Raw genomic sequence first — 56,893 nt, 5'->3', positions numbered from 1 at the left:
ACCTGATTGCCGAGCATCAGCATCACCGAATCGCCCTTCGCGACACCGAGCCCGGCGAGCCAGGCAGCCACCTGATCGGAGCGGCGCGCCATCTCGTCGAACGAGCGCTCGGTACGCCCGCCGCCCTCCTCGACGATCACGAGCGCCGGGCGGTCGTTGCCCCGCGCGATCGCGTCGAACCAGTCGACCGCCCAGTTGAAGGTGTCACCGAGATCCGGCCAGGAGAAGCCGATGGCCGCGTCACGGCGGTCCTCGCGCAGTTCGATCAGGCGGTCGCGCGCGGCGCGGTACGCCTCGATGTCAGCCCCGTTGTCAGCCCCGTTGTCAGCCCCGTTGTCAGCCATGGTCTCAGTCTCCCAGTGCCGCGAGCGCATCCGCGCTCGGCGCGAAGAACACAGTGCCGGTCACGGGTGTCGACACGTCCAGGATGCGGTCGTGCAGCCCCGGCGGGTCGCCGAGGAACATGCGCTGCAGCATCCGCTCGATCACCCAGAGGCGGCGCGTGTATCCGATGAAGTAGGTGCCGAACTCCCCCGCCGCAGGACGTCCGAACGGCATGTTGTCGCGCAGGATGTCGTGCTCGCCGGCATCGTCCTCGATCGTGTTGAGGGTCTTGTGCGACTTCTGGCCGCTCTCGGCGTCGGGCAGCTCGACGTTGTCGATCTTCGTGCGGCCGATGACGGCCTGCTGGTCCTCGGTCGACATCGCCTGCCAGGCATCCAGGTCGTGCAGGTACTTCTGCGTGACGACGTAGGCGCCGCCCGCGTGCGCGGCATCCTCGTCGCCGACGATCGTCACCTGCGGCAGCGCACGCCCGACGGGATTCGCGGTGCCGTCGACGAATCCGAGCAGGTCCCGCGCGTCGAAATAGCGGAAGCCCACGGTCTCGTCGACGACGGTGACGGCATCGCCGAGGGATGCCAGCAGCAGGCGTTCGAATTCGAAGCACAGGTCTGCGGAGTCGGCCCGGATGTGGAAGAGGAGATCACCGTCCGTCCCCGGCGCCGTGTGCGTTTCGCCCACCACCGTCTGGAAGGCGTGGAGTTCCGCGGGCGGCGGAGTCCCCATGACATCCGCCCACACGCGCGCGCCGATCGCCGCGATGCACACGAGCGACTCCCGCAGGTCGCGGAACGACACGGTCTTCACGAGCCCGTCCAGGTCGCCGAGCACCGCGCGGACGGTCGCGGCATCCGCCACCGTCACGACGAGGAAGACCGCCGATCGGGTCAGGGGCGCATCGATGGCTTGCGGCTCGGGTGTCATTCGGTCATCGTCGCACGCGGTCCGAACCCGCGGAAGAGCCTCCCGCGTGTCCGTGGGGAGGCCTATCGTGGCGCTCATGACCGCGTTCATCGTGTCCCGGCTCGTGCAGACAGATCCCTTGACCGCGTACGACGCGTGGGCCCACGCCGACCGCATGCGCGAGTGGTGGTGGCCGCAGTGGGCGGAGACCACCTACGACCTCGACGTCCAGCAAGGCGGTGCCTACGAGATCCGCTCGCCGATCGACGGCGTCGCCGTCTCCGGCGGATACACCGAGGCGCGCCCTGGCCACGTCCTCGCCTTCACGTGGCTGTGGGACGGGGAGTCGGAGGCCGACCGCGTGACGGTGGTGTTCGACCCCGTGGACTCCGCGACCACGGAGATGACCCTCGTGCACGTGGCCCCCGGCCGCGCGTACAACCCCGACTACGAGCAGGGCTGGCACGACGTGCTGGAGCGGTTCCCCGCATCCTCAGACGCCTGACGCGCGCGCTTCCAGCATCGCTCGCTCCGCCGCGTTCTCGGTGAGCTCGGCTGCCCGCACGAACTCGGCGCGCGCCTCCGCGCTCCGCCCGAGGCGCTCGAGCAGGTCGCCGCGCACGGCGTGCAGCAGGTGGTATCCGTCGATCGTCCCGGTGCCGGCGACGGCGTCGACGAGCTCGAGGCCGGCGGTGGGACCGTAGACCTCGGCCACGGCGACCGCTCGGTTGAGCTCGACGATCGGCGACGGGCGGCGCGCCGCGAGCACGGCGTAGAGCCCCGCGATCCGGCGCCAGTCGGTGTCGTCCGGGGTCGTCGCCATCGCGTGGGCGGCGGCGATCGCCGCCTGCAGCGCGTACGGCCCCGGCGGCTCGGCGCGCGACCGGGCGAGGGTGTGCGCTCGGGCGAGAGCTGCGAACCCGCGGCGGATGAGGAGCCGGTCCCACCGGGTGCGGTCCTGGTCGTGCAGGAGCACGAGACGGCCCGCCGGATCGTGGCGGGCCCGCAGCCGCGACGCCTGCAGCTCGAGCAGCGCCGCGAGCCCGAAGACCTCGGGCTCTGTCGGCATGAGGCCGCCGAGGATGCGGGCGAGCCGCAGCGCGTCGAAGCACAGCTCGGTCCGCATCCAGTCGTCACCCGCGGTCGCCGCGTACCCCTCGTTGAAGACGAGGTACACGACCTCCAGCACGGCATCCAGCCGCGCGGTCAGCTCCGGCCCCTCGGGGACGGCGTACGGGATGCCGGCATCCTGGATCGTCCGCTTCGCCCGCGAGATGCGCCGCACGATCGTGGCCGTCGGCTGCACGTAGGCACGTGCGATCTCCTCGGTCGTGAGCCCGCCGACCATGCGGAGGGTCAGCGCGACCTGCGACGCCCGCGGGAGAACGGGGTGGCACGCCGTGAAGAACATGCGCAGCAGGTCGTCGGAGACCTCTTCGGGCTCGTCGGCCGTCTCCAGCAGGACTTCGGTCTCGAGCAGCGGCCGCTTGCGCGCGAGCGTCCCGTCCCGCCGGATGCGATCGATCGCGCGGCGTTTCGCAGTGGTCGTGAGCCAGGCGCCGGGGTTCGCCGGCACGCCGTCGCGCGGCCACTGCTCGAGCGCGGCGAGGTGCGCGTCCTGTGCCACGTCCTCCGCGGCTCCGATGTCGCCGAGGAGCCGCGTCAGGACGGCGACGAGCTGGGGCCATTCGATACGCCAGGCGGCATCCACCGCCGCATCCACCCGATCGCCCGGCACGGAAGCCCGCACAGCATCAGCGGGGGCGGATGCGGCGGCCGCGCGCTCCCCCGCGCGGCCCGCCGGCTCCCCGGAGCTCACTGCCCGTCGAGCTCACGCAGCTCGAGGGCCATCTTCCATTCGGGGCCGTGGATGCGGAGGAACCGCGTGCCCCACTCGACCGCCTCGTCGCGCGAACGCGTCTGCAGCAGGCAGTATCCGCCGACGACCTCCTTCGACTCGGTGAAGGGGCCGTCGAGCACCGTCACCTCGCCGCCGGCGAGCCGCAGCACCGCGCTCTCCTCGGGCGGGCGGAGCCCGGCGGTGTCGAGGAGCACTCCGGCCTTCGTCATCTCTTCGAGGAGCGCACCCATGTCCTCCTCGAGCTTCGGGTCGGGACCCCAGTCCTCGGGGAACGACTCCAGATCGGGGCGGATCAGCAGCAGGTATCGCATGGTCCGATCCTCCCTCACGCGACGCTGCAGCGCAGGTACACGGCGCCTGAGGCGAACGACTGCGATTCGGCCACGTCGAGGTCGAGCTTCGTGCCCGCGGGGAACAGCGGCGTGCCGCCGCCGATCACGAGCGGGTGGACGACGATGCGGAACTCATCGAGGAGCCCCTCGGCGAGGAACGAGTGGACGAGCTTCGGGCTTCCGTAGATCGCGATGGTCCCGCCATCCGTCTCCTTCAGCCGCCCGAACTCCTCCGCGAGATTCCCGCTGACGAGCCGCGTGTTGTTCCAGTCGGCCGATTCGAGCGTCGACGAGACGACGATCTTGGAGACCTGGTTGACCCACTCGGCGTGCGCGCGTTCGGTCTCGGTGCTCTCGTCGGTCGGCTGGGTGCTCCAGTAGCCGGACATCCCGAGATAGGTCTCCCGCCCGTAGACGGGCAGGTCGAAGTCTTCCTGGATGTGCTGCGCGTAGGCGGCGAGCTCGTCGTCGTAGGCGCGGTGCGTCCACTCGAGCCCCATCCCCTCGTTCGACGACGCGTACCCGTCGAGCGTCATGTGGGCGAATGCCACGATCTTCCGCATGAGCGGTCCTTCCGATGCGGGGCCGCCTTTCGGCCCCTTCACCTGTTCCGTCGAACGAGGATCGCGGATTCGGACACGGATGCGCAAACCGTCCCGCCGGTCGCCGAGCCCGTCGAGGCGTCGTCACCCGCCGCACGACGAACGACCCCTCGACAACCTCGGGGACCGAGGCAGTCCTCCCTCAGCCGTGCTGGAACCAGGTGGTCTTCCAGTCGGTGTAGTTGTCGAGGGCGTGACGCGAGAGGTCGCGGCCGAAGCCGGACTGACGGAAGCCGCCGAACGGCGTCGTGATCCCGAGGGCGTCGACGGTGTTGACCGAGACGGTGCCGGCGACGAGGGCCTCGGACACGCGGTGCGCACGGCCGAGGTCGTTGGTCCACAGGGATGCGGCGAGCCCGTAGTCCGTCGCGTTCGCGAGGCGGACCGCATCCTCCTCCGTGTCGAAGGGCAGGACGGCCACGAGCGGACCGAACACCTCGACCCGGTGGAGGTCGTGGGAGGCTGCGAGGCCCGTGACGATCGCGGGGCGCAGGTAGGCGTCCGATCCCGTGATCGTGACGCGGTCGCCGCGGCTCACCAGCTCGCCGTCGGCCGCTGCCCGTGCGATCGCCACGCCCACCTCGTCGGCGTGCGCACGGCTGATGAGGCTGCCGTTGCCCGGGTCGCCCGCGAGCGGATCGCTCGGCTCGTAGTCGGCGGATGCGGCGGCCAGCAGCCGCACGAACTCGTCGTGCGCGGACCGCTCCACGAGGATGCGGGAGTTCGCCGAGCACACCTGCCCCTGGTTGTAGAACGCGCCGAAGGCGGCCTTCGCGGCGGCGGTCCCGAGATCGGCGTCGGCGAAGATCACGTTGGAGCTCTTGCCGCCCGCCTCGAGCGCGACGCGCTTCATGTTGGAGTTGCCGGCATCCACCATCAGCTGCTTGGCGACCGCGGTCGACCCGGTGAAGGCGAGCACGTCGATGCCGGGGTGGCGCGCGAGGCGGTTGCCGACCGTCGAGCCGCGGCCGGGCACCACGTTCAGGACGCCCGCCGGAATGCCCGCCTTGAGGGCGAGGTCGGCGAGACGGAGGGCCGTCAGCGAGGTCTCGGTCGCCGGCTTGTGCACGACGCTGTTGCCGGCGGCGAGAGCGGGGGCGAGCTTCCACGCTGCGATCTCGAGCGGGTAGTTCCACGGCGTGATCGCACCGACCACACCGAGCGGCACGCGGCGCACGAGGGCGGTCGAGCCGGGTGGCGTGGCCGGGATCTCGTCGTACCGCTTGTCAGCGAGCTCGCCGTACCAGCGGAAGGTCTCGGCGGCTCCGGGCACGTCGACCGTGAGCGTCTGTGCGATGGGCTTGCCCGAATCGAGGGTCTCGAGCAGCGCCAGCTCCTCGAGGTTCGCCATCATGAGGTCGGCGAGACGGATGAGCGCCTTGCCGCGCTCCGCGGCGCCGACACGACTCCACGCGCCGCCGTCGAACGCGCGGCGGGCGTGGTCGACGGCGAGGTCGACATCGATCTCGGAGCCGGCGGCGAGATCGGCGAGGTGGGCGAGGGAGCCAGGGCTCGTCACCGTCAGGGTGGCCCCCGACGAGGCATCCACGCGTCGCCCGTCGATGACGGCGCGTCCGTCGATGACGAGGGCGCGGGCGCGGGCGGTCCAGTCGGTGGCGGTCATGCGCGTTCTCCTTCGGGGGTCGCGGATGCGGATGCGAATGCCGACGCCGCGCGGCGTCGAGCCACGTCGAGCGCCGTCCAGGCCAGCGCGACGGCGCCGTCCCGCAGGGTCTGCTCGGCGGCCGGGCCGACGCACGCCTCCGCGAATTCGAGTTGATGGTTGCTCGCCTCGCCGCCGACGCCGATGTAGGGATGGATGGCGTTCACGACCTGCGAGACATTGCCCATGTCGGTCGACGCGCGGTTCATCGCTGCGGCGGCCGGGTCGACGTCGAAGTCGCGACCCACCGCGACCGCGTTGGCGCGGTAGAGGTCGAGGGCCTCGACATCGGTGCGCATCTCCGAGTACCGGCCGCCCTCGGGGGTCACGGTCAGCGCGGCGCCCGTCGCGAGCGCGCCCGCCTCGAAGCAGTTCAACACGCGCTGTTCGAGTTCGAGCAGCTTCTCGGTGGTCCCAGCCCTCACGTACCAGCGGCCCTCGGTCCGCTCGGGGATCGCATTGGGCGCCTCGCCGCCCCGCGTCTGCACTCCGTGGACGCGCACCCCCGCCGGCAGCTGCTGGCGCAGCAGCGCGATGGCGGTCTGCGCGATGAGGAAGGCGTCGTTCGCGTTGACGCCGCGCTCGGGATAGCCCGCGGCGTGTGCGGCCTTGCCGTCGTAGCGGATGTGCCAGTGCGCCACCGCGAGCGGCTCGGCCTCGGCGACGTCGACCGGCGCGGGGTGCGCCATGAGCGCGAAGTCCAGCTCGGTGAACGCCCCACGCTCGAGCAGTTCGATCTTGCCGCCGTAGCCCTCCTCAGCCGGGGTGCCGATCACCTCGACGGTGACGCCGAGCTCATCGGCGACCTCGGCGAGCGCGATCGCTCCTCCGACGCTCATGGCCGAGATGAGGTTGTGACCGCACGCGTGCCCGAGCGCCGGAAGCGCGTCGTACTCCGCGAGGAATCCGACGGTGAAGCCGTCACCCCGACCGTACACGGCACGGAACGCCGTCTCCAGGCCGAGGTACGGGCGCTCCACGACGAATCCATGCCGTTCGAGGACTGCGGCGACGCGCGCCGACGATCGCACTTCCTGCCAGCCGAGCTCCGGGTCGTCGTGCAGCTCGTTCGAGAGCGTCACGAGCTCATCGGCGACATGGGCGAGGCGATCGGCGACACGGCGCTTGAGCTGGTCACTCATCGCCGGGCACCCCGTACGAGGGAGCTGCGGTCGGGTCGAGCCCGCGCGTGACGTAGTCGTCGCGCTGCGGAAGCCACACGGCGAGCAGGGCGCCGAGCTCGGCGATCGGGTCGCCCTCGGTCCAGTCGATACGCAGGTCGGTGACGCGCCATCCCGCATCCCGGACGACCGACAGGCCGGCCGAATGCACGGGTCCGGCCTCTCCCCCGGCCGCGATCGCCGCGTTCATGGCAGCGAGCAGCCGCACCTCGAGATCGCCGGACGCTGCGGCGAAGGCATCCACCATGAGCTGCGGAATCGCCGCCGACGCCAGCATGTTCCCGCCCGCGACGACGCCGTGGCCGACGGCATCCCCGAAGACGCCCAGGGCGCGTCCGCCCGAGTACACCGCCGCACGACCGTGCCCGTCGACGACGAGGAGCTGACGGAACTCGATGTTCGGGGTCACCGCCGTGATCGCGTGCAGCGCCTCCTGCGCCGCGAGGCCCTCGCGGAGCCCCGCGAGCACGGCCGGGCCGAGCCGCGGATCGGTGACGTTCTGCGAGTTCACACCGCCGACGCCGTCGGCGAGGTGCACGCAGCGCGCTGCGACGGCCGGCGACGACGAGCAGATCGCGGATCCGACGGCACCGGATGCGTCGCGCGCGACGATCGAGAACGTCACTGCGCGCCTGCTGAGATCACTGCCGTGGCGTCGATCTCGACGAGCCACTCCGGGCGGGCGAGGGCGCTGACGACGATCCCCGTCGAGACGGGGTAGACGCCCTTCAGCCAGCGGCCCATGACCTGGTAGACGGTCTCGCGGTAGCGCGGGTCGATGATGTAGACGACGACCTTGACGATGTCCGCGAGCGATGAGCCCGCCTCATCCAGCAGCATCGCGATGTTCGCCATCGCCTTCTCCGCCTGGGCCTCGACGTCGCCGATGCCGACCGACTCGCGCGTCTCGAGATCCTGCCCGATCTGGCCGCGCAGGTACACGACGCCGTTCGCGACGACGGCCTGGCAGAGGTCGTTGTCGAGATTCTGCTCGGGGTACGTCTCCTTCGTGTTGAAGGGACGGATGCGGGTGTGCGTGGGCATCATGCTCCTGTCTTCGTGAGTACGTGGGCTTCGTCGTACGCGAGGTAGCCGCGCTGGATGGCGATCTGGTCGGCGAGGTACTTGGCGTCGTGCCACACGCCCCAGATGAAGCTCGAGCCGCGGCGCGACTGCCAGGGCAGGCCGAGGAAGTACACGCCGGGCTCGCGCGAGACCCCGCGCTGGTGCAGGGGGCGTCCGCGCTCGTCGAAGGTGTCCGCATCCAGCCAGCTGTAGTCGGCGCCGAAGCCGACGGCCCAGACGATCGACGTGATGCCGGCCGCGGCGAGGTCGAGCGAGAGGATCGGGTCGGTGACGCACTCGGGGTCGGCCCCCAGGATGTGCGCCTCCGGCTCCTCGGGCAGGTCGATGCCGGTGCGTGCGACGTAGGCGTCGGCTTCGCGGAGGAGTCCGAGGTAGTTCGCGTCGCCCGCCGCGATGTTGGCGGCGAGATCCGGGGCGAACGCCATCGTGCCGTCCGCGTAGGCGCCCGCACGGCCGAGCAGCGTGATGCCGTCCTCGGCGAGCCGGCGGAAGTCCACAGTGCGGCCGCCGTTCGCCCCGCTCACGGCGATCGTGACGTGCTCCGCGCCGGCGGCGGGGGTCGCCGCATCCCACTTCCCGAGGACGCCGAGCCAGTAGCAGAAGTCGCGGTCGCGGTAGCTGCGCGGCGGACGGTCGTGCGGGCCGACGGCGAGGAACACCGTGCGGCCGCACGCGCGCAGTTCGTCGGCGATCTGCACGCCGGACGAGCCCGCGCCGACCACGAGCACGCCGCCCTCGGGCAGCTGGTCGGGACGGTGGTAGGCGCTGGAGTGGAGCTGGTGGATGCCGGCATCCTCCGGCACCACCGCCGGGATGATCGGAGTCTGGAACGGGCCGGTCGCCGCTACGACGAACCGCGCCTCGATCGTGCCGTCGGAGGTCTCGACCTGGAAGCCGGGGCGGCCGTCATTGCGGCGCACGGACGTCACCTCGACCCCGGTGCGGATCGGGGCGCCGAAGCGCCGGGCGTACTCGGCGAGATAGTCGGCGACCTGCTCCTTGCCTGCGAAGGCGTCGGGGTGGATGTCGAACTCCATGCCCGGGAAGCGGTCATGCCATGCGGGCCCGTTCGCCACCAGGGAGTCCCACCGCCACGAGCGCCAGCGCTCGGCGACCCGGTCGCGCTCCACCACGATGTGGGGGACTCCGCCGCGGGTCAGGTGCTCGCTCATCGCGATGCCGGCCTGGCCGCCGCCGACGACGAGGACCTCCGTGTGCTCGCTCGACATCCCTACCTCCTTGTAACCGTCTCCTCCATCGTCGCGAGCCCCGCTGCATCTGTACACTTCACAAACTCGACGTACTGCATCAAGGGAATTGATACGATCGCCGCATGGCACGCCTCGGCCGCCCCGACATGACGCTCGTCCAGCTGCGGTACTTCGTCGCGGCGGCGGCACGACGATCGATGACCGATGCCTCGGTCGATCTGCACGTCGCCCAGTCCGCCGTGTCGACCGCGATCGCGCAGCTGGAGCGGAACCTCGGCGTGCAGCTGTTCGTCCGGCAGCGCAGCAAGGGCCTGGCGCTGACGGATGCCGGCGAGCAGCTGCTGCGCGACACCCAGTCGCTGCTCGCCCAGGTCGACGAGATGACGGATGCGGTGCGCGGCCAGCACCACGACGTGCGCGGCACGCTGCGGCTCGCGTGCTTCACCACGATCGCCCCGTTCGTGCTGCCGCGGCTCATCTCACGCGTCGAGCAGGAGCACCCGGACCTGAGGGTCGAGATCATCGAGGCCGACGTCGACGGCACCGTCGAGCTGCTGCTGAACGGCTCCGTCGAGGGCGCGATCGCGTACGACTTCGGGAGCGTCCACGACCTCGCGTTCGACCACCTGTACGCGGCTCCGCCGCACGTCATCCTGTCGGCCGGCCATCCCCTGGCCCACCGCAAGCGACTGAAGCTGGCGGAGCTCGCAGGGCAGGACATGGTGCTCCTCGATCTGCCGCACTCGCGCGAGTACTTCCTGGGGATGCTGCGGGATGCGGGCGTCGAGCCGCAGATCCGCTACAGCTCGCGCAGCTACGAGACGGTGCGCTCGCTCGTCGCGCGAGCCGGCGGCTACTCGGTGCTGAACCACATCCCGCAGTCGCCGCGCACCTACGACGGCGGCGAACTCGTCGCGGTGCCGCTCGCAGGCTCCGTCCCGCCGCTCGACGTGTGCTTCGTCCGCGTCAAGGACGTGCGACCGACAGCGCGGGCGCGGGTGATCGCCACCCTCGCCCGCGAGCTGTTCCGCACCTGACGCACACGGTCAGCGCAGCGAGACGAAACGCCGCAAGCCGATCTCGCAGCGCCACCACGTTTCGACTCGGTCGCTGACGCTCCCTCGCTCAACGACCGCCGCATCCCGGTCGTTGAGCGAGCACAGCGAGACGAAACGCCGCAAGCCGATCTCGCAGCGCCACCACGTTTCGTCTCGGTCGCTGACGCTCCCTCGCTCAACGACCCGCGGGGCTCAGCAGTGGCAGGCGTCGCCGTCTGCGCCGCAGTGCCCCTTCGCCTTCGGGGACGGCGGCACGTCGAGTGCCGGGTTCTGGTCGAAGAATCCGGTCGGCTTGAGCGTGAAGCCGGTGTAGTCGACGGGCATGATCGGCCAGTCCTCGGTGCGGGGGAAGTGCGTGAGCCCGAAGGCGTGCCACAGCACGATGTCCTCACCGTCGATCGCGCGGTCGGCCGCGATGTACTCGGGAAGACCCGGGCTGCCGACGCTCTGATTGACGAAGTCCCCCGCGGGGTAGCGCTCGTCGTCGTCGAAGCGCGTGACCCACAGGTGCTCGGTGGCGAACGCCGCGCGCCGGGCGATCGACGAATCGTCCGCCATCGCGAGCGTCGGCTGCCCCTCCGGGAACAGCGTGTAGGCGACGGGCTCGCCGACGACGTTGGTCTTCTCGGTGTTGACGATCTCCCACACTCGGCCGCGCAGGCCGTCGGCCTTGCGCTTGGCCTCCGATTCGGTGCCCAGCACACGTCGCGAGCGCGTGAACGCGTTGCCGTGCGGGTTGCCCGGCCCCTTTGGCACGCGCTGCAGATCGAGCTCGTGCACCGCATTGCTGGCTCCGTCCACGGCCATGTCGAGCCGCGCGCAGAAGATGTGCTGGTGGTACGGCGCCCCCAGGCCTGGCGCGATGCGCGAGGCGTACGGGTAGTCGCCCTCCGGGTAGCGGGCGGTGAAGACGATGCCGGTGGCCTTCGCCTCGAACTGGATCGTGCCGTCGAGGTAGAGGTACCAGTAGAAGCCGTAGTCGTAGTTGCCGACGGTCGTGAAGAAGCTCACGACCAGGCGGCGCTGCCGGCGCGTCGACGCGTGGTTCGCCCACTCGTCGGTGTGCTTCCAGAGCAGGCCGAAGTCCTCCTCGTGGATGCAGATCGCCTGGCTGATCTCCCGCGGGTTGCCGAAGTCGTCAGCCACCACGGGTGAGAGATAGGTGATCTCGCCGAGGCAGTCGCAGCCGAGCTCGAGGGAGTTGGCGTCGCGGCCGACGAGGTACTCGCCGGTGTCGAAGTAGTTCTGCCACGAGCGGTAGGGCGCCGGGTCGCCGTACGGGACGACCATCTCGGCGATCGAGGCCCGGTCGATGACCGAACGGCGGGTGCCGCGGTCGTCGAAGCCGATCTGGCTGAGCACGAGTCCCTCGCGGGCGTCGAAGCCGACGTGCAGGTCCCACTTCTGCCAGCGGAGCACGTTGCCGGCGAGGGTGAAGCTCGGACCCTCCGGCTGCGTGATGACGATGGGCTTGAGGTCGGTGCGCAGCGGGCCGCTGACCTCCGGATCCTCGAAGTTGTCGTTCCCCATCGGGATCGCGGCCGGGCCGTCGTCGATGATGCGCACGACCTTGCGCTCGATCATGTCGACGAAGGCGACGAGCTGGTCGACCGGGTGCCCCCACGCATAGTCGGAGGCATCCCGCTGCACGAATGCCAGGCCGCGCAGCAGGCGCTTGCCCTCCTCGCCCTCGTAGTCGAAGATGCCGGCCGAGAGCGGCGCGACGCGCACGTCGTGCGGCTCGAGTCCGCGGCTCGCGAGCGCCGCGCGCCACCCCTCGTCCGCGGCGAGGATCTCCTCGATGGCGTCGAACTCCTCGAAGAGCACGGGCGCCTGACCGCTGAGCTCCGGGTCGACGGCCACAGCGCTGACCGTCTCGCCCGCCGTGAGGTCGACGACGAGGTCCGTCGTGTCGCCCGTGGCGGTGTCGAGGAGGATGGCGCGGGCCCGGCGGTGCGGCACCCGTTCGGTGTCGCGCAGCTCGGCCTTCGTCGGCTCCTTGAGGCTCAGGTAGGCGACGCGGACCGTGTCGCCCAGGCGTCCCTCGGCGACCAGGTGGTCGCGCACCGCCGTGATCTCCGCCGCGCTCAGGGGATCGAGGGGGTGCGTCGTGCGCACGGTCGGGAAGGTCAGCAGCTGCTCGGTCACGATGTTCTCTCCAGTGGTGCTTTCGGGTGTCGGTCGCCGACTCGGTCGCCGACTCAGTCGCCGACCATGGCGGCGAATTCTGCGGCATCCAGCTCGTCCGTGGCGCGGGTGCCGCGACGGCTGCGCTCCCAGAGGTAGCCGATGATGGCGAGGGCGGCGATCACGACGAGCGTGCCGACGGTGAACAGCTCGAACGTTCCGCGGTCGACGCCCCAGATGTCGTGGAAACCGTAGTCGATGCCGAGCACCTGTTCGATGGTGCCCGGGAAGACCGCGACCCAGGAGCCCAGCACGACCCACGCGTAGATGACGACGGTGCAGATCCAGAGGCCCACGTTGCCGCCCGGGATGCGGAACGGACGCTGCACCTCGGGGAACTTGCGGCGCAGCGCGATGACTGTCGGGAAGATCACGAGGTACGACAGCAGCAGCGTCGAGATCGCGACCGTCAGCACCACGGTGAACACCGCGCTCGTGCTGCCGTCCAGGAGCATCGTGGCCGCGACGCAGAACACGGTCGCGACGATGCCGGAGAGGAGGTTCATGCGCACCGGGGTCCCGAGGCGGTCTGAGAACTTCCCGAAGTAGCGGAAGAAGACGCCGTCGGCGGCGGCCGCGGCCTGCACGCGGTCGGAGGCGATCATCCACGCCGACGCCTGGGTCAGCACGACGAAGATGAAGACCACCGCGGCGATCCACATGAGGGGGCCCGCCGCCGGGCCGTAGACCTTGAAGACCTCCTTGAAGGCGTCGAGGAGGCCGGAGGCGCCCTGCACCTTGCTGGCCGGCAGCACCGCGAGGATCGCGAAGATCGGCACGAGGTAGCAGAGGATCGAGATGATCCCGGAGGATGCCACGGCCTTGGGGACGTCCTTCTGCGGGTTGCGCATCTCTTCGGCGGCGCCGTTCGGGGCCTCGAAGCCGACGACGGCGAACAGGATGACGGGGGTCACCGCGAGGAATCCGCCCATGGTCGGCGAGAAGTCGCCCGCGGCGTAGCCGTGCACGCCGTACTTCATGGCGTAGAGGCCGACCGTGACGACGAACACCACGAGGAGCGCGACCTTGAGGATGCCGCCCACGGCGACGATGTGCTTGCCGTACTGCAGGCCGATGATCGCCGTCGCGATCGCCACCCAGATGAAGATGAGCTTGAACGCGTAGTCGCCGAAGCTGCCCGGCTTCAACGGCGAGATGTAGGTGTCCCACGTCAGCGCAGCGATGAACACCAGGGATCCGCCCATCCAGAGCGGATTGGTGACCCAGTAGAACATCGTCGAGATCGCGGACGCGAGCTTGCCGTACGCGAGGCGCACCCACACGAACGGGCCGCCCTCGCCGTGGAACGTACTGCCGAGCTCGGCGACGACCAGGGCGTACGGGAACAGGAACGTGATGCCGATCACGAGCGTCCACGTGAACGCCTGAGCGCCTCCGCCCGCCGCGATCTGCGCGACGGTGTCGATCGAGATGATCGCCGCGACGGAGAGCAGGATGATGTCGAGCCGGCCCAGCGTCTTGCGGAATGTCTGGGTGCGGATGTCCGATGTCTCGAGTTCAATGCTCATCGAGGACTCCTCTGTCCTTCGGGTGCGGCAGGACGGTCGGGTGTGCCTGCCGCGGATGCCTTCGAGTCAAATGCACCGACACCGCCGAGCGCCAATATCGGTCGACGGCCCACTGCATCACCTGAACTGATGCAGACGGGGTGGGGTCATCACGTCGAGGGATGCGGCGGAGCAACTCCTGCGGTCACGGCCGGGTGTCCTGCATCCATACGTCTCCGTCGCGGCGCCACTCGATGCGCGGGCCCTCCCACTCGCGGACGGATGCGGTGAGCCAGAGGGTCGCATCGGGCCCCCAACCGGCGAGGACGGTGGAGAACTCGTCGTCGACGCGGATAGGTCGGGTCGCGGCGCCGAGGTAGCCCGCGACGGTCAGATGGACGGCATCCCAGCCCTCCGCGATCGCCTGCCAGTCCGGGATGAGCCAGCGCCCGTCGCGCCCCGTGGTCCGGTACCAGTCGTGGCGACGGGATGCGGTGACCTCGAGCGGATGCCGGCGGCACAGCCGCGCCCAGTCCTCGGCCGTGCGGATCTCGTAAGTGCGGCCCGCGCCGCGTACGGGGATCGCGGTTGCGGAGATCCAGCCGAGCGAGTCCTCGACCAGTCGCAGACCGGCGGGCACGCCGTCCGGAGTGGTCCCTGTCGTCACGAGGAATCCACTCGGGGACGACCACCACGTGCCGCTCCAGTTCGCCTCGACGTCGGCGGGGCGCTCACTCCGCGCACGCTGCTCCTCGTCGTCGACCTGTTCGCGCCAGCTCTGCAGCCGCGGCTCCGGGTCGGTGCCGATCTCAATCGCGCCGCCCGGATCGTGCCACTCGATCGCCCACTGATCCGGCCGGCGGTCTCCCGTCCACCAGGACGCCCCCGGGTGGGTCGCGAGCCGATCCGCAATGCGCACGAGCGCCTTCGCGACCGTCGGTTCAGCGGCCACCACGTCGAACTCGTCGCGCGGCTGCCAGTACATCGCTGCGTCGACAGATGCGCCCAGCGCGCTGTCGACGTCCGTGTGAGGCTCCACGGCGACGTCGGCGATGAGCTCCGCGAGGCCGGCGACCGCGGGCGTGGCGCATTCGGGCTCTCCGGCCTCGTCTTCGCGCGCAGCCCCGTGCACTGTCAGGTGAACCACGCCGGCCGTGCGCTGATAGGCCAGCCGGTGGGTCGCCGCCGCGACCTCGTCGCTCAGCTGCCGCGCGACCTCGAGACAGACGCGCCGTCCGCGCGGACCCGACGTGAGGGCGGACCGAAGAGAGGCACCCTCGTCGACCCGAGGACGGTGCGGCTGAACATCGTGGACGCCTTCATCCATCGCCGTCTCCCCCCGATCGGTCCCCCGACCGTAGCAACTCCGCGCGCCCGGCACACCCTGCCTATGACGCTCAGAAGGGCGGGGCGTCCCGGGTCGCGGTCGCGCCGCGCGCGAGGACGGCCTCAACCCGCTCGTGCATGCCGTCGAACGGATTCGTCGTCCGATGCCCACTCGGAAACGACACCTCGACGGCGCCATCGTCTCGCCGATGATGTTCGAGCTTCGTCGTGTCCTTCAGCGCATGGTCCGGATCGCAGAGCGGGTCGAGATTCACGATGTCTGTCACTCCGCGATTCGGGCCGTGGTAGGCGCACCAATGGTCGATGTCCGCATCGATCGCGAGGCGCTCGCATCCGTCCCGTACACACGTCCCGTGCGCGAGCGCGAGCCAGTCGCGCTGCGCAGCAGTCGCGCGGCGGGAGCGCCGATCCATGTCCAGGACGACGCCGCTGACCGGATCGGTGATGACCCGTGTGAACGCACCCGCATCGAGGAACAGCTGACGAGCGGTCGCGTCGTCGATCGACCCGAGTCCGGGGACGAGTGGGGTTGCGTTCAGATCCGCACCGAAGCCTCCGGAATTCGAGACACCGGCACCAGGACGGTTGCGGACGGAGGCTTGTGCGGCCTGGGCGAGCCGATCGAACGGGATCGTCACCAGCACCTTCGTCTTGACCCCGTGAGGTGTGCCTACACCGCCGAGGAGCCCGGCGAAGACGTCGGCACGCGCCTGCGAGTGCGTCCGGCCGTCGAGTTCGTCGAGAGGCATGTTCTTCACCGTGCGGGTCAGGCTCCGGTCGATGCCGTGCGCGGTCACCGTGGGGATCAGCGCGCAGAGCCACGACATCCCGTCCGGCGCCGTATCGACGTACACGCGCCGACGGGCGAACGCCGCCGCGTGCCGCTGCGTGCGGGTGGGTGACAAGAGCCGGTCGGCGACTCTGCGGGCCTGACGGCGAGTGGTCGCCACGGTCGCGCCCATTGCGACATCTCGCAGGATCTCGTCGAAACCCGCGACCTGATCCGCGTGCTCCGCGAAGAGCGTCAGCTGCGACTGGGCGGCCTTCACGTGCTCGATCGAGATGAACCCGTCGAGCGCGCTCTGCCACAACCGCGGGAGCTCGGACCGCGCCTGCTCGGCGAGACTCGCCCACGTGCGTACATGCTGCTCGCTCATCCGCAGGCGCGACGACGCCTCCAGCACGGCGCATCGGACCGCGAGCTCCGCCTCACCGCCGAGAGGCATCAGAGCGGCGGCCGGCCTGTTCGAAATCGTGTCGACATACAGATCGGGGTGCGCACGCGCGTGCGCGAGCACCTCCGCCAGGAATTCGCATTGGCGGGCGGCGCGTCGGTTCGCCTCGACCTGCTCCGCTTCGGCCTCGCCGAACAGCGAGCGCAGAACGAACGCGGTGTCAACGTCTACGACGGCCGCATCTCGTTCCATACACTCAATCTAGTATATCTGTTCGATGTGCGCAACGAGCAACGGCATAGATCTTCGAATATTCGGGTGCACCGAAGCGTGTCGGTCGCCCGACGTAGACTCGCGCCCATGACCGGCCTCCTGAATCCTGACGTCGATGTCGACGCCAAAGCGCTGCGCATGCTGGAGAACGACCTCCTGGCGTGGTTCGTCACGACGGCTCGCGACGGCACGCCGCGCGCCGTGCCCGTCTGGTTCCTGTGGCATGACGGCCGCGTGATCGTGATGAGCGAGCCGCAGACAGGCAAGGTCGCCGCCGTCCGCCGCGGCGCCCCGGTGCTGATGCACCTGCAGGCGGGCGGCCCGTTCGGCGACGACGTCGTCATCCTCCACGGCACCGCCGAGATCGATGCGCGATCGACCGCGGAGTGGCTCGCCGAGCACCACGACGCCTACCTCGGGAAGTACGCGGAGGCGATCGACGACTACGGGGTGCCGCTCGACGACATCGCGGTGAAGTTCTCGACGATCATCGTCTTCAGCCCGGGGCGCATCCAGGCCTGGTGACCGTACGCCGACGCGGACGTGGCTCCTCGCTAGCCGGCCAGGATGTCGTCGAGCCAATCGAGCACACGGCGGTTCAGGAGCGACCGGTTCATCATCTCGCAGTGCCCGCCGGCGCCTTCCGCGATGGTGAAGTCGACGACATCCGCGCGTCCGCCCGCCGCGATGATCGCCTCGGCGAACCCGCCGGCTCCGGCCGCCAGCGGATCGCCCTCGCCGCGCGTCAGCAGGACGGGGCAGCGGATGCCGTCGAGCCTGCCGACCGACGTGAACCCCGCCGTGGTGTTGAGGAACGCGCGGAAGTCCGTCACGCCGTTCGCCCAGAACCCGCGTTGCGCGATCGCCCAGCGCAACTGGCGGTTCGCCTCGATCGACGCCATGATGCGGCCCAGCGTCGCGTCGGGGAGGTTCAGCGGGTCGCGGGCCTCCTCCTCGCTCGCGCCGAGCCGGCGGACGAAGGCGCCGAGACCCGCGCCGAGGTCGAGCTGCCCGGGGTCGGCGATGCATGCGGCGATGCGCGGGTCACCGCTCGTCGCCGCGCGCGGTGCGAAGTAGCCGCCGAGGCTCCATCCGCTGATGACGATGCGATCCGCATCGACGAGCGGATGGTCCGCGATGTGGTCGAGCACGGCGTCCAGCACCGCCTCGAAGTCCGGGCGCAGCGCGAAGCCCTGCTCCGAGAGCGTCGCCCCTTGGCCCGGCGCCTCGAAGACGAGCGAGTGATAGCCGCGCCTGGTCGCGGCGACGCTCGACGCGAAGTACTCGTCGGCGGAGGATGCGTCATAGCCGTTGATCTGGATGATGAGCGGACGCCGCTCGCTCTCGTGTCCTTCCGCGAGGGCGAGATTCGCGCGCATCCGAGCACCGTCGAACGGGATGTCGAAGGGCGCGACGGATCCAGGTCGAAGCTCGAGGCCCGCTTCGAAAGCCTCGCGCATCCGACGTTGCGCGACCAGCAGCCGGGGGTCGATCGGAGCGCCCAGCAGGGGACGGTAGGCGTTCGAGTACGCGGCGCTCGCCCGGAGGAGGAGGTCGGATGCGGTCACCCCGTGACCGGCGGCGCGAGCGTCATCCGCCCGCGACACGAGGCTGTCGGCGTGCCGGAGCCAGGCGGCGCAGAACTCATCGTCGTCCCCGTCCGCGACTTCCGCCGCCACCGCGGCGGCCTCGCCGAAATCCGCGCCGCCGTACGGCGCGTACCCGAGCACCCACGTCCCCATCGCCTCGTGGAAGTCGTTCTGGAACATCCGTCCCGGTGTCGCGCTCACGGCATCCCCTCCCTTCAGTCACTGTCCGAGGGCCTTGACCAGACCCGCGAAGATGTAGGGCGCCGGCGCCTGGCCTGACGGCGCGTCGATGTCGCTGCCCACGAGGACCACGATCGTGACGTCGCTGCCGTAGTCGTGGTAGACCGACGTGGTGTAGCCGGGGATGTCGCCGTCGTGTCCCCACCATCCGTTGCGATCGCCGATCCCGATGCCGTATCCGGCCGTCGCGGTGTTCGGCGGCGGGGAGGTGAGGATCGAGTCGCGGCGCAGCTGCTGCATCTGCGGCGTGAGGACCTTGTCGCCCGTGAACAGCGCATGCGCCCACTTCGTCATGTCGTCGAGGGTGGAGACGACCTGCCCCGCGGTGCCGGCGAAGGTGGGACTGAAGTGCGCGGCATCGCGCGGGATCGTCCCGTCCACGCCCTGCAGGGTGACTCCCGAGATATACGGCTCAGGCAGATCCGTCGTCGACGGGAACGACGACTGCGTCATCCCCAGCGGACCGAAGATCCGCTGCTGGAACACCTGCGCGATCGGCTGCCCGGTCACCTTCTCGATGACCTCTCCGAGAGCGACATAGTTCGAGTTCGAGTACTGCCACCCCTGGCCCGGGGCGAACGTCGGCGTGAGCGTCTTCACACCGTCGAGGAGCTGCGCCGGAGTCCACGGCTCCTCCGGGGACGCGAGGTAGCGATCGGTGATCTGCGCATCGAGCGTGTACGACGGGATGCCGCTCGTCATGTCCGCGACCTGGCGCAGCGTCGCGTCGCCGTTCGGCAGCCCCGGAACGTATTTCGACAGCGGATCGTCGAGCGAGACCTTCCCCTCCGAGACGAGCTGCAACAGGATCGTCGCGGTCATCGTCTTCGTGAGGCTGCCGATCCGCGTGTGGTCGGCAGCCGTCGGCGTCGTCCGCCCGCCCGCGGCGGTCGTGCCGACGGCGCCCGTCCACTCCCCCTTGGGCGTGATCACGCGCGCGATCGCGCCGGGGAACACGAGCGTTCCGTGGGCGTCGTCGAGGACCTTCTGCAGTGCCGACGCCTGCGCCGCGGGGAGGGCATGGGCGGTCGGGGATGCGGCCGACGGCGATGCGAGCCCGCCCGATCCCCCCGCGCACCCCGTGAGCAGGAGCGCTGCGGTCACCGCGACCGCCGCACACATCTTCTTCCGTCCGAACATGCGACTTCCCCCCAGTCGACGCACCCAACCTAGGCCCGCGGCTGCCGGGGTGTCACGGGACGCAAGTCGCGTGTGCGCCGTGCTGGACGCCCCTGGCGGACGGCGACAAGTTTTATCGAAACCGTTCACGAAAGAGCAGTTCTCTTGTACAAAGTCCACGCCATTCCCACTCAACGGGAGGACAGTGGTCCCTCGAACGGGGAAGGAGCCGACCATGAAGTGGTCGTCGTGGAGAATCCTCAGGATCGTCGCATCCTGGCTCGGCATCAGCGCGGTCGTCGCGGGCGGCGCGGTCGACATCGCGCGCGGCATCCGCATGTCGCAGAACATGGTCCTCGTCGTGGAGAACTACTTCAGCTTCTTCACGATCGTGACCACGATCGCGATGATCGTGACGTTCTTCATCGCGGCGCGGCGCAACGGACCCCTCGCGAGTGCGGATGGGGTCGAGTCGACGCCCCTGGCCATCGCCCTCGCCACCACGAGCACGGCGATGATCATCCTCGGCATCGTCTACAACGTGCTCTTGCGGAGCATCCCGCTCGACCTCGCGACCCCAGACCCGTTCTGGGTCACGTTCCTCGACCGCTACTCGCTCGAGGTGCTGCACGTCGCCCTCCTCGCGTACGTGATCGTCGACGTGCTGTTCGCGCCGCGACGCCGGCGGCTGGGGTGGCTGTCGCTCATCGCGATCGTCGGCATCCCGCTCGTCTGGGCGGTGTACACGATGGTGCGCGGCCCGCTCGTTCCCGCGCCCGACGGCTCGACCACCTACTGGTATCCGTACTTCTTCCTCGACCCCAACGGCCCCGGCGGCTACGCGACGCCCATGATGTACATCGGCGTGATCGCGGTGGCCTTCCTGGTTCTCGGCAGTGTCATGATCCTGCTGACGCACCGCAACCGCCTCGCGCCGAAGGAGACGGCGCCGCCCGCCGACACGGCACAGACGCAACGCGTCTAGGCCGGTCTGCTAGACCTCAGCCGGCCGCGCGGGAAGGAACTCGAGGATGCCGGTGGCGCATCGATCGGGCTGATCGATCCACGGCAGGTGGCCGGCATCCGGGATCTCGACGAGCCGCGCGTCGGGCATGCGCTCGGCGAGCCCCCGACCGACATCCGGCGCACCCAGTGGATCCTCCGAGCCCCACAGGAACAGCGTCGGGCACGACACCCGCGCGAGCTCAGGAGCCAGGGCACGGGTTGCCCGCATCCCGCGCGCGAACACCCCGCTGCCCGCTGGCACGAACACGCGCTCGACCATGCGCCGCCAGCTGCGGGAGGCCCCCGGGAGCCGCGCGCCCGCGGCGAGGCACTCCGCCAGGTCGTCGGGCACACGATCCGGATGCACCACGAGGCGCCCCTTCGCCCATCCCTGCCGCAGCCCGACGGCATCGCCCGGCGGGCGGAGCACCGTCGCGTAGAGCAGCGCGTTCAGGCCCCGCGTCCCGACCAGGCGATGGAACAGCGGCGCGCGCTCCGACGACCCCGCCGGCTCCCCCAGCAGGATGAGCCGCGACACGCGCTCGGGATGCTCGACCGCGAAGGCGAGCGCGAAATACCCGCCCATCGAGTTCGCCGCGAGCGCCGCGCGCTCGAGCCCCAGGCCATCGAGCAGGCCCGCGACGAAGGCGGCGCCGTGCGCACGCAGATCGACGCCACGGTAGTCGAACGGACCCGTCAGCCCGCATCCCGGCCGGTCGGGCAGGATCACGCGGAATCGTGACGCGAGCGCGGGCAGCAGCGGGAGCCACGACATGGCCACGCTGTTGCCGCCGTGGATCAGGACGAGCGGCTCGCCCGAGCCGACCTCCGTGACGTGCACGCGCATCGGCGGATCGGCGAGATCGACGAAGCGGTTCCGGACGGACAGCCCCCGCTGCGCGTACAGCATCGATTGCACCAGGTCGAAGGTGGCGGCATCCATGACGCGTCTCATTTCATTGAGCGACACTCATTGAATACCCAGTATCGTGGACCCGATGGATGACGACGTCAAGAGGCGGCCGTACGATTCCCCGTCGCGGCGCGCGAAGTCGGATGCGACGCGGGCGCGGATCATGCATGCGGCGGCCGACCTGTTCGTCGCGCAGGGGTACGCGGCCACGAGCACGCGCACCGTCGCCGCGAAGGCCGGAGCATCGGAGGCATCCGTCTTCGCGAACTTCGCGTCGAAGGCGGGACTCCTCTCGTCCGTGATCGTCGATCGCGTGACGACGGATGCCGACTTCCCCCTCTCGTCCGCCGGCGCCGTGGTCGCGGGCATGCCCCGACGCGCCGCGGTCGCCGCGTTCGCGCGCATCGTCCGGCGTGCGCACGCACGCACCTGGCGCCTGCTCGCGGTGGGCGCGGCGGCTGCGGCCGACGACGCCGATCTGGCCGCGACGATGCGGCGCGGAGCCGAACGCCGGCTCCTCGACATCCGCTGGTTCGCCGAGACGGTCCTCGGCGCACCCGACTCCGAGCGCGTCGCGGAGAGCATCTGGGCGGTCGCGGCCGTCGAGCCCTACCGGCACCTCATCATCGAGCGCGTGTGGTCCGACGAAGCGTACGAGGAGTGGCTCGCCCGGATGATCCTCGCCACGGTCGAGGGCACGGCGGTGAGCGAGGGCGAGGGCGAGGTCAGCTGAGGCGCCGCTGCATCTCGGCGTACGGCAGCGCGCCGTCGAGGAACCCGAGCGTCCCCGTCTCGTTCAGCTCGCGAGCAGCGCGTTCGAGGGCGCTGAACGCCACACGAGCGAGGCTCCCGCCGAGGCTCACGCGCGCGACGCCGAGGGAGAAGAGGGTCGGCGCGTCGATGACGTTCGCACTGAGTCCGGCCACGATGTTGAGCGGCGCGGGGATCTCGGCGGCCAGCCGACGGATCGTGTCCTCGTCGTCGACACCGGGGACGAAGACGCAGTCCGCGCCGGCGGCGACGTAGCGTTCGGCGCGCCGGATCGTCTCCGCGAACGGATCATCCGCGCCGACGAAGAAGTACGCATCCGTCCGGGCGTTCAGCACGAATGTCCCCCGGGGCGCCGCATCCCTCGCCGCCGCGAGGCGATCGCCCGCCTCGCCGATGTCGATGAGCGCGCCGTCGCGGGTGTCCTCGATGTTCCCGCCGACCACGCCGAGGGCGGCGGCGCGCGCGATCGTGCGGCCGACCTCGGCGGCGGTGTCGCCGTAGCCGGACTCGAGGTCTGCGCTCACCGGCAGGTCGACGGCATCCACCATCTCCGCGACCCGGTCGAGCATCGCGTCGACGGTCATCGCACCGCCGTCGGGAACGCCGAACGACCACGCGATCCCCGCGCTCGTCGTGGCGATCGCGGGGAACCCCGCCTGGGCGAGGATGCGGGCGGACCCCGCATCCCACGCATTCGGGATGACGAATCCCCGGCCGTCATGGAGTGCGAGGAACTCCTCAGCGCGTTGCAGGGCAGGTCCGCGCATGATGACTCCCCCAGTGATCGGGTGCGGTTTCGCGCGACGTTACACCCGCGCACCGGCGGGCACCAGGGGCCGATGCGCCCTACGGAACAGCCAGCCGGGGCTCGTAATGATCGAAGTACACCCGGGCGACGAGCTGCCCGCGGCTGGCCACGCCCGCCTTGTCGAAGATCGCCTTGAGGTGGTCCTGCACGGTGTACGGAGACAGGTGGAGCCGCGATGCGATCGTGCGTGTATCGCTTCCGCGCAGCACGAGGTCGACGACATCCCGCTCCCGCAGGGTCAGCCCGAACGCCGCAGCGACGAGGTCGACGACGTCGTGCGGTCGCGCCTCCTCGATCGTCACGACGACGTCCTCCCCGTGGCCGCCGTTCAGCGGCGTGGCACACAGCACGAGCCACGATCCGTCCGTCGCGCGCACCCGCACGCGCGCGGGCGGGGCCGTCGGGTCACCGGCGCTGCGGCGCACCCGGCCGACGAGCGAATGCACGATCGTGAGCGGGTCGACGGTGACGGGCCCGGGTGCGAGCCGTGCGAGCTGCTCCTGCGCCCATGGCGTCGTGCGGACCACGCGGTCCGTCGCGTCCAGGATGATGACGCCCGAGCCGTGCACGGGCTCGGCGTCCGGGTCGACCGGGTCCGCGAGCAGGCCGGAACGGATGCCGCGGGTCATCGCGGGCGCGATGGCGGCGAGGAAGTCCACCTCGTCGGGCGCGAACGCGGGATCGTCCGATCCGCGGAACATCGCCATCGATCCCCACGCGCCGGTGGAGTCCGCGAACACGACGCGCGCCTCGTCGTGGAAGCCGAACTGCGGGACGAGGAGCTCCGCCATGCGCAGCGAGCGCTCCGCCTCGCCGCCGAACTCATTGCGGACACCCACCGCCGTGCGTCGCCGCACCACGAGCGTGCGCATCGCCGTCGGGTCGTCGCCGCCGTACTCGATCTGCGCCCAGTGGGCGTCGGCCTCGTTGTGCCCCGCGAGGGCGCCCTCCTTCGCGACCCCGGTGATGATCGCCGTCGCGGGGTCGAGGGTCGCGAGGCATCCGGCCACCGACGGGACCACCTGCTGGACGACGGCGGCCGCCTCCCGCAGCAGCTCCCCCGGACGCATCCGCGCGCGCGAGAGCTGTTCGATGCCGTCGCGCGCTGATGCGAGCTCCCCAGAGCCGACCATGTGGACAGTGTGCTCCCGATCCTGTGCGCGCGCTATGGCCCTACGTCGCCAGAAGGGTGTCGAGACCGGTCCCAGGGATGGGTTCCGGGACCGGTCTCGCGACGCCGGCCGATTCCCCAGATCTCGGACGGCGCTCGTCGCGACTGCGCACTCACACGCTATCGCCGCACCTGCGCGGAGTGCATCCATTCGATGGAAATATCCCAGAAATCTGGGGGGACGCCACGTCCGCCCGCGAGGTCGCGAACGTCACCGCGCGGTCACGAGCGGGACCCCGATCGCCACGAGCTCGCGCAGCGCCGGCTCTTCGGAGCCTGCGTCCGTGATGACTCCGGCGACCGAGTCGAGCGACAGCACGCTGTGGCGAGAGGCCGCTCCGATCTTCTCCTCGCTCGCCAGGACATACGTCTCGGCCGCACGCGCGGCGAGCGCCCGCTTCATGGCCGCCTCGTCGGGGTCACCGGTTGTCAGGCCGGCCGCAGCGTGGACGCCGGTGACACCGAGGAAGAACTGGTCGGCACTGACCCGGTTCGCGGCTTCGACGGCTGCGGCACCGCATGCGACGGCGGAGTGCTTGAACAGCCGTCCGCCGATCAGCAGGACGTCGGCGTCGTGGGCCAGAAGAGAGGCGGCGACGGTCGGACTGTGCGTGACGATCGCGCCCTGCCACGTCGTCGGCAGCGCACGGACCATCTCGAGCGCGGTCGTGCCACCGTCGAGGATCACAGTGCTGCCAGGCCGCATGAGTGCCACGGCGGCGGCGGCGACGCGGCGCTTGCTCTCGATCGCGACCTCGGTCCGCGTCGCATAGTCGCCGACGGCTGGGGATGCGGGAAGTGCGCCGCCGTACACGCGCACCGCAAGGCCCGCGGCATCCATCTCGCGCAGATCGCGGCGGATGCTGTCCTCGGAGAGGCCGAGCTCCGCCGCCATGTCCTTCGCGACGATCCGCCCGTCCTGTCGGAGTCTTTCGAGGAGCAGGTCCCTGCGCGCGGCGGCCAGCATTCCGGTTCCTTCCGAATTGTGCACGTTTCTTCCGGTAGTGTACCGACAATGAAGGCACCGATGATGATCTTGATCGCAGGACCGTACGCATCCGGCACCGGCGGCGACTCCGAACTGATGGCGCAGAACCTCAAGCGCCTCGAGGAGGCCGCCTGGCCGATCTTCCAGGCAGGTCACATTCCGATGATCGGCGAGTGGGTCGCCCTCCCCGTGCTCGCGAGCGCCGGTGCGAGCGGGCCGAACGACCCGCTCGCGTCCGAGGTCATGTACCCGACGGCCGAACGTCTCCTCCAGCACTGCGACGCGGTGCTGCGGCTGCCGGGGGCATCGCGCGGAGCAGATCAGGATGTCGCGATCGCGCAGTTGCGCGGCATCCCGGTGTACCGCTCCCTCGAAGAGATCCCGCGCGCGGCCTGACTCAGATCGCGCGGACGCGGTTGTTGCGCGCGTTGTGCTCGAGCTCGACGAGCCCGAGCTGCTCGAGCAGCGGCGGCAGATACATCCCGAAGCGGCCTCGGTACCCCTTGCGAAGCCCGTACCAGCCGCCGACCGGGTTGTCCTCCGCGCGTCCGAACGCCTCGACCGTGTCGTCGGCGGCCGGCTTCTGCTCGTCGGCCGCGCCGAGCGGAACCCAGTCGCCCTGGTCGCGCAGCCATGCCGCGAGGTCGTCGATCGCCCGGGCCTGGTATTTCAGGGTCGTGGACCCGACCTGGCAGACGAGCTCGTCCCCATCGCGGTACATCGTGTATTCGCTCGTTCCCGGTGCCGTCCGAAGCCGCCACGGGTCTTCACGAGTGCCCTCGCCGTCGCTCATGACGTGAGAGTACCGCCGCCCGACCCATCCGGCGAGTGGTTGGCGCGCGAACTCTCCCGCCGTTGAGACAGCCGCACCGACCGCGCCCGGGCGGTATCCGATCACGCTCCGGGCGCGGAACCGGACGACGCGGCGCGATGCTCTTCGTCGTACGGAAAAGCTCTGACACAGAGAACGCCCAGCCCACCCGCGGGGAAGCCGACTTAGACTCACGAACGTGGGGCGGTGCTTCCCGGCCGCCCCGGGAGGTGCATCCGGATGCCGCTGCGCAGAGCCTGGATTCCTGCGATCGTCGCGCCGATCGTCGTCGTCGCCGGCGTCGTCGCCGTACCGGCGATCGCCGATGCCGGATCGCCGCCGCCGGCCAAGACCCCAGCCCAGGTGCTGACGCTCATCGCGGGAAGCCACGGCGCCCACTACTCCGGCACGGTCGAGCAGACCTCCGATCTCGGACTGCCGCAGCTGCCGTCGTCCATGTCGTCCCCGCGATCCTCGAGCGGCTTCGACGCGTCGAGCGTCCTCGAGCTCGTGACCGGTTCGCACAAGGCGCAGGTGTACGTCGACGGCGAGACGAAGCAGCGCGTCCAGCTGCTCGACACGCTCAGCGAACGCGATCTCATCCGCAACGGCACGTCGGTGTGGACGTACGACGCCTCCGCGCACACGGCGATGCACGTGACCGCATCCGGCCATGAGAAGAGCGGGATGCCGCAGGCCACGACCCCCGCAGCGCTCGCCGACCGGTTCATCTCCTCGATCACGCCCAGCACCGCTGTCACCGTCTCGACCGGCACGTACCTCGGTCACGGCGTGTACGACCTGAAGCTGGCGCCGCGCACCTCGGCCACGCTCGTCGGCGACGCCGTCATCACGGTCGACGCGCAGAGCGGCGTGCCGCTCGCCGTCCGGATCGACGCGCGCGGCCAGTCGACCGCCGCCGTCCGGGTCGCGTTCAGCACCATCGACTTCTCGCAGCCGGGCGCCGACGTCTTCGCGTTCACGCCGCCGAAGGGGACGAGCGTCAAGAACCTCGACCTGCCGACCGCGACTCCGCACAGCATGCGCCCCGAGAAGACCGACGCCCAGAAGCCGACCGTGATCGGCTCCGGCTGGACGACGATCGTGAAGACGACAGCCGGCACGGGGACTGCGGGCCTCGACCCGAAGAGCGCCGCACTCCTGAACGAGCTCACGCAGAAGGTGAACGGCGGGCGGATGCTGCAGACCTCGCTGTTCACAATCTACCTCCGTGACGACGGGACCGTCCTCGCCGGCGCCGTCCCGGCATCCACCCTGCTCGCCGCCGCGAAGTGACCGACCGGTGACGGACACCGCCACCGGCATCCCCTCCGCCCCGCCCACCACGCCGGTCGCCGACGCGGCGATCGTCACGCGCGGACTGACCAAGCGGTTCCGTCGCTCCGGCGGACGCGCGGCGGTCGACGGCCTCGATCTCGAGGTTCCCCGCGGCGCGGTCTTCGGGTTCCTGGGCCCGAACGGATCGGGAAAGACGACGACGATCCGCATGCTGCTCGGTCTTGCGTCGCCGACGGCAGGCGACATCCGGCTTCTCGGCGGCGACATGCCCCGTGCGGGCTCGACAGTGCTGCCCCGGGTCGGCGCCCTCGTCGAGGGTCCGGCGTTCGCGCCGTTCCTGTCCGGTGCGGCCAACCTCGCGCGCTTCGACGCGGCCGACCCGACCTCGTCGCGGTCGACGCGCGCCGCCAGGGTCCATCGGGCGCTCGACCGCGTCGGGCTGGGGGCTGCCGCCGGCAAGAAGGCCGGCGCATACTCGCTCGGCATGAAGCAGCGCCTGGGACTCGCCGCAGCCCTTCTCGGCCCGCGCGACCTGCTCGTCCTCGACGAGCCGACGAACGGACTCGACCCGCAGGGGACGCGCGAGGTGCGCTCCCTCATCCGCTCGCTCGCGGACGACGGCACGACGGTGTTCCTCTCCAGCCATCTCCTGAGCGAGATCGAGCAGGTGTGCACCCACGTCGCGGTGATGCGCTCGGGTCGGCTCGTCACGAGCGGAACCCTCGACGACCTGCGCGCTGCGGGCGCCCCGCGCGTGCACGTGCGGACCCCGGATGCGGAGGCCGCCGCATCCACCCTCCGCAGACTCGGAATGGATGCCGAACGCACGAGCGCGGACGAACTGGATGCGGTGCTTCCGGACGGACTCGAAGTCGAGGCCGTCACCTCCGCCCTCGTCGGGGACGGGGTGCGCGTGCGCGGCATCGCCGTGTCGGGCGCGAGCCTCGAGGAGCGGTTCGTCGAGCTGACCGGCGAGGGCTTCGATGTCGACGGGTGAGGTGGTGGCGGGCGGCCACCGGCGGCCGTTCGCGCTGCTCGGATCGGAGCTGCTGACGGTGTTCCGGCGCTGGCGGACGATCGTGATGCTCGTCGCGCTCGCCCTCGTCCCGGTGCTCATCGCCGTGGCCGTCAAGCTCACCGGAGCGGGCTCACGCGGCCGCGGGCCCGCATTCCTCGGCAGCATCACCGACAACGGTCTGTTCGTCGTCTTCACGGCGCTGACCGTGTCGATCCCGCTCTTCCTGCCGCTCACCGTGTCCGTCGTCGCCGGCGACACGATCGCCGGCGAGGCGAACTTCGGAACGCTGCGCTACCTGCTGATCGCGCCCGTCGGGCGAACGCGGCTCCTCGCGGTGAAGTTCGTCTCGAGCGGCGTGTTCACGGTCGCGGCGGTGCTCGCGATCGTGATCGGCGGGGTCGCGGCGGGCGCGGCCCTGTTCCCGATCGGACCCGTGACGCTGCTGTCGGGAGACACGGTCGGTCTCGCGGACGCGTTCGGCCGCGTGCTGCTGCTCGCGGGCTATGCGGCGATCTCGCTGCTCGGCCTGTGCGCGATCGGCCTGTTCATCTCGACGCTCACGTCGATGCCCGTCGGGGCGATGGCGGCGACCGTCGTCGTCGCCGGGGTATCGCAGGTGCTCGACCAGCTGCCGCAGTTCGACGCCATCCATCCCTACCTGCCGACGCACCTGTGGCTGAGCTTCGCCGATCTGCTGCGCAGCCCCATCCTGTTCGACTCGTACGCCCAGAACGCGTGGCTGCAGGCGGCCTACGTCGTGATCTTCGGCGCACTCGCGATCGGCCGTTTCACGACGAAGGACATCTTGAGCTGAACGGGTCCCGGCTCAGAGACCGGAGGCCTGAGCGTCGCGCTGGATCTGATCGAAGCGCGCGGCCATCTCCTCCGAGAGGGCGACAGCGGCGCTCAGCGGACGCACCATCACCATGAAGTCGTCGATGCGCCCGTCCTCGTCGAGGTGGAGGAAGTCGCAGCCGGTCAGCTCCTTGTCGCGCACGCGAGCGGTGAAGACGAGGGCGTGGTCCACCGCATCCACCGCCCCGATGTGTCGGAGATAGGTGAAGTCCTGGAAGACCTCGATGACGTGCCGCAAGATGGCGAACGTGATCGCCTTGCCCGGGTAGGGCTTGTGAGCGACCGGACTCCGGAAGACGACGTCGTCGGCGAGGAGATCGCGGATGGTGTCGAGATCACGGGCTTCGACCGCCCGTCGGAAAGCGTCCACGGGGCGATCGTAGCGCCGGCCGGATCACGGTGAGGGCGCGGATGCGGGTCGAGCCGGAGCCCGCCCGCATCCGTGTCGCCTCTCAGCCCGCCAGGGTCGCCGCCTGACGGAGCAGTGCGGTCGCCTGCGCCGACAGCGAAGTCAGCGTGCCGTGCGACGGCATCGCACCCGCGGCCGCCGCCGCGAGCACCTGCTTCATCTGGGCCGCCACGCGATCGCGGTGATCGGCGAGGTCGGCGAGCGTCGCCGCGGTCTGGGCGTACTGGCTGTCATCCATCGCCGACCCGCTCGCGAGCGCGCGCGATTCGGCGATGAGCGTGTCGGTCGCGAAGGCTCCGACGCTCGAGTTGATCTGCTGGTACAGCACGCGGAGCCCGTCGACCCCGACGAGCGCCCCCGGAGCGGAGGCCAGCGCAGGGACGATCGGGCTGCCATCGCTCAGATAGTCGTCGCTGAGACCCGTGAGGGACAGCAGCGTCGGGCGCAGGTCGGTCTCCTCGACCCATGTGCCCTTCAGGCTGGCCTGCGGGACCGTCCGTGTGGAGGTCGGGTCGCTCGCTTCGTTGCCCTCGGCCGGCTGCGGACCGTCGACGCCGGCTGCGACGACGCCCTTGCCGGCGAAGGCGGCCCACGTGACGTCGATGTTCGGCGAGTAGTACCCGTGGTTCCACGCGAAGCTGCTGTTGACACTGACGTTCGCACCGGAAGTCGCGAAGAAGTAGTCCGGCATCGGGAACATCGTGAACGTGGGCGTCCGGAGCGGATCATTCGTCTGCATATGCAGGACCCGCTGCTCGACAGCATCCGCCTGGTACTTCACGATGTGCTCGTTCTGTGCTCCGCTGAAGACGTTGTCGGCGGTCATCGCGGCCGTATCGCGCTCGAGCTGACGGGTCGCCGGGTCGTCGGCGCCCGGCTGACCGTGCACGTAGATCGAGGCGCCCTGCGGCTCGATGTCGAACGGGGTGCCCGCACTCGCGGTCGTCGAGAGGAGACCCTTGATGTTGGCCTGCAGCTCGCCGACCTGACCCGCCGCATACTGGCAGGCGACCGACACGCCGTCGCAGGTCGACGGCGTCGGCGTCTGCGCGAGACCCGTGTTCGCTCCGGAGAACTGGTCGTTCTCCTCGGCGCTGATCTGGAACACGGTGTTCGCCGGGGTGATGCCATCCGCCTGCAGACGCGCGAAGAACTGCGCGAACGCCTGGTCGTACGCCGCAGCGTTCGAGACGGAGCACGCGTCACCGGGACCCACAGCCTTGCCTGATGACGTCGCCGTCGCGGTGGTGCAGACCGTGGGGTTCCCCGCCTTCTTCTCGTGGATGTCCGAGATGTAGCCGTACGTGACAGGGATGCCGGCCTCCTGCATGTCCGCGATGTAGGCGAGGCTCTGCGTCGCCGTCGGGCTGAACCCGGGGAATCCGGGATGGCTGCCCACAAACTGCCCGTTGATCTGCTTGCCGGACTCGTCGACGAGGTTTCCGAACGAGTTCGTCACCGCATATCCGTTGTGCGAGAGGTTCGGGGTTCCGGCTCCGAGGATCGGCGCGACGTACTTCGCACCGAACACCGCCTGGTACCCGTTGTAGCCGCCCGGCTCGGTCGGCAGCGCGTCGGTCACTCCGTGGGCGCCGGCACACAGGCTGTCGCCCTGCGCGCAGTGGACGGCCACGCCGATGTAATCGGCGACCTCCGTGTCCTTGAAGGGGTCGGAGTCGGCATTCAGCTGCGCGACCTCGGGAGAATTCGGGCCGAAGACCGTCGAGATGTCCTGCCTCGTGTTCTCGAGCACCATGTTGGCGGTCGAGAAGTCGCCGACCGAGCAGCCGGCGCGCGTGAACGGAACCCACGGCGCGGGGGTCGTCGTCCCATGGCCGGTGGCCGGCACGGTCGCCGAGTACGTCATCGTCGGAGAGCTGTCGTGCCCGGACGCCGGCGTACCGGCGGTGTCCACGACGGGGCTCGTCCAGTACGCGAACGACGTCGCCGGATCGGTCGTCCCGTTCGGGTTGTACGTCTTGTAGCTGTTGGTGAGGGGCTGTCCGTGACGGTCGCCGTAGAGACCCGTGTAGATCGAGAGCGAGTCGTCGGCGGTGTGCGCGATGAGGGGCGTGTGGACGTTGGAGAACACCGTTCCGTACTTCTTGAGGAAGCTCAGCAGATTCGGCATCTGCTCGAGGTCGGACGGGACGTTCGGGTTGTCGCGGGTGAAGTGCACGTTGTCGAAGACGAGGGTGATGACGTGCTGGACGCCGTTGCCGAGCTGGCAACCGGATGCGGCGGCGGGGACCGTCGCAGGCGCGAGCGCGGGGCTCGCGACTGCCGGTGACATCGTGGCGATGCCTCCGGCCACCAGAAAAGCGGTCGTGACCACGACCGCAAGAGCGCGCTTCTGGCGCATTCCTACCTCCAGTGGGGATGGAATCACGGCCGGCGCCCGGCCGGGCATCGGCTCGGTCCGGTCGGAACGTTAGACCCGCTGGGGCGTCAGGACAACCCGTCCTTCATCAACAACCGGTGCGGCTCAGTCCCACGTGTGCACGGGCTCGTTCGTGTGCATCGCCTCGCGGTACTCGAGCAGGGTCGCGCGCAAGGCGTCGTAGCGGTCCATGTCGGCGCGGCGATGCATCCTGCCGGTGAACCACGTCGCCCCCGTGACGCCGGTCAGGCAGCGTCCTTCGATGACGCCGAGCAGGCGGTCGGCGACCGATGCCTCGACCCCCCACCCTGCGAGACCCTCGCGCGCCATCGGCAGCAGGCGCCGCAGCACGAGCTCCGTGGCCGGCACCTGCCCGACTCCCGGCCAGAAGAGCTGCGCATCGATGCCGTCACGGGCTGCGGTGTGGAAATTGTCCTCGGCCGCGTGGAACGACAGCTGCGACCAGAGCGGCCGGTCGTCGTCCGCGATCGTGCGGACGAGCCCGAAGTAGAAGGCGGCGTTGGCCATGATGTCCACGACGGTGGGACCGGCCGCGAGCAGCCGGTTCTCGACGCGCAGGTGAGGGACCCCGCCGGCGATGTCGTAGATCGGCCGGTTCCAGCGGTACACCGTGCCGTTGTGCAGCCGCAGCTCCGCGAGGGAGGGGATGCCGCCTGCCTTGTACACCACCATCGGGTCCTCGTCGCCGACGATCGGCAGGAGCGCCGGGAAGTACCGGACGTTCTCCTCGAACAGGTCGAACACGGAGGTGATCCAACGCTCGCCGAACCACACGCGCGGTCGCACGCCCTGTGCCTTCAGCTCCTCACTGCGGGTGTCGGTGGCCTGTTCGAACAGGGGGATGCGGGTCTCCCGCCACAGCTCCTTGCCCAGCAGATAGGGCGCGTTGGCCGACACCGCGACCTGCGCGCCCGCGATCGCCTGCGAGGCGTTCCAGTAGGCCGCGAACGAGTCGGGCGAGGTCTGCAGGTGCAGCTGCGTGCTCGTGCAGGCGGCCTCCGGCAGGATCGACTCTGCCGTCGTCACGAGCCGTTCCGGCCCGCGGATCGAGATCGCGATGTCCTCGCCGCGCGCGTGGAGCACTTGCTCGCTGAGGAGCCGGTAGCGCGGGTTCGCGCTGATGCTGTCCGGCCGCAGGTGGCCGTCGGCGAGGGTCGGGAGGATGCCGATCATCACGAGGTGCGCGCCGACCGTCGCCGACCGGGCCTCCGCGTCGTTGAGGCTGCGCCGCAGCCCTTCCTCGAAGGTGGTCAGGCCCCCTTCGCGCAGCTTCGCGGGAGGGACGTTGATCTCGATGTTGAACTGCCCGAGCTCGGTCTGGAACGCCGCATCCGCGATCGCCTCGAGCGCCTCCGCGTTCTTGAGGGCCGGATCGCCGCGCTCGTCGACGAGGTTCAGCTCGACTTCGAGGCCCGTCATCGGGTCATCGGTGTCGAAGCGCGCCTCGCGCAGCATCTTCGCGAACACGTCGAGGTTGCGCCGCACTTTCTCGCGATGACGCGTGCGGTCCGCGCGGGTGAATTCCTGTGCCGGGACGTCCTCCCCCATGCCGGGGACTCTAGTGGCTCGTCCGCCCGCGCGATACAGCGACGCTCGTTTGACGATGCGGCCGCCGTCGACTACCGTCAACTTGTACACACGAGTGGACAAGCTATCGAAGGAGCGAGCCTGATGTCGGATGCCGATTTCACTCCCCTGTACGTCCACGTCAGCCGCCAGCTGCGGGCGCAGATCCTCGATGGGGACTACCCGAGCGGAGCGATGATCCCGTCGGAGCATCAGTTGATGAAGTCGTTCAGCACGACACGCGGGACGGTTCGCAAGGCGGTCGACGTGCTCGTGAATGAGGGCCTCGTGCGACGCGTGCACGGCAAGGGATGCTTCGTGGAGCTCCAGCCGATCCGGCACAGCATCCTGAACTTCGGCAGCCTCACGGACAGTCTGCGCGGGCGTGCCGAGAAGGCGGTCTCGCGCGTCGTATCGACGCGAACCGTGCGCACCGAGGGACGCGACGTCTTCGAGCTCGTGCGGCTGCGTGGGATCGCGTCGGCCACGGAGACGACGTTCCTCTCGTTGGACACCTCCTGGATCGATCTCGCTCGGTTCTCCGGCATCGACGCCGTCGACTTCGAGGACGAATCGCTCTACCGCGTCTTCCGGGAGGAGTACCAGACGTTCCCCCGGCGCACACGTGTCGCCCTGAGCAGCCAGATGCCGTCCGCGGCCGAGCTCGAACTGCTCGAGGAGCACTCCGGGCCGCGCGGTCTGCTCGTGGCCGAGGGCAGCGCCTTCGACCAGGACGACATCGAGATCGAACGCCTCAAGATCGTCTACTCGTCGCGCACCGAGTTCACCCTGACCACCGCCATCACCGATCTTCCTGGAGACCAGACGTGACCGCCCCGACCATCCGCCGAACCTTCGACGCCGTCTTCCGCAGCAAGCCGCTTCTCGCGATGCTGCATCTGAAGGGCGAAGACCCCGACGACCGGCTCGCTCGCGCCGTGGCCGAGATCGACATCCTGGTCGAGGCGGGCGTTGACGCGGTGATCGTCGAGAACTACTTCGGCGGCGTCTCCGACATGGAACGGGTCCTCGCCCACCTGGCGTCCCGGCCCGATCCCATCACCTACGGCGTCAACGCGTTGGATCAGGATGCCCGCGGCTTCGAGCTCGCCCGCGAGTACGACGCTTCGTTCCTCCAGCTGGATTCGGTGGCGGGGCACCTGCCCGCAGCCGCGGACGCGGAGTTCGCGTCGTGGCTGGCGGAGGAACGAGGCCGCACGAATGCGGTGCTGCTCGGCGGCGTGCGGTTCAAGTACCAGCCGTACCTCTCCGGCAACCCTCTCGACGTGGATCTCACGCTCGCAACGGACCGCTGCGACGCGGTCGTGGTGACCGGCAGCGGCACAGGAGTGCAGACCGACGGCGAGAAGATCGCGGAGTTCCGGCGCCTGCTCCCCGCCGGCTTCCCGTTGATCGTCGGCGCCGGCGTCACGGTGGACAACGCCGCGGAGCAGCTCGCTTCGACGGACGGGGCGATCGTCGGCAGCTACCTCAAAGACACCCACACGGACAACGGCGACGTCGACCCCCAGCACGCGGCCGAGCTCGTGGCAGCCTTCGCACGCGTCCGCAACGACGTCGCATCAGTCGTCGAGGGGGCATCATGACGAACCGGACAGTTGTGGCAGAACCTCTCGGCCGGGCAGATCTCACCGGTGTCGGACGGGCGTTCGACCTCGCGCAGGATAGCGCCGGCGCCGTCTTCAGCGAGGGTCCCGGCTTCACCGACCGTTACACGTCGGAGCCGCTCCTGGACGGGACCGGCCACCTCGGGATGACGTCGGTCTCTGCTGCGCCCGGCGAGGTGACACGCATGGAACGCCATCTCTACACCGCGGAGGCGCTCTTCTGCGCAGGAGACCCGGTGGTCCTCCCGATCGCTCCGGCCGGACGGGCGCCGCGCACCTCGGACCTCCGTGCGCTGCTCATCCTGCCGGGCGAAGGCATCGTCCTCGATCCCGGGGTGTGGCACGCCCCGTGCCTGGGCGCCACGGCGCCCGCCGCGTACTACTGGTTCGCCGAGGTCGACGAATCGGTGGAGACCGCATGGGTGGAACTCGACGAGGGGCCCGTCTCGATCGATTCGGGCGTGGAGCGCGATCATGTCGGGTGAGGCCGCCTTCTTCATCGGCGATGTCGCGCTCGATGAGTACTACCGCACGGCGTCGTGGCCCGCGCACGGGACCAAGGCGATCCTGCAGCCGATCGCGAACCTGCCCGGCGGGATGATCGCGAACGCCGCGGCCGTGTACGCGGCCCTGGGCGGTCGGGCTCGATTCTGCTGGACGATGAACGCCGGCGCGACCACAGCCACCCTGCTCTCGGACCTGGAGGCCCAGGGCGTGGACACCCGGCACGTCATGCGTGACGACGCGCTCGGGGACTCGAAGTGCATCATCGTCCTGACGGGCGACGACCACACCGTCCTCGCCCCGGAGACGGGGCTCGAGCGCATCCGGCTCGACGACGACGCCGTCGACGCGCTGCTCGGATCGCGGTTCCTGTACACAGCGATCGGCGACATGCGGATGCTCCGACACGGCGAGTCCGACGCCGTCGGCGTCCTCGAACGCGCACGCGCCGCCGGGGTGCAGGTCGTCCTCGACCTCGACGTCGGTGAGCTCCAGCCCGGCGACGAGAGTCTCCTCCGGTGCGTCGACATCCTGTTCGTCAACAACGTCGGTTTCGGGCGCCTCGCCGCCGGCCGATCCGAGGCCGATACCATCGCGGCCGTTCTCAGCGATGGAACGTCGACCGTCATCGTGACGCGCGGAGCGGAGGGATGCGACATCCACACGGCCGCCGGCCACATCCACGTTCCCGGTGTCTCCGTCGACGTCGTCGACGTGACAGGGGCCGGAGACACGTTCGGCGCCTCGTATCTGTACGCGATCGGCCGCACCGGCGATGCCAGCGCGGCCGCGACGTTCGCGAACGCCGCCGCGGCCCGTGCGGTCACGATGACCGGCGCCCGCGCCGGAGTGGCCTCCGACACCGCCGTCCTCGATTTCATCCGCACCCACCAGATCCTCACGCCGGAAAGGACCGACCTGCTCGAAGCCGAGCTGGCGGCCCACCCCGAGTCGGCGTGAACAACCCACACCCAGGAGTCCTCGTGAAAAAGACAATCGTCACCGCATCCGTCCTCGCTGTCAGCGTCCTCGCGCTGACCGGATGCGTCCACAACCAGCCGAAGACGCCGGCCGCCGAGAAGTCGCCCATGGCCGCGCACGTGACGGTCGACAGCAAGGCTCAGGCACTGCTGCCCGCGGCCATCCGCTCTGCCGGCACGCTGGAGATCGGCACCAACCTCACCTACGCACCCGACGAGTTCAAGGACCCGAACGGCGCCCCCACCGGATGGGGCATCGCGCTCGCGACCGCGATCTCCGAGAAGCTCGGACTCAAGCCGAACTTCCACGACTCGCAGTTCGACAACATCCTTCCCGGGCTCCAGGGCGGCAAGTACGACATCGGCTGGGCGTCGTTCACCGACAACCAGGAGCGCGAGAAGGTCGTCGACTTCGTCGACTACTACACCGCCGGCGTGCAGTGGGCCTCGCTCAAGGGCAAGAACATCGATCCGATGAACGCGTGCGGACTCACCGTCGCGGTCGGCACCGGCACCTATCAGGAGACTGACGAGATCCCCGCGAAGAGCGCAGCGTGCGTGGCAGCCGGCAAGGCGGCCATCAACAAGCTGAAGCTCGACACCCAGACCGACATCACGAACGCGGTCGTCCTCGGTCGGGCCGACGCGATGTCGGCGGACTCGCCCGTCACCCAGTACGCCGTCAAGCAGACCGGCGACAAGCTGCAGCTGACCGGCTCGATCATGGAGTCCGCCCCGTTCGGCGCCGCGGTCGCCAAGAGCAACAGCTCGCTCCGGGACGCCGTCGCTGCGGCCACGCAGTCGCTGATCGACGACGGCACCTACGCGCAGATCCTCGACGAGTGGGGCGTCCAGGCGGGCGCCGTCAAGAAGGTGATGGTCAATGGCGCAGCCAACTGACGTCCTTGCCAGGCCGAGCACGCAGGCCCCGGACGAGATCAAGGCCGTCCCGCTGCGGCACCCCGGCAGGGTCGCGGCCGCGGTCATCCTGATCGCTGCGCTCGCGGTCTTCATCTACGGCGCCGCGACGAACGACGCCTACCAGTGGAACACGTACTTCGCGTACCTGTTCGACGAGCGCATCAGCCAGGCCGCCCTGGTGACGATCACGCTCACCGTCCTCTCGATGATCCTCGGCCTCGTGCTCGGCGTGGTCCTCGCGATCATGCGTCTGTCCCCCAACCGGGTGCTGAACGCGGTCGCGTGGGGCTACATCTGGATCTTCCGCGGAACCCCGGTGTACGTTCAGCTCGTCTTCTGGGGCCTGCTGTCGACGATCTACCGGCACGTCGACATCGGCATCCCGTTCGGCGGTCCGGTCTTCTTCTCGATCGACAGCTCGCAGTGGCTGCAGAACGTCTTCGTCCTCTCCATCGTGGGCCTGGGACTCAACGAAGCCGCGTACCTCGCGGAAATCGTGCGCGCCGGCATCAGCAGCGTCGACCGCGGACAGACCGAGGCGGCCACCGCGCTCGGCCTGTCGTGGACGCAGACGCTGAACCAGGTCGTGCTTCCGCAGGCCATGCGCGTCATCATCCCGCCCGCGGGCAACGAGGTGATCTCGATGCTGAAGACCACCTCGCTGGTCACGGCGGTTCCGTTCACGCTCGACCTCTACAGTCGCGCCCGCGACCTGTCGATCGAGACGTTCAACCCGGTGCCGATGCTGCTCGTCGCATCCACGTGGTACCTCGCGATCACGTCGATCCTCATGATCGGCCAGTACTACCTCGAGCGCCACTACGGACGTGGCAGCGCGAACGTGAGTCTGACGAACCGATGACCGACACCGAACTCGCACAGCACTCCCCCTCACCGGAAGGAGCGGGCATGGCCGCCACGCCGCTCATGGTCGCGGAGAACGTCCGCAAGCGCTTCGGGCAGCTGCAGGTGCTCGACGGCATCACGATGTCCGTCAACGAGGGCGAGGTCGCCTGCATCATCGGCCCGTCAGGATCGGGCAAATCGACCTTCCTCCGCTGCATCAACCACCTCGAGCAGATCAACGGCGGCAGGCTCTCGGTCGACGGCGAACTCGTCGGCTACGTCGAGCGCGGCGGTCGGCTCCACGAGATCCCGCCCCGTGAGGCATCCCGCCAGCGCCGCAATGTCGGCATGGTCTTCCAGCGCTTCAATCTGTTCGGGCACCGCACCGCACTCGAGAACGTGATGCTCGCGCCGGTCAAGGTGAAGAAGGTCTCGAAGGATGCCGCACGGGCCCGTGGCGCGGAGCTGCTCGAGCGGGTCGGCCTCGCCGACAAGCTGGACGCGTATCCGGCTCAGCTGTCGGGTGGGCAGCAGCAGCGGGTCGCGATCGCCCGCGCCCTCGCGATGGACCCGAAGCTGATGCTGTTCGACGAGCCCACCTCGGCCCTCGATCCGGAGCTCGTCGGCGAGGTGCTCGAGGTGATGAAGCAGCTCGCACGCGACGGCATGACCATGATCGTCGTGACCCACGAGATGGGCTTCGCGCGCGAGGTCGGCGACTCCCTCGTCTTCATGGACAAGGGACGCATCGTCGAGGCAGGCAAGCCGCGTGATGTCCTCGGCAACCCGCAGGAGGAGCGCACGAAGGCGTTCCTGTCGCGCGTGCTGTGACATGTTCGCCAGCCGCGATCTGACGGCGTTCTCGGCCCTCGTATCCACAACCGGATGCGAGGGCCGATTCGCATGCCGATGTCGGAGGCTCCGGTTACCGTCACCTCCGTGGCAGTAAGCGATGCGCTCGTCGGGCTGGATCCGGCACAGCTTCAGGCCGTCGAGCACGGCGAGGGGCCCCTCGTGGTCGCCGCGGGGGCCGGCACGGGCAAGACGCGGGTGCTCACCGCACGGGTCGCCCGGCTGCTCGAGGCGGGAGTCGTGCCCGAGCGGATCCTGCTGCTGACCTTCACCCGGCGTGCGGCATCCGCGATGCTCTCTCGTGCCGCAGCCCTCTGCGGCGACGCGCAGGCCGCACAGCGCATCGCCGGCGGCACGTTCCACGCCGTCGCGCACCGCATCGTCGCCGAGCACGCACAGCACCTGGGTCTGGAAGACGTGACGGTCATCGATCCCGACGACGTCATCGACCTGATCGATCTGCTGCGCGCCGAGCACGGGCTCGACGGCACCGAGGTGCGCCTGCCCACGACCCGCGCTATCGCCGATATCGCGTCCCGCGCGATCAACACCGCGACACCAGCCCGCAGGGTCATCGAAGAGCAGTTCCCCTGGGCGCTCGAGCAGGCCGACGCGATCGCCGGCCTCCTGCGTCATTACCGCGACCGCAAGCGGGAGCGCGGGCTCCTCGACCTGGACGATCTGCTCATCGCCTGGCGCGCGCTCGTGGCGGATCCGGATGTCGGGGCGCGACTGCGGGCGCGCTGGGACTGGGTGCTCGTCGACGAGTATCAGGACGTCAACCAGCTGCAGGTCGACATCGTGCGCGGGCTCAGCCCCGACGGGCGCGGACTCACCGTCGTCGGTGACGACGCGCAGGCGATCTACGCATTCCGTGGGGCAAGTGCCGGGCATCTCCTCGATGTCATCGAGGCGTACCCCGACGCCACGCTCGTGCGACTCGAGCGCAACTTCCGCTCCACGCAGCCGATCCTCGACCTCGCCAACGAGGTGCGCCCGGGCGAGCTGAAGCTGCGTCTCGTCGCCGACCGTCCGCAACAGGGCGCGCGTCCGACGCTGGTCACCTGCCGCAACGCCGACGACGAGGCGCGCACGATCGCGGACCGGGTCCTCGCCGCGCACCTCGACGGAACGCCGCTGCGCGCGCAGGCTGTGCTGATGCGCACCGGCTCCCACAGCGCGCAGCTCGAGGTCGAGCTCAAGGTGCGAGGCATCCCGTTCCACAAGTTCGGCGGGATCGGCTACCTGGAGACCTCTCATGTGCGCGATCTGCTGGCGAGCTTCCGGGTCGTGCTCAATCCGGCCGACGAGGTGTCCTGGTATCGCCTGCTCACCCGGCACCGCGCGATCGGCAAAGCGAGTGCGCGAGGACTCGCCGGGATCCTCGCGGACGGCGGCATCGATCGCGCGTCCGACGCGATCGCGGCGGCTCCGCCGAAGGCGCGCACCGGGCTCGCCTCCACGCTGTCCTTGCTGGGCGCCGTCGATGCCGCCACTGCGGTCCCAGAGCTGGTCGAGGCGTGCCGCGGCGCGGTGGATCCGCTGCTCCGCGCGCACTACCCGGACTGGCACCGCCGCGTGACCGAGGTCGACGGCATTGCGGGTGCCGCCGCCCAGCACAGCGATCTGCGCACGTTCGTGAGCGAACAGGCGATCGACCCGGTGAACGTCGCCGGCGACTGGGCGAAGCAGCCGCACCTCGATGAGGATTGGCTGACGCTGTCCACGATCCACTCCGCGAAGGGCCTGGAGTGGGACACGGTGCACCTCCTGCGTGCGAACGACGGCGCGATGCCCTCGGATATGGCTCTCTCCTCCCCCGCCGGCCTGTCCGAGGAGGAGCGCCTGTTCTACGTCGCGCTCACGCGCGCTCGCGACGCGCTCGATGTCTACGTGCCCTCGCAGCTGCCCACGCACCCGACGGCCTTCATGGCCAAGCACGTGGCCGCCAAGCCCAGCCGGTTCCTGACCGAGTCCGCGCGCGCTCTGATGGACTCCGTCAGCACCGCCGCAATTGCCCCGGAGCCCGCGATCGAGCGGGTCGCCACTGTACCGCGCGTGCGCATGGATGCGTTCGACGAACTGTTCGCCTGATCGGCAGGAGCGTGCCCATCCTCTCGGCATGACGTCGCGTCGTGGGATGCGTGCCATCACGCCATCGAGGTGCAGGCCGATTCAGTCCTCCATCGGCCAGGCGTACCGCCCGTAGAGCTCGTCCGCTACGCGGATGAAATGATCGCGGTCGATCGTGAACCCCGTCCGGTGCACACCCTGGTCGCTGATGGCGAAGAAGTGGTCGAGGTCGACCCAGGAGAACCGGCCGTGTGCGTCCTTCGGCCCTGCACCGATCGGGAAGTAGCGATGATCACCTGTGTGCGAGGTCCTGCTGAGGAGCACCGAGAGAAGCCGGCCGTCGCTGTCCTGCCCGATGACGAGAACCGAATCGTACGCGCCGCGGCCCTCCGTGCCCGACGGCACCCAGGTACGCACGATTTCACCGGCGTCGAGGTCGCCCTGGGGCTGTGGGGCGTATCGGATGCGAAGACCCGTTCTTCCGGGTGGCTCGACCTCCACGGTTGCGGAGGGTCCGGAGTGACCCGGCAGGAACTGGTTCCAATACTCGGCTTCGGCTTTCTCACGCGCTGCACCTCGCGCGAGGGACTCGGCAGCGAGCCCGTACGGGAAGATGTTCTCCTCGAACATGCGCCGCAGGGCCGCCAGGATGGCGGCCTTCTCGTCCTCGTTCACGTGGCCAACGTAACCCCGCTGGGCTCTGCTGGGCGCCGGACGTGTCGGATAGCAAGCTTTCGCGAACCAACAGAAAACCCCCGGAAATCCGGGGGTATTCGATCTGTAGCAGGAGCGGGGCTTGAACCCGCGACCTCACGATTATGAGTCGTGCGCTCTCACCAACTGAGCTACCCTGCCGCGAGGCATCCGTCTGATGATGGATGCTGCGAGCCCCGAGTCAGGATTGAACTGACGACCCCTTCCTTACCATGGAAGTGCTCTGCCACTGAGCTATCGGGGCGTGCCGCCCGCGCGCGGGCAACTAGGAAAGACTACCAGACCTGTGGCCGCTCACTTGACGTGAGCACGCAGCCACGGGATCGGGTCGATCGGCGTCGTGCCGTTCACGAGGATCTCGAGGTGCGTGTGCGCACCGAACGAGTGACCGGTGTTGCCGGTGCGTCCGATGTACTCGCCGACGTGCACGTGGTCGCCCACCTGGACCTGTCGCGAACCGTACTGCATGTGGCCGTAGCGGCTGGAGATGAGCTTGCCGTCGATGATGTGATCGATGATGATCATCACGCCGTAACCGCCGCCGTTGTCGGTCGAGACGCGCACGACGCCGTCGGCGATCGCCTGGATGTGGGCACCGGCGCCGGGCGTGAAGTCGACGCCCTCGTGGAACTCGCCCGGACGCGGACCGAAGCCCCAGCTGATCGTGCAGCCGACGGCGAAGGGCCACTGGATCGGCGAGTTCGGGTCGTTGGTAAAGTACGCGCTGGAGACGTTCTTGATGCCTGCGTCCTGGCCCGCCTGCGCGGCGGTGACCGCCGAGTAGTCGACCGAACGGTCGAGCGCGCCGGCCTGAGCCTGCTCCGGGGCCATGTACGTCTGGATGGCGCTGTCCCCGCCGCCCGTGGCATCACTCGAAGCGAGGACGGTCTTGGCGCTGGTGTCCACCGAACCTGTCGCGGCCGCGACGGCCTCAGCAGGAGTCGTCATTCCGACGGTGAGGAGACCGACGATCCCCATGACCCCGATCGAGAAGGATGCGGTCGCCGCGCGCCGGGCGCCGGTCTTCGGCGCACGTGCCTTGCGGGGGGCCTTGTGCTTGTGGTGCTTGTGTCCCGCAGCGGGCTCCGGCTCGGCCTGCTCCTGCGCCGGCTGCTGAATCGGCGTCTCGCCCGTGAAGGAGAAGAGCCGAGCGGCCGCCTCGAACTCGTCGACGACCGGCTCGGTACGCGGACGCTGCTGGGCGCGCGGCTGCGATGCCGGCTCGACATGCGGAGCAGCGTCGCGGGGCGCGGTGAACGACGCACCCGCCTCGACGACCGGCTCCGCCATGACGGGCTCGGGTGCGAGGAAAGCGGGGACGGTGCGGGCCGGCTCCTCGATGTGGACAGCCGGCTCCGCCGCGGTGCTGGCCCCCGCAACGAGGACCGGCTCGGACGCGGTGCTCGTCTCCACGGCCGGAGCGGACGCCGCACCGGCGACGGGCTGCTCGGAAACCGGCTCCGTGACGGGGCGGACGCGGCTGCGCTTCGGCACCTCGACGACGGGAAGCGCCGAGATCGACGGCGTGGCGGCGAGCGCGGCGGGCTCCGGAAGGCGGATGGGCGACGTCGTGATGACCTGGCGGAGCTCCACGACGGGCTCGGGAGCCGGGGCGGCGACCGTGGGGGCGGATGCCGCAGGCACGACGCTCGCGCGCACGATCTTCGGAACCTCGACCTCGGCCGTACGGGCACGGCGACTGTCGGAGCGCGACGGCGGCGCCGCGTGCTTCGCCGGCGCGGCGTGCGCGGCCGTCGCAGGTGCAACGTGAGCGGACGGTGCCGCGACATCCGCGACATCCCCGGAAGTCGAAACGCCGGCCCTCGCAGTGCTGCGAGTCCGGCGGGTGGTCTGCGGTGCGCTCTCGATGAGATTCGTCCGCTCGGTGGCGGTCGTCGTGTGCTCGGCCGTGACCGGACGCTCGATCGCGACGGTCTCGGCCTCGATCGCTGCTGTCGAGATCGCGACCGTGTCGGTCGCCCGTGGCGTCTCCGCCGCGCGGCCCCACACGACCGCGGGGCGCTGGGGCGCGGCATCCGCCGACCGCCGGCGCGTCTCCGCACGCGAGCCCCCGGCCTCCGTCGATGCCTGGTCAGGCACAGCGGAGGGTCGACGCGAGCGCCGCGTGGGCGCGGGCTCGGTCAAGGGCGCGTCAGAAGACAATCGTCAAGCAGGCTCTCAGATCGTGTCGCGGGGGGAGGCAACGGTCGGGCAAAGGGGGGTTTTCACAACCTCCGCCGTTCGGGCGGCGAAAGTAACGAATGGGTAAACCATACTCCGCGACGTCTGTGAATGCCATGGACGCACGCCGACACGCCGGATTTGTTAAGGAGCTCTCATCCGTCTTCGTCGCGCGCGTCCGCGCCGAGCTGCGCCACGATCGCGTCGTACAGCACGGCCCCGGCGGCGACCGTCATCCTCTTCCCCGGCCGACCGTGCGGCGCGCCGCCGACCCGTCCACCCGCTTCTTCGACGAGGAGCGCACCGGCCGCGTGATCCCACGGATTCAGCCCCCGCTCGAAGTAGCCGTCGAGACGACCCGCCGCGACGAACGCGAGGTCGAGGGATGCGGCGCCGATGCGCCGGAGATCTCGAGCGATGGGCATCACGCGCGAGATGCGCTCGAGGTTGGGGGCATGGGTCGCGGGGTCGTACCCGAAGCCAGTGGCGAGCAGCGCACCCGCCGGCGACGGCTCAGCGTTGACGGCGAGCCGTTCCGCGCCGAGCCAGGCGCCCGCATCCCTCGTCGCGTGGAACAGTTCACCGGACGAGGGGTTGAACACGATGCCGGCGAGCGCAGTCCAGGCGCTCGGGTCCGGGTCGCCTTCGACCGCCGCGATGCTCACCGCGTACGACGGGATGCCGTACGCGTAATTGACCGTCCCGTCGATGGGGTCGACGACCCACGTGATGCCGGACGTGCCCCGCTCGGCGCCCGACTCCTCGCCGAGGAAGCCGTCATCGGGACGCTCCGCCGACAGACGCGTGCGGATGAGCGCCTCGACCTCGCGATCGGCGTCGGTGACGATGTCCGCGAGCGCGGTCTTCGTCGCGGCGACGTGCACGCCCTCGCTGCGGCGGCGATGGGCGAGCTGGCCGGCTTCGCACGCGATGTCGACGGCGAGATCGTGCAGGTCGGATGCGGCGGTCATGCGTCAAACGTAGCCGCGCGCCGCCATTAGCGTGGAGGGATGCAGCGCAGCATGAACGGTCCCGCGACCCACGACATCGTCATCGTCGGCGGGGGCCACAACGCCCTCGTCGCCGCCGCCTACCTCGGCAGCGCCGGCCGCACCGTCGCCGTCGTGGAGCGGCTCGACCATGTCGGCGGGGCGGCGGTCTCCGAGCGCCCGTGGGCGGGCGTCGACGCCGACCTCTCGCGGTACTCGTACCTCGTGAGCCTCCTCCCCCACCGCATCGTCGCCGATCTGGGGCTCAACATCGCGCTGCAGCGCCGGCGCTACTCCTCCTATACGCCGGTCCCTGGGGACCCGTCACGCGGCATCCTCGTGGATCGTGAGGATGCTGCGGCCACCGCCGCATCCTTCCTCCGCGCCACCGGGTCCGCCACCGAAGCCGGCCGGTTCGACGCCTTCTACGACCGACTGGCGCCGATGGCCCGCGGACTGTTCCCCACGATGGTCGAGCCCCTGCGTCGCGCGTCCGACGTGCGTCCGGTCTTCGGAGACGTCTGGGACGAGCTCGTCGAGCGGCCGCTCGGCGGGATGCTGCGCGACGCCTTCGAGACCGACATCGCGCGCGGCATCGCCCTGACCGACGGCCTCATCGGCACGTTCGCGACCGCGGACGACCGCTCGCTCGCCCAGAACCGCTGCTTCCTCTATCACGTCATCGGGGGCGGAACCGGCGACTGGGACATCCCGGTCGGCGGCATGGGCCACGTGAGCGCTGAGCTCGAGCGCGCGGCGCGCGCGGCCGGAGCCGATATCCGCACCGGCACGGCGGCCGTGTCGGTGACTCCTGACGGAGAGGTCGCGCTCGCGACCGGGGAGACGCTGCGCGGGCGGCTCGTGCTCAGCGGTGTCGGGCCCGCCGTGCTCGCCGAGCTCCTGCGCGCAGGCGGCGCCGACGTCGAGGTCCGGCGCGCCGAAGGAGCGCAGGTGAAGATCAACATGCTGCTCAGCCGCCTCCCGCGCCTGCACGACGAGACCGTCTCGCCGCGCGCGGCGTTCGCCGGGACGTTCCACGTGAACGAGACGATGACGCAGCTCGACGATGCGTACCGCGCGGCCGAGGGCGGAGGCATCCCGCATCCCCTTCCCGCCGAGATCTACTGCCACACGCTGAGCGACCCGACGATCCTCTCCCCGGAGCTGCAGGCGTCCGGCGCACAGACGCTCACGCTGTTCGGGCTGCAGGTGCCGCACCGCCTCGTCGACGGGCAGGACAACGACGCGATGCGGGCAGCGCTCCTCGAGGCGGCGCAGGCCTCGCTCGATTCGGTGCTCGCCGAGCCGATCGCAGACTGCGTGTACCTCGCGCCGGACGGGACGCCGTGCATCGAAGCCCGCACGACCGCCGACCTCGAGGAGAGCCTCGCGCTGTCGGGCGGCGACATCTTTCACGGCGCGCTGTCGTGGCCATGGGCGGAGGATGCGGACGACCTGTCGACGCCCGCGGGCCGCTGGGGCGTCGCGACGGCGCACGAGTCGATCCTCGTGTGCGGGTCGGGTGCGCGTCGCGGCGGCGCGGTGAGCGGCATCGGGGGCCACAACGCAGCGATGGCCGCGCTCGAGCTCCTCGGCTCCTGATTCCGACGCCGCTGCTCACCGTAGGGCGGACGCGCCGCGTCAGGCCTGCGGCGGCGTGGGGCCGACCGGCGGCTGGGCCGGCGGCACGGGGGGCTGCACCGGCGGCTGCACCGGCGGCTCGGTCGGCGGAACCGGCTGACCGGGGATCGGCGGCTGCCCCGGGGGCGGCGCCACCGGCGGCTGACCGGGCACCGGGGCGGACTGCATGTAGGGAGCAGGGGGCGCCGGCTGGGCATAGGCGGCAGGGGGCGCCGGCTGGGCGTAGGAGGCCGGCGGCACCGGCTGTGCATAGGTGGGCCGGCCCGTGTAGTACGCCTGGAAGTCGGGCTGCCCGTCGGGGAGCACCGGCAGCGGAGTGCGGCCGTCCGCGTAGGTCGGCCAGGGCAGCGGCTTCGGCGGACGCGGCTTGCGCGGCGTGAAGAGCATGTTCACGAGCGGCACGAGTGCCGTGCCGAGCGCCGCGAGGATCGTGACGGCGACGACGAACCGCCAGTAGAGGTCGCTGTACTCGATCCATTCGTACGTGATCAGCGGCAGGACGAGAAGGATCGCGAGGATGCCGACGAGCCCGATCGTGACGTACGTTACGATCGAGGTGAACAGCGTCGGACGCTGCTCGTGCGCCTTCCAGTAGAGCCGGAGGTGCAGGAGCGCCAGCTGCAGCACCAGGATGATCGCGAGATACGACACCACCCGGGCCGGCATGACCCACGTGGATCCCGGCATCCAGATCATGAACGCGCCGATCAGGAGGGTGACGATCCAGACGGCGAGGCTCGTCAGCGCGAACCACACCGGGCGGCGGGATGCGAGATGCACGTCCATGATCGAGACGGCGGCGAAGCCGACGAGCAGCAGGATCGTGAGGAACGCCCGGCCGATGAGATCGGTCTGCGTGCCGAAGAGCACCCAGATGACGCACACGAGCGCCGCGGCGATGAGCGCCCCGATGACCACCCAGATCGCGGTCCGCAAGAGGTGGGATCGGGATGCGGCGGCCTCCGCCGGCGACAGCTGCTCGTTCACGTCGTCCTCCGTCCGCGGACCCGACGCCCGCTCTGCCATCCTGACACCTCCAGGGTGTCCGCGACGCGGTGTATGAGCTTCTGTGGATGGATGCCAGGTGTCAGGATGCGCACCGGACGCGCCCGGGGGGTCATTCGTCGCGGAAACGACAAAGCCCCGGCGGACCGGGGCTTTTCGATGGGTGGCGAGTGAGGGATTCGAACCCCCGAAGTCGTAGACGGCTGATTTACAGTCAGATCCCTTTGGCCACTTGGGTAACTCGCCAGGCGCACCCGCCCGGCTTGTACAGTCGACCAGAGGCGCGAGTGTCCATATTACCCGCCAACCCGCGCTCCCCGAAATCGACGGCCGTACCCGACGAAGGGAGTCGATTCGATGATGGGAGTCACCCTCCGCGGGGCGAGACGCACTCCGCCCGTCGAATCGACTCCGCTCGTTCGGCGGGCGAGTCGGACGGCGACGGCCCAGCGCCTACGAGCCGTCGTGCGAGCGGGGCTCGAGCGCCGTGGGAAGGCGCAGCAGACCGCCCTCGAAGCGGCACGTCGCGGCCGCCGCATCCATCGCCTTCTGGAGGGCCGCGGCCCAGTCGCCGTCGCCTTCCAGCAGCGCGTCCGACAGCACCGCGAGCACGGCGTCTCCGGCGCCCATCGTGTCGACGATGCGGCCCGGCAGCGCCGAGATCCCCCGCGACGCGACCTCGCCGGACCATGTGACCGACGCCCCCGCGGAGCCCGCCGTCGCCACGACGATCGGCACGCCGAGCGCCGCGATGCGCGATCGGACCTCGTCGAGCGGACGCCCGTACAGCAGCCGCGCGTCATCCTCGCCGACCTTGACGAGCCGTGCCCGCCCGGCAGCGGTCTCGAATCCGCGCAGGAATCCGGCCGCGTCGCTGAGGAGCCCCGGACGCGGATTCGGGTCGATCGCGAGGAGTCCCACACCGACGGCGTCCAGCAGCTCGTCCGTCTGCTCCGCGTCCTCGAAGGGCCACGAGCTCACCACGACGAGGGGAGCCACCGCGAGCGCATCGCGCTCCGCCTCGCCGAAGCGGATGCGTCGGCCCTGCGCCGCCGGATTGAACACGTAGGCGGGCTCGCCGCCGTCGGTGCGCGTGCTGACCGCGCGCGCCGACCCGCGGGGCGAGGGCGATGCGAGGAGCTCGACCCCGTGGTCGGCGAGGTAGGAGCGGATGTGCGAGCCCGCCTCGTCGTCGCCGACCATCGCGATGAGGGTCGTCGGCACGCCGAGCCGCCGGAGCCCGACCGCGACGTTGAGCGCCGCGCCGCCGACGAGCTCGCGCACGCCGCGGTCGTCGCGCAGCTCGTCGATGAGGGCGTCGCCGACGACGACCGCCCGCGCCGGCGGGACGCTGTGGGTCGCGCTCACGCGATCACCGATTCGACGAATGCCTCGGCGCGGTGACGGGTGCCGTCGATGCGGCGGTCCACGCTCGCGCGCACCTCGCTCGGCGCCAGGGGCGCCGCGAGCCGCACGTTCTCGTGGCACGACAGGTCGGCGCACATGTACGTGCCGACGCTGTCGCCGCGGTCGCCGGCATCCCCCGCCAGGCGCGCCGTGTACAGCGACACCTGGTCGGCAGGCTGCATCGTGTGGCAGAGGTTGCACATCGCTGCTCTCGCGTGCGACGAGCCATTGGCGGCGCGCAGCACGACGCCGGCCGGTCCGCCCCCGTGTTCGGCGATGAGATACCCGCGGCCGCGCGTCTGCGGATCCCGCCACGCGAGGAAGTCGAGATGGTCCCAATCCGTCAGGACGAAGTCGTGGGGCAGGGCCATCACGCGCAGGTCGTCGGGCCCCGCATTCACGAATGCAGCCCGCAGCTGCTCTTCCGACATCGGACGCATGACGTTCAGTCTATGAAGGCGCTCCCGTCGCGGGTCCAGCCCAGCCGATCCGCGACCGCATCGGCGGCGCGCGACGGGAAGTCGTCCCACCCCTGTTCGAGCAGACCCCTGGTGAGTGCGAACAGGCTGCGAGCCGCCTCTTCTGCCGGTCGATCCAGCGCCTGCGCGATCCGCGCAGCCTCGACCGGGAAGTCGGTCTCGAAGCGGCGAACCGGATCGATCGTGTCGCGCGCCGTCGTCGACCCCTGCGGGAACCGCCCGCGGATCGCCCGGACCAGCAGCTGCACGGCCCACTGGCGGATGAACGCCTGACCGTTCAGCACCTCGCCCCGCCGCACGCGGCCGACGCCGATGAGGAGCTTCACGAGGACGAGTCGCGTGTCGTTCGCGGGATCGAACGAGTCGGATGCTGCGGCCCGCGCCCGTGACTCGGACAGCAGTCGCGCGGTGGTGCCGTGCTCGTCGTCGACGACGACGGTCGCATCGCCCGCCACCGCCCCGGAGAGCTCGCCCACCTCGGAGAACGCGAACTCGAAGACGTGCCCGTCGTCGTACGCCGCGACGAAGCCGATCTCGCCCTCGCGGGCGGTGAGCACCAGCCCGTCCTGGTCGGGCAGCCACGACAGGTCGGGGCGCACTGCGGTGCCCCGACCCTCCTCGATGAGCGCGAAGAAATCGTGATCCGACCACTCGTCTCGGCGGGCGGATGCCTCGTCCGACGCCGATCCGAGCAGCACGAGACCGATGAGGTCGTCGTGCCCGCGCACGCCGTCCGCGAGGCCGGCCGAGAGGGCTTCGAAGCGCGCAGCATCCACCGTCATCGGTCGTCCTCCGCGACCGTGGCGTCCTGGTCGACGGAGGCGGCGGCCGGAGCAGGAACGGAGGGCGCGGTCACCCCGGCGAGACGCCACATCGCGAACACCGGGCCGTCGGCGGCGATGTCCGCCGATCCGTCACCCGCGACCGCGAGCGTCGCGTCGCCGAAGAGGGCTTCGGCATCCGTCGCATCGAGCAGCGGCGCGTCCAGCGCGAGGTCGACGTCGCCGCGCGAGGCGACGACGAGGACGGACTCGGCGGCGGACTCCCGGACGAAGACGATCGTGTCGTCGTCGACGTGCAGCCAGCGGAATCCGCCCTCGCGGAGGGCAGCGCTCCCCCGGCGCAGGCCGATGAGCTGTCGATAGAGGTCGATGCGGCCCGCCACGGACGGCTCGTCGACGCGATGCCACGGGATCGGAGTGCGGCTCATCTCGCCATCGACGCCAGTGAGCCCGAACTCGTCGCCCGCGAAGACGACGGGGATGCCGGGGAGGGCCATCGACAGCCCCACCGCAAGCGGGATGGTGCCGTCGCCCGCGATCGTCGCAAACCGCGCGGTGTCGTGGGTGTCGAGCGGCAGCATGCTCCCGAGGCGCACACGCCACGGGATCTGGCCGGTGAACCGATCGAGCTGATCGGCGAACTCACGAGCCGTGTAGCGCGGCCGGCCGGTCGGGATGCCGAAGAACCACTCGTTCGCCGCATCCGGATCGCCGAGCCAGGCCCACAGCCCGCGCGTGAACGCGGGGTAGGTCATGGCGCCGTGCCAAGCGTCGCCCTGCAGGTCGCTCGCGGCGTCGTTGGTCGACTCGGCGAGCAGGAGCGTGTCGGGGTTCGTCTCCACCATCGTGCGGCGGAGGATCTGCCGCACCTCCGCGTTGAGGTCCTCGCCGCCGAGGCGCGCGGTCATGTTGGCGACGTCGATGCGCCAGCCGTCGATGCCGTAGGGCTCCGCGAGCCACTTCGCGACCACCGAGTCGGGCCCCTCGATGAACCGGCGCCGCAGCTCCTGCGACCGCCAGTCGAACTTCGGGAGACTCGGTACGCCGAGCCACGACTCGTACTCCGTGTGCGCAGCATCCGTGAAGTAGTAGAAATCGCCCTCCGCCGCGCCGGGGTTCCCGTAGGCCGCGCGGAACCACTCGTGCGCGGAGCCCGAGTGGTTCGACGTCAGATCGCCCATGATCCGGATGCCGCGCGCGTGCAGCGCCTCGATCAGCCGGAGATAGGCGGCATCCCCGCCGAGGAGCGGGTCGATGAGATCGAAGCTCGATGCGTCGTAGCGATGGTTCGACTCCGCCGGGAAGATCGGCGTGTGGTACACGACGGAGACGCCGAGGCCGTCGATGTGGTCGAGGTGCAGGGCGATGCCGTCGAGGTCTCCCCCGTAGAGCTGGCCGCTGCGGCCCGGCGCCTCGGGGTCGACGGGGGTGTCCCACGTGACAGGGATCGCCCAGTCCGGCACGGGCCGGTCATCGGCGGCCGCAGAGCGCGCGAAGCGGTCCGGGAAGATCTGGTACAGCACCGCGTCATTCATCCAGGCCGGCGGCTCGTTGCCCGCGACGAGCGCGAAGTCGAAGCCGTCGAGGGGCTCGAGCGTCGTAAGGCCGCCCTGCCCGAGAGCGGCCTGCGTGCCGTCGGCGAGCACGAGGTGCCAGCGGTAGCCGTGGCGGGGGTTCGCGATCGTGATCGTCGCCTCCCACCACTCCCAGCCGTCGGCATGCCCGATGCGCGCAGCCTCCGACCAGCGCGGCTCGTGGTCGGGGTTGGAGCGGACCATCACGTGCGTGACAGGACCGTATCCGTCGGGAACGCGCAGGCGCACTCGCACGTCGTCGCCGAGCGAGGGATGCTGCGTCGAGACGTGCAGCGGAGAGCTGTCGTGGTGCGGCACAAGAGGCATATCAGGGCTCCTTCGAGAATCGTTTCGACGTGGTTGCACGGCCGAACGCCATGACAGAGCCCTTGAGTTGTTGTTCAGTTGTGCGGCTCGGCGCCGATGTGGATCGCGGCGGTCTGCCCCGCATCCAGTTCGAACCTCGCCATGCCGTCCGACACGAGGACGGTCGCACCGCCCGCGCACCCCTTCATGCTGGGCCCATCGGCGATGACATCGCAATAGGCGCCGTCCTTCAGGGAGGTCGGCACGCTCAGCGTCTCCGGCTTCGAGCCCGGGTTCGCGGCGATCACCGCCTTGCCCTTCCGCTCGAACCCGTACGCGGCGCCCTGCGATACGCCGGGCTCACGCGGAGCGGATGCGGCCGCGGTGCGCCACTCGATCATCCCCGCGATCGACTTCCAGGCCTCCGTGCAGACGCCCTCGCCGTCGGCGTAGGTCGCCTTCGGCGCGGTGGTGCCGGCGCAGTCCCAGCCGATCACCCGGCCGTCGGGACCCTGCGGGGCACCCGCATCCGGATCCGAGAAGGCGTAGCCCGAGTAGATGACGGGCGTCCCGTAGTCGTCTGCGAGCATGAGCGCGTTCGCCATGAGGTAGAGCGAGCCGTCGCGGTAGGTGACCGAGGCATCCCCGCGTTCCGTGTCGTGGTTGTCGACGAAGACGGCGGCATCCTTCGAGGGCACCTCATCGATGCGAGTGGGGTCCATGAGCACGCCGGCCTTCAGCTGCGGGCCGAGCTCGCGCGCGTACTGGAACTCGAAGACCTGCCCGATCCGGGTGTACTCCTCGGGCTGCACGGCCTCCCCCGAACCGCGGATCACCTCGCTGATGACAGGCGTGCCCGCGGGGAGGAGCTTCACGATGGCCGCGACATCCTTCGCCGCCATGTGCTTGGCGGCATCGATGCGGAATCCGGCGACCCCGAGCCCGAGGAGGTGCTTCAGGTATCCCGCGATCGTCGTGCGCACGTGCGCGGAGCCGGTGTCGAGATCGGCGAGCCCGACGAGTTCGCACGTCTGCACCTGGGCACGCGACGTGTAGTCCTGGATCGAGCCGTCGGGCGTCAGCGCGCAGTGGTGGAAGTCCTTCGGCGTGTACAGGCCGGGGTAGGCGTACTTCGTGAACGCCGTGCCCGCGAAGCCCGTCCCCGCGCCCTGCGCCGTCATGTGGTTGATGACCGCGTCGGCGACGACCCTCACACCGGCCGCCTTGCACGCCGTCACCATGTCGGCGAACTGCTCCTCGGTGCCGAGCTTCGAGTCGACGGCGTAGCTGACCGGCTGGTACGACGTCCACCACTGCGAACCGGTGATGTGCTCCTGCGGCGGCGAGGTCAGCACCCACGAGAAGCCCGCGGGTCCGAGCGTCGAACCGCACTCGGCGCCGATCGACGTCCAGGGGCGCTGGAACATCTCGACCCCGACTCCCCCGATCACAGGAGGGTGGGATGCGGCCGCCTTCGGCTGAGCGGACGTGCCCGCGCAGCCTGCGAGCCCCGCGAGCACCACCGCGGCCGCGACGAACGCGGCCGCGGCTCGGAGCCGACGCATCCCTACTTGACGCTGCCGGCCGTGAGGCCGCCCACGATGTAGCGCTGCAGGGAGAGGAAGAGCGCGACGGGCAGGATGGCGGCGAGCACCGCGCCTGCGGAGAACACGCCCCACTGCTTCGCGTCCGTCGACACGTACTGGTAGAGGCCGACGGCAAGGGTCTGCTTGTCCGGGTCGATCAGCACCGTCGACGCGATGAGGAAGTCGCCCGTGATGCCGATGAAGGCGAGCAGACCGATGACCGCGAGGATGGGGGCGACGAGGCGCAGGATGATCGTGAAGAAGATGCGCGCGTGGCCGGCGCCGTCGATCTTCGCGGCCTCGTCGATCTCGGCCGGGACCGTGTTGAAGAACCCGTACATGAGGAAGGTGTTCGCGCCCAGCGCTCCGCCGAGGTAGATCATGATCAGGCCGATCTGGGAGTTGAGGCCCAGCGCCGGGAAGATGTCGCCGATCGCCGACATGAGCAGGAAGATCGAGACCACGGCGAGCAGCTGCGGGAACATCTGCACGAGGAGCAGTGTCAGCAGACCACCGCGACGGCCCTTGAAGCGCATGCGCGAGAAGGAATACGCCGCGAGCGCACACAGAAACACGCTGCCGAGGGCGGCGGACAGCCCGATGACGAGCGTGTTCACGTACCAGTTCGCGTAGGGGCGCACCGGATCGCTGAACAGGTCGATGTAGTTCTGGAAGCTCACCGACGAGAACAGCCCGTTTGTGCTGAGCAGCGTGCCGCCGGGCGTCAGCGAGGCCGACAGCACGTACACGAGCGGGAACGCCGCGAAGACGAGCATGACGATGCCGATGATGTGGCGCCATCCGGTCTCGCGGAAATAGCGCGGGAAGGGACGGCGCGGCGCAGGCGCGCCGGTGCCGCGCGTGCCCGCGTCGAGGGCGCGGGTCGTGACCTCAGCGCCGGCGAGGGCGACCGAGCGCGCATCCACCTCGCCGACGGCGAGTTCGTCGAGGTCGGCCGTGGTCTTCGTGCCGGACGTGTTGTCGCTCATGTCAGTTCAGCTCCTCGAGCACCTTGGTCTGACGGAAGCCCACCCAGGAGATCGCCGCCACGAGCAGGAAGATGATGATCGAGAACGCGCTGGCCAGGCCGTAGTCGCGAGACGATCCGACGAAGGCGACCTTGTAGACCATCGAGATCAGCAGGTCGGTCGCTCCGACGTTGATGCTCGCGTTGGGGAACGCAGGGCCGCCGCCGGTCAGCATGTAGATCAGGTTGAAGTTGTTGAAGTTGAACGCGAACGACGAGATCAGCAGGGGCGCGACGGCCACGAGCAGAAGCGGGAACTTCAGGTGGCGGAAGATCTGCCACACGCTCGCGCCATCCATGCGGCCCGCCTCGACGACGTCCTCCGGAAGCGACTGCAGCGCGCCCGTGCACACCAGGAACATGTACGGGAACCCGAGCCACAGGTTGGTGAAGAGGATCGCGAACTTCGCGAGCCATGGATCGGTGAGCCATGGGATGGAGGCGCCGCCGAAGATCACCTGGTTGATGAAGCCGAAGTCCGTGTTGTAGAGACCGGCCCACACCAGCGCGGAGAGGAAGGCGGGGAACGCGTACGGGAGGATCATGACGATCCGGTAGTAGCGCTTGCTCTTCATCCGGGGGTCGTTGAAGACGATCGCGAGGAACAGACCGAGGATGAAGGTCGTCGCCACCGAGAGGAACGCGAAGACGATCGTCCAGGCGAGCACCGCGAAGAACGGACCGCGGATCGAGGCATCCGTGAACGCGCGGACGAAGTTCTCGAAGCCCACCCAGACCGACCAGCCGACCTCGAGCTTCTGCCCGTCTTTGGCCTGGAAGGAGCCGTGGCCGTTGTCGTAGTACACGGTGCCGGTCTTCGTGTCGGTCATCGTGTTCGCCTGCGGATCCCACTTCAGGTTCGACAGGAAGACGTAGGCGTTCGTGCCGTCGGTGGTCTTGAGGTACCCGTCGTTCGGATCCTTCGTGAGCGGGACAGACAGGGCGGCGATGGCGTCCTGGTTCTGCACGATCTCGTTGAAGTTCAGGGTGCGGTAGCCGGGGGCGCCGGTCGCGGTGCCGCCGGACATGTCCGGGTGCTCGACCTTCTCAAGCGGGCGGTTCTTGCCGCCGACGTAGACCTGGTGGGTCTTCGGGTCGGTGGCGAGGAGGAAGAAGTCGCCCGTGCGCTCGAGCACCGAGACCGGGTAGACCGGCGAGTTGTCCACGCGGGTCTGGGACTGCAGGAGGAGCGCGTTGACCGCATCCTCTTTCGTCGAGTTGTGTCCGGTTCCGTAATTGGTGAAGGCGATGTATGCCGAGAACAGGACGACGAAGATCTGGAAGACGAACAGGAACACGAGTCCCGGCGTCAGGTATTTGGCCGGGAGGAGCCCGGGCTTCAGGTAGACGACGTTGATGGCGACGCCGACGACGCCGATGATGAGCGGGACGAGCCACTGCCCCTGCCCGACCAGCACGAGGATCGCATAGACGGCGAGGGCGTCGATGATGCCCAGCATCACGATCTTGGCGGTCCACACCTTCCAGCCCGCAGAGGCGGCCTCGGCGTAGGCGATGGCGCGCTTCTGGCGACGCTGCGCCGCACGCTCGGCCGGCGAGACCGGCGGCTTCTCGAGGGTGGGTCCGGTCATCGGCGTCGGCTCCTGTGCGCTCGGGTTCGCTCTGGTTCGGATGGTACGGCGGGCGGTGCCGGGAGGCACCGCCCGCCCAGGAGAGGGATCAGCCTGCGGCGCCCATGCCCGGGA

The 56,893-nt window shown here is 69.9% G+C and carries 53 protein-coding genes and 3 tRNA genes (1 of these 56 cut by a window edge); 18 read left to right on the top strand and 38 right to left on the bottom strand.

Translation table 11 applies throughout. The features are described from left to right. Both QSV35_RS18390 and QSV35_RS18385 read right to left on the bottom strand, forming a co-directional pair. Positions 1-344: the beginning of an AMP-binding protein gene (locus QSV35_RS18390; RefSeq protein WP_286290377.1), read on the bottom strand. The gene continues 1,378 nt to the left of window position 1, outside the view; the window shows 344 of its 1,722 coding nt (coding positions 1-344); the start codon lies at positions 342-344; its stop codon lies off the left edge, out of view. A 4-nt stretch (positions 345-348) separates the two neighbouring features. Further along, the gene (locus QSV35_RS18385; RefSeq protein WP_286290376.1) at positions 349-1,266 is read right to left on the bottom strand and encodes a Dyp-type peroxidase; all 918 of its coding nucleotides are present in this window, start codon (positions 1,264-1,266) and stop codon (positions 349-351) included. 76 nt (positions 1,267-1,342) lie between these two features. On the opposite strand from QSV35_RS18385, the gene QSV35_RS18380 reads away from it, so the two are divergent. Continuing rightward, positions 1,343-1,750, top strand: a complete 408-nt coding sequence (locus tag QSV35_RS18380; RefSeq protein WP_286290375.1) for an SRPBCC family protein — start codon at positions 1,343-1,345, stop codon at positions 1,748-1,750. Here QSV35_RS18380 and QSV35_RS18375 read toward each other — a convergent pair. The 8 genes from QSV35_RS18375 to QSV35_RS18340 form a co-directional block, all read right to left on the bottom strand. Continuing rightward, positions 1,739-2,995, bottom strand: coding sequence for an RNA polymerase sigma factor (locus QSV35_RS18375; protein WP_419956870.1), 1,257 nt, complete (start codon positions 2,993-2,995; stop codon positions 1,739-1,741). The two genes, QSV35_RS18380 and QSV35_RS18375, sit on opposite strands and share 12 nt — an antisense overlap. 65 nt (positions 2,996-3,060) lie before the next feature. Beyond that, on the bottom strand, positions 3,061-3,417 hold the full coding sequence (locus QSV35_RS18370) for a YciI family protein (protein ID WP_286290373.1): 357 nt from the start codon (positions 3,415-3,417) through the stop codon (positions 3,061-3,063). Between the two features lie 14 nt (positions 3,418-3,431). Continuing rightward, a complete protein-coding gene (locus QSV35_RS18365; RefSeq protein ID WP_286290372.1) occupies positions 3,432-4,001 on the bottom strand; it encodes a dihydrofolate reductase family protein in 570 nt (189 codons plus the stop codon). 181 nt (positions 4,002-4,182) lie between these two features. After that, complete coding sequence (locus tag QSV35_RS18360; protein WP_286290371.1) at positions 4,183-5,664, bottom strand: aldehyde dehydrogenase family protein; 1,482 nt, start codon at positions 5,662-5,664, stop codon at positions 4,183-4,185. Next, complete coding sequence (locus tag QSV35_RS18355; RefSeq protein WP_286290370.1) at positions 5,661-6,845, bottom strand: M20 family metallopeptidase; 1,185 nt, start codon at positions 6,843-6,845, stop codon at positions 5,661-5,663. The genes QSV35_RS18360 and QSV35_RS18355 overlap by 4 nt, the downstream gene beginning before the upstream one ends. Then, on the bottom strand, positions 6,838-7,509 hold the full coding sequence (locus QSV35_RS18350; RefSeq protein WP_286290369.1) for a DUF1028 domain-containing protein: 672 nt from the start codon (positions 7,507-7,509) through the stop codon (positions 6,838-6,840). The genes QSV35_RS18355 and QSV35_RS18350 overlap by 8 nt, the downstream gene beginning before the upstream one ends. Further along, the gene (locus QSV35_RS18345; protein ID WP_286290368.1) at positions 7,506-7,928 is read right to left on the bottom strand and encodes a RidA family protein; all 423 of its coding nucleotides are present in this window, start codon (positions 7,926-7,928) and stop codon (positions 7,506-7,508) included. The genes QSV35_RS18350 and QSV35_RS18345 overlap by 4 nt, the downstream gene beginning before the upstream one ends. Next, positions 7,928-9,199, bottom strand: a complete 1,272-nt coding sequence (locus QSV35_RS18340) for a flavin-containing monooxygenase (protein WP_286290367.1) — start codon at positions 9,197-9,199, stop codon at positions 7,928-7,930. Before QSV35_RS18340 ends, QSV35_RS18345 begins: the two co-directional genes overlap by 1 nt. Before the next feature lie 104 nt (positions 9,200-9,303). Between QSV35_RS18340 and QSV35_RS18335 the strand changes: the two genes are divergently transcribed. Further along, positions 9,304-10,218, top strand: a complete 915-nt coding sequence (locus QSV35_RS18335) for a LysR family transcriptional regulator (RefSeq protein WP_286290366.1) — start codon at positions 9,304-9,306, stop codon at positions 10,216-10,218. A gap of 213 nt (positions 10,219-10,431) precedes the next feature. Here the strand turns inward: QSV35_RS18335 and QSV35_RS18330 are convergent, their stop codons facing one another. The 4 genes from QSV35_RS18330 to QSV35_RS18315 form a co-directional block, all read right to left on the bottom strand. Further along, positions 10,432-12,387, bottom strand: coding sequence for a primary-amine oxidase (locus QSV35_RS18330; RefSeq protein WP_286290365.1), 1,956 nt, complete (start codon positions 12,385-12,387; stop codon positions 10,432-10,434). Positions 12,388-12,440: 53 nt separating this feature from the next. Beyond that, entirely contained in the window at positions 12,441-13,955 is a 1,515-nt protein-coding gene (locus tag QSV35_RS18325) for an APC family permease (protein ID WP_286290362.1), read from the bottom strand. A gap of 184 nt (positions 13,956-14,139) precedes the next feature. Beyond that, positions 14,140-15,261: a hypothetical protein gene (locus QSV35_RS18320; protein WP_286290361.1), complete on the bottom strand. Its 1,122-nt coding sequence runs from the start codon at positions 15,259-15,261 to the stop codon at positions 14,140-14,142. Positions 15,262-15,331: 70 nt separating this feature from the next. After that, a complete protein-coding gene (locus QSV35_RS18315; RefSeq protein WP_286290360.1) occupies positions 15,332-16,708 on the bottom strand; it encodes a DUF222 domain-containing protein in 1,377 nt (458 codons plus the stop codon). Between the two features lie 108 nt (positions 16,709-16,816). Here QSV35_RS18315 and QSV35_RS18310 point away from each other — a divergent pair, with 108 nt between their 5' ends. Next, positions 16,817-17,254, top strand: coding sequence for a pyridoxamine 5'-phosphate oxidase family protein (locus QSV35_RS18310; RefSeq protein ID WP_286290359.1), 438 nt, complete (start codon positions 16,817-16,819; stop codon positions 17,252-17,254). Positions 17,255-17,283: 29 nt separating this feature from the next. Here QSV35_RS18310 and QSV35_RS18305 read toward each other — a convergent pair whose 3' ends face one another. Together QSV35_RS18305 and QSV35_RS18300 are read right to left on the bottom strand one after the other, a co-directional pair. Then, on the bottom strand, positions 17,284-18,519 hold the full coding sequence (locus tag QSV35_RS18305) for an alpha/beta hydrolase family protein (RefSeq protein ID WP_286290358.1): 1,236 nt from the start codon (positions 18,517-18,519) through the stop codon (positions 17,284-17,286). A gap of 18 nt (positions 18,520-18,537) precedes the next feature. Continuing rightward, positions 18,538-19,698 (bottom strand): serine hydrolase domain-containing protein, encoded by a 1,161-nt coding sequence (locus QSV35_RS18300; RefSeq protein WP_286290357.1) that lies wholly within the window; start codon positions 19,696-19,698, stop codon positions 18,538-18,540. 214 nt (positions 19,699-19,912) lie between these two features. Between QSV35_RS18300 and QSV35_RS18295 the strand changes: the two genes are divergently transcribed. Continuing rightward, complete coding sequence (locus tag QSV35_RS18295; RefSeq protein WP_286290355.1) at positions 19,913-20,662, top strand: Pr6Pr family membrane protein; 750 nt, start codon at positions 19,913-19,915, stop codon at positions 20,660-20,662. A gap of 9 nt (positions 20,663-20,671) precedes the next feature. Here the strand turns inward: QSV35_RS18295 and QSV35_RS18290 are convergent, their stop codons facing one another. Next, a complete protein-coding gene (locus QSV35_RS18290) occupies positions 20,672-21,625 on the bottom strand; it encodes an alpha/beta fold hydrolase (protein ID WP_286290354.1) in 954 nt (317 codons plus the stop codon). A 55-nt stretch (positions 21,626-21,680) separates the two neighbouring features. Here QSV35_RS18290 and QSV35_RS18285 point away from each other — a divergent pair, with 55 nt between their 5' ends. Further along, entirely contained in the window at positions 21,681-22,328 is a 648-nt protein-coding gene (locus QSV35_RS18285; RefSeq protein ID WP_286290353.1) for a TetR/AcrR family transcriptional regulator, read from the top strand. Here the strand turns inward: QSV35_RS18285 and QSV35_RS18280 are convergent. From QSV35_RS18280 to QSV35_RS18270, 3 genes are all read right to left on the bottom strand, one after another. Continuing rightward, on the bottom strand, positions 22,321-23,133 hold the full coding sequence (locus tag QSV35_RS18280; RefSeq protein WP_286290352.1) for an isocitrate lyase/PEP mutase family protein: 813 nt from the start codon (positions 23,131-23,133) through the stop codon (positions 22,321-22,323). The genes QSV35_RS18285 and QSV35_RS18280 overlap by 8 nt on opposite strands. A gap of 79 nt (positions 23,134-23,212) precedes the next feature. Next, the gene (locus QSV35_RS18275; protein ID WP_286290351.1) at positions 23,213-24,307 is read right to left on the bottom strand and encodes a response regulator transcription factor; all 1,095 of its coding nucleotides are present in this window, start codon (positions 24,305-24,307) and stop codon (positions 23,213-23,215) included. Positions 24,308-24,556: 249 nt separating this feature from the next. Beyond that, entirely contained in the window at positions 24,557-25,312 is a 756-nt protein-coding gene (locus tag QSV35_RS18270; protein ID WP_286290350.1) for a DeoR/GlpR family DNA-binding transcription regulator, read from the bottom strand. Between the two features lie 60 nt (positions 25,313-25,372). Here QSV35_RS18270 and QSV35_RS18265 point away from each other — a divergent pair, with 60 nt between their 5' ends. Then, a complete protein-coding gene (locus QSV35_RS18265; protein WP_286290349.1) occupies positions 25,373-25,729 on the top strand; it encodes a DUF4406 domain-containing protein in 357 nt (118 codons plus the stop codon). 1 nt (position 25,730) lies between these two features. Here QSV35_RS18265 and QSV35_RS18260 read toward each other — a convergent pair whose 3' ends face one another. Next, a complete protein-coding gene (locus QSV35_RS18260; RefSeq protein WP_286290347.1) occupies positions 25,731-26,126 on the bottom strand; it encodes a DUF6855 family protein in 396 nt (131 codons plus the stop codon). A gap of 258 nt (positions 26,127-26,384) precedes the next feature. On the opposite strand from QSV35_RS18260, the gene QSV35_RS18255 reads away from it, so the two are divergent. Genes QSV35_RS18255 through QSV35_RS18245 form a run of 3 tightly spaced genes read left to right on the top strand, consistent with a single transcriptional unit; the run spans position 26,385 to position 29,275 of the window. After that, the gene (locus QSV35_RS18255; RefSeq protein ID WP_286290346.1) at positions 26,385-27,440 is read left to right on the top strand and encodes a LolA family protein; all 1,056 of its coding nucleotides are present in this window, start codon (positions 26,385-26,387) and stop codon (positions 27,438-27,440) included. Between the two features lie 7 nt (positions 27,441-27,447). Further along, positions 27,448-28,440 carry an ABC transporter ATP-binding protein gene (locus QSV35_RS18250; RefSeq protein WP_286290345.1) on the top strand — a complete coding sequence of 331 codons (993 nt, stop codon included), beginning with the start codon at positions 27,448-27,450 and terminating at the stop codon, positions 28,438-28,440. Next, the gene (locus tag QSV35_RS18245; protein WP_286290343.1) at positions 28,427-29,275 is read left to right on the top strand and encodes an ABC transporter permease; all 849 of its coding nucleotides are present in this window, start codon (positions 28,427-28,429) and stop codon (positions 29,273-29,275) included. The genes QSV35_RS18250 and QSV35_RS18245 overlap by 14 nt, the downstream gene beginning before the upstream one ends. A gap of 12 nt (positions 29,276-29,287) precedes the next feature. Here the strand turns inward: QSV35_RS18245 and QSV35_RS18240 are convergent, their stop codons facing one another. The 3 genes from QSV35_RS18240 to QSV35_RS18230 form a co-directional block, all read right to left on the bottom strand. Beyond that, entirely contained in the window at positions 29,288-29,686 is a 399-nt protein-coding gene (locus QSV35_RS18240; RefSeq protein ID WP_286290341.1) for a nuclear transport factor 2 family protein, read from the bottom strand. Between the two features lie 82 nt (positions 29,687-29,768). Then, positions 29,769-32,087 (bottom strand): alkaline phosphatase family protein, encoded by a 2,319-nt coding sequence (locus QSV35_RS18235; protein ID WP_286290339.1) that lies wholly within the window; start codon positions 32,085-32,087, stop codon positions 29,769-29,771. Positions 32,088-32,210: 123 nt separating this feature from the next. Continuing rightward, a complete protein-coding gene (locus tag QSV35_RS18230; RefSeq protein ID WP_286290337.1) occupies positions 32,211-33,674 on the bottom strand; it encodes a glutamate-cysteine ligase family protein in 1,464 nt (487 codons plus the stop codon). Between the two features lie 123 nt (positions 33,675-33,797). Between QSV35_RS18230 and QSV35_RS18225 the strand changes: the two genes are divergently transcribed. The 8 genes from QSV35_RS18225 (at position 33,798) to QSV35_RS18190 (ending at position 41,517) form a co-directional block, all read left to right on the top strand. Continuing rightward, complete coding sequence (locus QSV35_RS18225; protein WP_286290335.1) at positions 33,798-34,523, top strand: GntR family transcriptional regulator; 726 nt, start codon at positions 33,798-33,800, stop codon at positions 34,521-34,523. Beyond that, positions 34,520-35,299 carry a BtpA/SgcQ family protein gene (locus QSV35_RS18220; RefSeq protein WP_286290333.1) on the top strand — a complete coding sequence of 260 codons (780 nt, stop codon included), beginning with the start codon at positions 34,520-34,522 and terminating at the stop codon, positions 35,297-35,299. Before QSV35_RS18225 ends, QSV35_RS18220 begins: the two co-directional genes overlap by 4 nt. Beyond that, positions 35,296-35,805, top strand: coding sequence for an ureidoglycolate lyase (locus QSV35_RS18215; protein WP_286290331.1), 510 nt, complete (start codon positions 35,296-35,298; stop codon positions 35,803-35,805). The genes QSV35_RS18220 and QSV35_RS18215 overlap by 4 nt, the downstream gene beginning before the upstream one ends. Continuing rightward, positions 35,795-36,784, top strand: coding sequence for a carbohydrate kinase family protein (locus QSV35_RS18210; protein WP_286290328.1), 990 nt, complete (start codon positions 35,795-35,797; stop codon positions 36,782-36,784). Before QSV35_RS18215 ends, QSV35_RS18210 begins: the two co-directional genes overlap by 11 nt. A 23-nt stretch (positions 36,785-36,807) precedes the next feature. Continuing rightward, the gene (locus QSV35_RS18205; RefSeq protein WP_286290326.1) at positions 36,808-37,704 is read left to right on the top strand and encodes an ABC transporter substrate-binding protein; all 897 of its coding nucleotides are present in this window, start codon (positions 36,808-36,810) and stop codon (positions 37,702-37,704) included. Next, entirely contained in the window at positions 37,688-38,587 is a 900-nt protein-coding gene (locus QSV35_RS18200) for an amino acid ABC transporter permease (RefSeq protein WP_286290324.1), read from the top strand. Before QSV35_RS18205 ends, QSV35_RS18200 begins: the two co-directional genes overlap by 17 nt. Continuing rightward, positions 38,584-39,402 (top strand): amino acid ABC transporter ATP-binding protein, encoded by an 819-nt coding sequence (locus QSV35_RS18195; protein ID WP_474099350.1) that lies wholly within the window; start codon positions 38,584-38,586, stop codon positions 39,400-39,402. Before QSV35_RS18200 ends, QSV35_RS18195 begins: the two co-directional genes overlap by 4 nt. 108 nt (positions 39,403-39,510) lie before the next feature. Then, positions 39,511-41,517, top strand: a complete 2,007-nt coding sequence (locus tag QSV35_RS18190) for an ATP-dependent helicase (RefSeq protein WP_286290321.1) — start codon at positions 39,511-39,513, stop codon at positions 41,515-41,517. Positions 41,518-41,598: 81 nt separating this feature from the next. On the opposite strand, the gene QSV35_RS18185 is transcribed toward QSV35_RS18190, so the two are convergent. The 5 genes from QSV35_RS18185 to QSV35_RS18165 all read right to left on the bottom strand — a co-directional run bounded on the left by QSV35_RS18185 (position 41,599) and on the right by QSV35_RS18165 (position 45,362). Beyond that, complete coding sequence (locus tag QSV35_RS18185) at positions 41,599-42,171, bottom strand: type II toxin-antitoxin system PemK/MazF family toxin (protein ID WP_286290320.1); 573 nt, start codon at positions 42,169-42,171, stop codon at positions 41,599-41,601. 106 nt (positions 42,172-42,277) lie between these two features. After that, positions 42,278-42,351, bottom strand: a tRNA-Met gene (locus QSV35_RS18180). Between the two features lie 31 nt (positions 42,352-42,382). Next, a tRNA-Thr gene (locus tag QSV35_RS18175) sits at positions 42,383-42,454 on the bottom strand. A 50-nt stretch (positions 42,455-42,504) separates the two neighbouring features. After that, positions 42,505-44,310, bottom strand: a complete 1,806-nt coding sequence (locus QSV35_RS18170; protein ID WP_286290318.1) for a M23 family metallopeptidase — start codon at positions 44,308-44,310, stop codon at positions 42,505-42,507. Positions 44,311-44,546: 236 nt separating this feature from the next. Further along, positions 44,547-45,362 (bottom strand): inositol monophosphatase family protein, encoded by an 816-nt coding sequence (locus tag QSV35_RS18165; protein WP_286290316.1) that lies wholly within the window; start codon positions 45,360-45,362, stop codon positions 44,547-44,549. A 39-nt stretch (positions 45,363-45,401) separates the two neighbouring features. Here QSV35_RS18165 and QSV35_RS18160 point away from each other — a divergent pair, with 39 nt between their 5' ends. Beyond that, positions 45,402-46,982, top strand: a complete 1,581-nt coding sequence (locus QSV35_RS18160; RefSeq protein WP_286290314.1) for a phytoene desaturase family protein — start codon at positions 45,402-45,404, stop codon at positions 46,980-46,982. A 39-nt stretch (positions 46,983-47,021) separates the two neighbouring features. Here QSV35_RS18160 and QSV35_RS18155 read toward each other — a convergent pair whose 3' ends face one another. From QSV35_RS18155 to QSV35_RS18115, 9 genes are all read right to left on the bottom strand, one after another. After that, positions 47,022-48,047 carry a hypothetical protein gene (locus tag QSV35_RS18155; RefSeq protein ID WP_286290313.1) on the bottom strand — a complete coding sequence of 342 codons (1,026 nt, stop codon included), beginning with the start codon at positions 48,045-48,047 and terminating at the stop codon, positions 47,022-47,024. Positions 48,048-48,190: 143 nt separating this feature from the next. Next, positions 48,191-48,272 (bottom strand) — tRNA-Tyr (locus tag QSV35_RS18150). Positions 48,273-48,479: 207 nt separating this feature from the next. After that, complete coding sequence (locus tag QSV35_RS18145) at positions 48,480-49,394, bottom strand: carbohydrate kinase family protein (RefSeq protein WP_286290311.1); 915 nt, start codon at positions 49,392-49,394, stop codon at positions 48,480-48,482. Continuing rightward, on the bottom strand, positions 49,391-49,873 hold the full coding sequence (locus QSV35_RS18140; RefSeq protein ID WP_286290309.1) for an FBP domain-containing protein: 483 nt from the start codon (positions 49,871-49,873) through the stop codon (positions 49,391-49,393). Before QSV35_RS18140 ends, QSV35_RS18145 begins: the two co-directional genes overlap by 4 nt. Positions 49,874-49,878: 5 nt before the next feature. Beyond that, positions 49,879-50,694, bottom strand: coding sequence for a hypothetical protein (locus tag QSV35_RS18135; RefSeq protein ID WP_286290307.1), 816 nt, complete (start codon positions 50,692-50,694; stop codon positions 49,879-49,881). Next, positions 50,691-52,595, bottom strand: coding sequence for a glycoside hydrolase family 13 protein (locus QSV35_RS18130; protein ID WP_286290305.1), 1,905 nt, complete (start codon positions 52,593-52,595; stop codon positions 50,691-50,693). Before QSV35_RS18130 ends, QSV35_RS18135 begins: the two co-directional genes overlap by 4 nt. A 74-nt stretch (positions 52,596-52,669) precedes the next feature. After that, complete coding sequence (locus QSV35_RS18125; RefSeq protein WP_286290303.1) at positions 52,670-54,139, bottom strand: alpha-amylase; 1,470 nt, start codon at positions 54,137-54,139, stop codon at positions 52,670-52,672. A gap of 2 nt (positions 54,140-54,141) precedes the next feature. Continuing rightward, entirely contained in the window at positions 54,142-55,149 is a 1,008-nt protein-coding gene (locus QSV35_RS18120; protein ID WP_286290302.1) for a sugar ABC transporter permease, read from the bottom strand. A gap of 1 nt (position 55,150) precedes the next feature. Continuing rightward, complete coding sequence (locus tag QSV35_RS18115; protein ID WP_286290301.1) at positions 55,151-56,779, bottom strand: ABC transporter permease subunit; 1,629 nt, start codon at positions 56,777-56,779, stop codon at positions 55,151-55,153. Positions 56,780-56,893: the final 114 nt, after the last annotated feature.

Source organism: Microbacterium candidum (assembly GCF_030315975.1).
GTDB classification, from domain to species: Bacteria; Actinomycetota; Actinomycetes; order Actinomycetales; family Microbacteriaceae; genus Microbacterium; species Microbacterium candidum.
This window is presented reverse-complemented; position numbering and strand designations above follow the sequence as displayed.

Coding starts and splice junctions, on each gene's coding strand:
- QSV35_RS18155 (WP_286290313.1), bottom strand. CDS start 48,047: ATGGCAGAGCGGGCGTCGGGTCCGCGGACGGAGGACGACGTGAACGAG.
- QSV35_RS18140 (WP_286290309.1), bottom strand. CDS start 49,873: ATGCGTCCGATGTCGGAAGAGCAGCTGCGGGCTGCATTCGTGAATGCG.
- QSV35_RS18355 (WP_286290370.1), bottom strand. CDS start 6,845: ATGAGTGACCAGCTCAAGCGCCGTGTCGCCGATCGCCTCGCCCATGTC.
- QSV35_RS18245 (WP_286290343.1), top strand. CDS start 28,427: ATGTCGACGGGTGAGGTGGTGGCGGGCGGCCACCGGCGGCCGTTCGCG.
- QSV35_RS18340 (WP_286290367.1), bottom strand. CDS start 9,199: ATGTCGAGCGAGCACACGGAGGTCCTCGTCGTCGGCGGCGGCCAGGCC.
- QSV35_RS18315 (WP_286290360.1), bottom strand. CDS start 16,708: ATGGAACGAGATGCGGCCGTCGTAGACGTTGACACCGCGTTCGTTCTG.
- QSV35_RS18290 (WP_286290354.1), bottom strand. CDS start 21,625: ATGGATGCCGCCACCTTCGACCTGGTGCAATCGATGCTGTACGCGCAG.
- QSV35_RS18360 (WP_286290371.1), bottom strand. CDS start 5,664: ATGACCGCCACCGACTGGACCGCCCGCGCCCGCGCCCTCGTCATCGAC.
- QSV35_RS18365 (WP_286290372.1), bottom strand. CDS start 4,001: ATGCGGAAGATCGTGGCATTCGCCCACATGACGCTCGACGGGTACGCG.
- QSV35_RS18300 (WP_286290357.1), bottom strand. CDS start 19,698: ATGTTCGGACGGAAGAAGATGTGTGCGGCGGTCGCGGTGACCGCAGCG.
- QSV35_RS18115 (WP_286290301.1), bottom strand. CDS start 56,779: ATGACCGGACCCACCCTCGAGAAGCCGCCGGTCTCGCCGGCCGAGCGT.
- QSV35_RS18335 (WP_286290366.1), top strand. CDS start 9,304: ATGGCACGCCTCGGCCGCCCCGACATGACGCTCGTCCAGCTGCGGTAC.
- QSV35_RS18345 (WP_286290368.1), bottom strand. CDS start 7,928: ATGCCCACGCACACCCGCATCCGTCCCTTCAACACGAAGGAGACGTAC.
- QSV35_RS18195 (WP_474099350.1), top strand. CDS start 38,584: ATGACCGACACCGAACTCGCACAGCACTCCCCCTCACCGGAAGGAGCG.
- QSV35_RS18200 (WP_286290324.1), top strand. CDS start 37,688: ATGGCGCAGCCAACTGACGTCCTTGCCAGGCCGAGCACGCAGGCCCCG.
- QSV35_RS18130 (WP_286290305.1), bottom strand. CDS start 52,595: ATGCCTCTTGTGCCGCACCACGACAGCTCTCCGCTGCACGTCTCGACG.
- QSV35_RS18310 (WP_286290359.1), top strand. CDS start 16,817: ATGACCGGCCTCCTGAATCCTGACGTCGATGTCGACGCCAAAGCGCTG.
- QSV35_RS18285 (WP_286290353.1), top strand. CDS start 21,681: ATGGATGACGACGTCAAGAGGCGGCCGTACGATTCCCCGTCGCGGCGC.
- QSV35_RS18165 (WP_286290316.1), bottom strand. CDS start 45,362: ATGACCGCCGCATCCGACCTGCACGATCTCGCCGTCGACATCGCGTGC.
- QSV35_RS18210 (WP_286290328.1), top strand. CDS start 35,795: ATGTCGGGTGAGGCCGCCTTCTTCATCGGCGATGTCGCGCTCGATGAG.
- QSV35_RS18295 (WP_286290355.1), top strand. CDS start 19,913: ATGAAGTGGTCGTCGTGGAGAATCCTCAGGATCGTCGCATCCTGGCTC.
- QSV35_RS18320 (WP_286290361.1), bottom strand. CDS start 15,261: ATGGATGAAGGCGTCCACGATGTTCAGCCGCACCGTCCTCGGGTCGAC.
- QSV35_RS18265 (WP_286290349.1), top strand. CDS start 25,373: ATGATGATCTTGATCGCAGGACCGTACGCATCCGGCACCGGCGGCGAC.
- QSV35_RS18215 (WP_286290331.1), top strand. CDS start 35,296: ATGACGAACCGGACAGTTGTGGCAGAACCTCTCGGCCGGGCAGATCTC.
- QSV35_RS18120 (WP_286290302.1), bottom strand. CDS start 55,149: ATGAGCGACAACACGTCCGGCACGAAGACCACGGCCGACCTCGACGAA.
- QSV35_RS18230 (WP_286290337.1), bottom strand. CDS start 33,674: ATGGGGGAGGACGTCCCGGCACAGGAATTCACCCGCGCGGACCGCACG.
- QSV35_RS18255 (WP_286290346.1), top strand. CDS start 26,385: ATGCCGCTGCGCAGAGCCTGGATTCCTGCGATCGTCGCGCCGATCGTC.
- QSV35_RS18275 (WP_286290351.1), bottom strand. CDS start 24,307: ATGGTCGGCTCTGGGGAGCTCGCATCAGCGCGCGACGGCATCGAACAG.
- QSV35_RS18325 (WP_286290362.1), bottom strand. CDS start 13,955: ATGAGCATTGAACTCGAGACATCGGACATCCGCACCCAGACATTCCGC.
- QSV35_RS18380 (WP_286290375.1), top strand. CDS start 1,343: ATGACCGCGTTCATCGTGTCCCGGCTCGTGCAGACAGATCCCTTGACC.
- QSV35_RS18160 (WP_286290314.1), top strand. CDS start 45,402: ATGCAGCGCAGCATGAACGGTCCCGCGACCCACGACATCGTCATCGTC.
- QSV35_RS18270 (WP_286290350.1), bottom strand. CDS start 25,312: ATGCTGGCCGCCGCGCGCAGGGACCTGCTCCTCGAAAGACTCCGACAG.
- QSV35_RS18125 (WP_286290303.1), bottom strand. CDS start 54,139: ATGCGTCGGCTCCGAGCCGCGGCCGCGTTCGTCGCGGCCGCGGTGGTG.
- QSV35_RS18135 (WP_286290307.1), bottom strand. CDS start 50,694: ATGACGGTGGATGCTGCGCGCTTCGAAGCCCTCTCGGCCGGCCTCGCG.
- QSV35_RS18385 (WP_286290376.1), bottom strand. CDS start 1,266: ATGACACCCGAGCCGCAAGCCATCGATGCGCCCCTGACCCGATCGGCG.
- QSV35_RS18370 (WP_286290373.1), bottom strand. CDS start 3,417: ATGCGATACCTGCTGCTGATCCGCCCCGATCTGGAGTCGTTCCCCGAG.
- QSV35_RS18225 (WP_286290335.1), top strand. CDS start 33,798: ATGTCGGATGCCGATTTCACTCCCCTGTACGTCCACGTCAGCCGCCAG.
- QSV35_RS18260 (WP_286290347.1), bottom strand. CDS start 26,126: ATGAGCGACGGCGAGGGCACTCGTGAAGACCCGTGGCGGCTTCGGACG.
- QSV35_RS18235 (WP_286290339.1), bottom strand. CDS start 32,087: ATGCGCCAGAAGCGCGCTCTTGCGGTCGTGGTCACGACCGCTTTTCTG.
- QSV35_RS18280 (WP_286290352.1), bottom strand. CDS start 23,133: ATGCGCGGACCTGCCCTGCAACGCGCTGAGGAGTTCCTCGCACTCCAT.